58 protein-coding genes, 2 pseudogenes and 1 other annotated feature (1 of these 61 cut by a window edge) are annotated in these 57671 nt (G+C 48.5%); of the genes and pseudogenes, 35 read left to right on the top strand and 25 right to left on the bottom strand.

The window, feature by feature from the left end:
- From wcaK to ugd, 23 genes are all read left to right on the top strand, one after another.
- Positions 1 to 501: the 3' end of a colanic acid biosynthesis pyruvyl transferase WcaK gene (gene wcaK, locus FDX01_RS06885; RefSeq protein ID WP_137399537.1), read on the top strand. 780 nt of this gene lie to the left of the window's left edge; only the last 501 of its 1281 coding nucleotides appear in the window; its start codon lies off the left edge, out of view; it ends in the stop codon at positions 499 to 501.
- On the top strand, positions 498 to 1718 hold the full coding sequence (gene wcaL / locus FDX01_RS06880) for a colanic acid biosynthesis glycosyltransferase WcaL (RefSeq protein WP_137399495.1): 1221 nt from the start codon (positions 498 to 500) through the stop codon (positions 1716 to 1718). The genes wcaK and wcaL overlap by 4 nt, the downstream gene beginning before the upstream one ends.
- Before the next feature lie 11 nt (positions 1719 to 1729).
- Positions 1730 to 3124: a colanic acid biosynthesis protein WcaM gene (wcaM, locus tag FDX01_RS06875; RefSeq protein ID WP_137399494.1), complete on the top strand. Its 1395-nt coding sequence runs from the start codon at positions 1730 to 1732 to the stop codon at positions 3122 to 3124.
- A 155-nt stretch (positions 3125 to 3279) separates the two neighbouring features.
- Positions 3280 to 4275: an SDR family oxidoreductase gene (locus tag FDX01_RS06870; protein ID WP_137399493.1), complete on the top strand. Its 996-nt coding sequence runs from the start codon at positions 3280 to 3282 to the stop codon at positions 4273 to 4275.
- A gap of 229 nt (positions 4276 to 4504) precedes the next feature.
- Positions 4505 to 5398 carry a GalU regulator GalF gene (galF, locus tag FDX01_RS06865; RefSeq protein ID WP_137399492.1) on the top strand — a complete coding sequence of 298 codons (894 nt, stop codon included), beginning with the start codon at positions 4505 to 4507 and terminating at the stop codon, positions 5396 to 5398.
- Between the two features lie 442 nt (positions 5399 to 5840).
- Positions 5841 to 7031 carry a UDP-N-acetylglucosamine 4,6-dehydratase gene (locus FDX01_RS06860; protein ID WP_137399491.1) on the top strand — a complete coding sequence of 397 codons (1191 nt, stop codon included), beginning with the start codon at positions 5841 to 5843 and terminating at the stop codon, positions 7029 to 7031.
- Positions 7032 to 7046: 15 nt separating this feature from the next.
- Positions 7047 to 8189, top strand: a complete 1143-nt coding sequence (locus FDX01_RS06855; RefSeq protein WP_137399490.1) for a LegC family aminotransferase — start codon at positions 7047 to 7049, stop codon at positions 8187 to 8189.
- Between the two features lie 5 nt (positions 8190 to 8194).
- Positions 8195 to 9358: a UDP-N-acetylglucosamine 2-epimerase gene (neuC, locus tag FDX01_RS06850; RefSeq protein WP_137399536.1), complete on the top strand. Its 1164-nt coding sequence runs from the start codon at positions 8195 to 8197 to the stop codon at positions 9356 to 9358.
- Between the two features lie 6 nt (positions 9359 to 9364).
- A complete protein-coding gene (neuB, locus tag FDX01_RS06845; RefSeq protein WP_137399489.1) occupies positions 9365 to 10438 on the top strand; it encodes an N-acetylneuraminate synthase in 1074 nt (357 codons plus the stop codon).
- Positions 10431 to 11078: an acetyltransferase gene (locus FDX01_RS06840; protein WP_137399488.1), complete on the top strand. Its 648-nt coding sequence runs from the start codon at positions 10431 to 10433 to the stop codon at positions 11076 to 11078. Before neuB ends, FDX01_RS06840 begins: the two co-directional genes overlap by 8 nt.
- A gap of 18 nt (positions 11079 to 11096) precedes the next feature.
- On the top strand, positions 11097 to 12155 hold the full coding sequence (locus FDX01_RS06835) for a nucleotidyltransferase family protein (protein WP_137399487.1): 1059 nt from the start codon (positions 11097 to 11099) through the stop codon (positions 12153 to 12155).
- Position 12156: 1 nt separating this feature from the next.
- Positions 12157 to 13140 (top strand): Gfo/Idh/MocA family oxidoreductase, encoded by a 984-nt coding sequence (locus FDX01_RS06830; protein ID WP_137399486.1) that lies wholly within the window; start codon positions 12157 to 12159, stop codon positions 13138 to 13140.
- Complete coding sequence (locus FDX01_RS06825) at positions 13137 to 13832, top strand: acylneuraminate cytidylyltransferase family protein (RefSeq protein WP_137399485.1); 696 nt, start codon at positions 13137 to 13139, stop codon at positions 13830 to 13832. Before FDX01_RS06830 ends, FDX01_RS06825 begins: the two co-directional genes overlap by 4 nt.
- Positions 13825 to 14586: an oxidoreductase gene (locus FDX01_RS06820; RefSeq protein ID WP_137399484.1), complete on the top strand. Its 762-nt coding sequence runs from the start codon at positions 13825 to 13827 to the stop codon at positions 14584 to 14586. Before FDX01_RS06825 ends, FDX01_RS06820 begins: the two co-directional genes overlap by 8 nt.
- Before the next feature lie 132 nt (positions 14587 to 14718).
- Positions 14719 to 15114: an acyltransferase gene (locus FDX01_RS06815; RefSeq protein WP_249360898.1), complete on the top strand. Its 396-nt coding sequence runs from the start codon at positions 14719 to 14721 to the stop codon at positions 15112 to 15114.
- Between the two features lie 95 nt (positions 15115 to 15209).
- Positions 15210 to 16463: an oligosaccharide flippase family protein gene (locus FDX01_RS06810; protein WP_137399483.1), complete on the top strand. Its 1254-nt coding sequence runs from the start codon at positions 15210 to 15212 to the stop codon at positions 16461 to 16463.
- A gap of 145 nt (positions 16464 to 16608) precedes the next feature.
- Positions 16609 to 17949 carry a DUF6418 domain-containing protein gene (locus tag FDX01_RS06805; protein WP_137399482.1) on the top strand — a complete coding sequence of 447 codons (1341 nt, stop codon included), beginning with the start codon at positions 16609 to 16611 and terminating at the stop codon, positions 17947 to 17949.
- On the top strand, positions 17946 to 18917 hold the full coding sequence (locus FDX01_RS06800) for a polysialyltransferase family glycosyltransferase (RefSeq protein ID WP_137399481.1): 972 nt from the start codon (positions 17946 to 17948) through the stop codon (positions 18915 to 18917). The genes FDX01_RS06805 and FDX01_RS06800 overlap by 4 nt, the downstream gene beginning before the upstream one ends.
- Positions 18918 to 19012: 95 nt before the next feature.
- On the top strand, positions 19013 to 19735 hold the full coding sequence (locus tag FDX01_RS06795; RefSeq protein WP_137399480.1) for a glycosyltransferase: 723 nt from the start codon (positions 19013 to 19015) through the stop codon (positions 19733 to 19735).
- Between the two features lie 3 nt (positions 19736 to 19738).
- The gene (gene wecB / locus FDX01_RS06790) at positions 19739 to 20836 is read left to right on the top strand and encodes a UDP-N-acetylglucosamine 2-epimerase (non-hydrolyzing) (protein WP_137399479.1); all 1098 of its coding nucleotides are present in this window, start codon (positions 19739 to 19741) and stop codon (positions 20834 to 20836) included.
- A 91-nt stretch (positions 20837 to 20927) separates the two neighbouring features.
- Positions 20928 to 21734, top strand: a complete 807-nt coding sequence (locus FDX01_RS06785; protein WP_137399478.1) for a glycosyltransferase — start codon at positions 20928 to 20930, stop codon at positions 21732 to 21734.
- Between the two features lie 135 nt (positions 21735 to 21869).
- The gene (gndA, locus tag FDX01_RS06780; RefSeq protein ID WP_137399477.1) at positions 21870 to 23276 is read left to right on the top strand and encodes an NADP-dependent phosphogluconate dehydrogenase; all 1407 of its coding nucleotides are present in this window, start codon (positions 21870 to 21872) and stop codon (positions 23274 to 23276) included.
- A 206-nt stretch (positions 23277 to 23482) separates the two neighbouring features.
- Entirely contained in the window at positions 23483 to 24649 is a 1167-nt protein-coding gene (gene ugd / locus FDX01_RS06775) for a UDP-glucose 6-dehydrogenase (protein ID WP_135911833.1), read from the top strand.
- A gap of 62 nt (positions 24650 to 24711) precedes the next feature.
- Here the strand turns inward: ugd and FDX01_RS06770 are convergent, their stop codons facing one another.
- The gene (locus FDX01_RS06770) at positions 24712 to 25716 is read right to left on the bottom strand and encodes an NAD-dependent epimerase (protein WP_137399476.1); all 1005 of its coding nucleotides are present in this window, start codon (positions 25714 to 25716) and stop codon (positions 24712 to 24714) included.
- Positions 25717 to 26066: 350 nt separating this feature from the next.
- On the opposite strand from FDX01_RS06770, the gene wzzB reads away from it, so the two are divergent.
- Positions 26067 to 27050, top strand: a complete 984-nt coding sequence (wzzB, locus tag FDX01_RS06765; protein WP_137399475.1) for an LPS O-antigen chain length determinant protein WzzB — start codon at positions 26067 to 26069, stop codon at positions 27048 to 27050.
- A gap of 65 nt (positions 27051 to 27115) precedes the next feature.
- On the opposite strand, the gene hisIE is transcribed toward wzzB, so the two are convergent.
- The 9 genes from hisIE to hisL all read right to left on the bottom strand — a co-directional run bounded on the left by hisIE (position 27116) and on the right by hisL (position 34469).
- A complete protein-coding gene (gene hisIE, locus FDX01_RS06760; protein WP_137362966.1) occupies positions 27116 to 27727 on the bottom strand; it encodes a bifunctional phosphoribosyl-AMP cyclohydrolase/phosphoribosyl-ATP diphosphatase HisIE in 612 nt (203 codons plus the stop codon).
- The gene (hisF, locus tag FDX01_RS06755) at positions 27721 to 28497 is read right to left on the bottom strand and encodes an imidazole glycerol phosphate synthase subunit HisF (RefSeq protein WP_137399474.1); all 777 of its coding nucleotides are present in this window, start codon (positions 28495 to 28497) and stop codon (positions 27721 to 27723) included. The genes hisIE and hisF overlap by 7 nt, the downstream gene beginning before the upstream one ends.
- Complete coding sequence (hisA, locus tag FDX01_RS06750; RefSeq protein ID WP_137399473.1) at positions 28479 to 29216, bottom strand: 1-(5-phosphoribosyl)-5-[(5-phosphoribosylamino)methylideneamino]imidazole-4-carboxamide isomerase; 738 nt, start codon at positions 29214 to 29216, stop codon at positions 28479 to 28481. Before hisA ends, hisF begins: the two co-directional genes overlap by 19 nt.
- The gene (hisH, locus tag FDX01_RS06745; RefSeq protein WP_137399472.1) at positions 29216 to 29806 is read right to left on the bottom strand and encodes an imidazole glycerol phosphate synthase subunit HisH; all 591 of its coding nucleotides are present in this window, start codon (positions 29804 to 29806) and stop codon (positions 29216 to 29218) included. Before hisH ends, hisA begins: the two co-directional genes overlap by 1 nt.
- Positions 29806 to 30873 carry a bifunctional histidinol-phosphatase/imidazoleglycerol-phosphate dehydratase HisB gene (hisB, locus tag FDX01_RS06740; RefSeq protein ID WP_137399471.1) on the bottom strand — a complete coding sequence of 356 codons (1068 nt, stop codon included), beginning with the start codon at positions 30871 to 30873 and terminating at the stop codon, positions 29806 to 29808. The genes hisH and hisB overlap by 1 nt, the downstream gene beginning before the upstream one ends.
- Positions 30870 to 31949, bottom strand: coding sequence for a histidinol-phosphate transaminase (gene hisC, locus FDX01_RS06735; protein ID WP_137399470.1), 1080 nt, complete (start codon positions 31947 to 31949; stop codon positions 30870 to 30872). The genes hisB and hisC overlap by 4 nt, the downstream gene beginning before the upstream one ends.
- A complete protein-coding gene (hisD, locus tag FDX01_RS06730; RefSeq protein WP_137399469.1) occupies positions 31946 to 33250 on the bottom strand; it encodes a histidinol dehydrogenase in 1305 nt (434 codons plus the stop codon). The genes hisC and hisD overlap by 4 nt, the downstream gene beginning before the upstream one ends.
- A gap of 127 nt (positions 33251 to 33377) precedes the next feature.
- A complete protein-coding gene (gene hisG / locus FDX01_RS06725) occupies positions 33378 to 34277 on the bottom strand; it encodes an ATP phosphoribosyltransferase (protein ID WP_096756624.1) in 900 nt (299 codons plus the stop codon).
- A 46-nt stretch (positions 34278 to 34323) separates the two neighbouring features.
- Positions 34324 to 34446, bottom strand: a sequence feature (His leader region).
- Complete coding sequence (gene hisL / locus FDX01_RS06720) at positions 34422 to 34469, bottom strand: his operon leader peptide (protein WP_137399535.1); 48 nt, start codon at positions 34467 to 34469, stop codon at positions 34422 to 34424. Its footprint overlaps the feature before it by 25 nt.
- 175 nt (positions 34470 to 34644) lie before the next feature.
- Here hisL and FDX01_RS06715 point away from each other — a divergent pair, with 175 nt between their 5' ends.
- The 4 genes and pseudogenes from FDX01_RS06715 (at position 34645) to FDX01_RS06700 (ending at position 38070) form a co-directional block, all read left to right on the top strand.
- Entirely contained in the window at positions 34645 to 35469 is an 825-nt protein-coding gene (locus tag FDX01_RS06715) for an SDR family oxidoreductase (protein ID WP_137399468.1), read from the top strand.
- A 41-nt stretch (positions 35470 to 35510) separates the two neighbouring features.
- A pseudogene (locus FDX01_RS06710) lies at positions 35511 to 36444 on the top strand (LysR family transcriptional regulator).
- A 212-nt stretch (positions 36445 to 36656) separates the two neighbouring features.
- Positions 36657 to 36719, top strand: a complete 63-nt coding sequence (yoeI, locus tag FDX01_RS06705; RefSeq protein ID WP_101706264.1) for a membrane protein YoeI — start codon at positions 36657 to 36659, stop codon at positions 36717 to 36719.
- Positions 36709 to 38070, top strand: a complete 1362-nt coding sequence (locus FDX01_RS06700) for an APC family permease (protein WP_162604171.1) — start codon at positions 36709 to 36711, stop codon at positions 38068 to 38070. Before yoeI ends, FDX01_RS06700 begins: the two co-directional genes overlap by 11 nt.
- A gap of 102 nt (positions 38071 to 38172) precedes the next feature.
- Here FDX01_RS06700 and sbcB read toward each other — a convergent pair whose 3' ends face one another.
- On the bottom strand, positions 38173 to 39597 hold the full coding sequence (gene sbcB, locus FDX01_RS06695) for an exodeoxyribonuclease I (RefSeq protein ID WP_135911843.1): 1425 nt from the start codon (positions 39595 to 39597) through the stop codon (positions 38173 to 38175).
- 399 nt (positions 39598 to 39996) lie between these two features.
- Here sbcB and phsA point away from each other — a divergent pair, with 399 nt between their 5' ends.
- The 7 genes from phsA (at position 39997) to FDX01_RS06660 (ending at position 47281) form a co-directional block, all read left to right on the top strand.
- Complete coding sequence (phsA, locus tag FDX01_RS06690; protein ID WP_137399467.1) at positions 39997 to 42270, top strand: thiosulfate reductase PhsA; 2274 nt, start codon at positions 39997 to 39999, stop codon at positions 42268 to 42270.
- A 14-nt stretch (positions 42271 to 42284) separates the two neighbouring features.
- Positions 42285 to 42863, top strand: coding sequence for a thiosulfate reductase electron transport protein PhsB (gene phsB, locus FDX01_RS06685; protein WP_115258140.1), 579 nt, complete (start codon positions 42285 to 42287; stop codon positions 42861 to 42863).
- Positions 42860 to 43627, top strand: coding sequence for a thiosulfate reductase cytochrome B subunit (gene phsC, locus FDX01_RS06680; protein ID WP_117343307.1), 768 nt, complete (start codon positions 42860 to 42862; stop codon positions 43625 to 43627). The genes phsB and phsC overlap by 4 nt, the downstream gene beginning before the upstream one ends.
- A 150-nt stretch (positions 43628 to 43777) precedes the next feature.
- Complete coding sequence (gene dacD / locus FDX01_RS06675) at positions 43778 to 44950, top strand: serine-type D-Ala-D-Ala carboxypeptidase DacD (protein ID WP_135911846.1); 1173 nt, start codon at positions 43778 to 43780, stop codon at positions 44948 to 44950.
- Between the two features lie 124 nt (positions 44951 to 45074).
- A complete protein-coding gene (sbmC, locus tag FDX01_RS06670; RefSeq protein ID WP_117343309.1) occupies positions 45075 to 45542 on the top strand; it encodes a DNA gyrase inhibitor SbmC in 468 nt (155 codons plus the stop codon).
- 107 nt (positions 45543 to 45649) lie between these two features.
- Positions 45650 to 46708: an FUSC family protein gene (locus FDX01_RS06665; RefSeq protein ID WP_115258144.1), complete on the top strand. Its 1059-nt coding sequence runs from the start codon at positions 45650 to 45652 to the stop codon at positions 46706 to 46708.
- A gap of 237 nt (positions 46709 to 46945) precedes the next feature.
- Entirely contained in the window at positions 46946 to 47281 is a 336-nt protein-coding gene (locus FDX01_RS06660; protein WP_003834176.1) for a DUF496 family protein, read from the top strand.
- 41 nt (positions 47282 to 47322) lie between these two features.
- Here the strand turns inward: FDX01_RS06660 and FDX01_RS06655 are convergent, their stop codons facing one another.
- The 14 genes and pseudogenes from FDX01_RS06655 to FDX01_RS23605 all read right to left on the bottom strand — a co-directional run.
- On the bottom strand, positions 47323 to 48189 hold the full coding sequence (locus tag FDX01_RS06655; RefSeq protein WP_137399466.1) for an L-threonine kinase: 867 nt from the start codon (positions 48187 to 48189) through the stop codon (positions 47323 to 47325).
- A 94-nt stretch (positions 48190 to 48283) separates the two neighbouring features.
- Complete coding sequence (locus FDX01_RS06650) at positions 48284 to 49498, bottom strand: acetate/propionate family kinase (protein WP_137399465.1); 1215 nt, start codon at positions 49496 to 49498, stop codon at positions 48284 to 48286.
- Entirely contained in the window at positions 49483 to 49935 is a 453-nt protein-coding gene (pduV, locus tag FDX01_RS06645; protein ID WP_137399464.1) for a propanediol utilization protein PduV, read from the bottom strand. Before pduV ends, FDX01_RS06650 begins: the two co-directional genes overlap by 16 nt.
- Before the next feature lie 4 nt (positions 49936 to 49939).
- The gene (gene pduU / locus FDX01_RS06640) at positions 49940 to 50290 is read right to left on the bottom strand and encodes a propanediol utilization microcompartment protein PduU (protein WP_096756638.1); all 351 of its coding nucleotides are present in this window, start codon (positions 50288 to 50290) and stop codon (positions 49940 to 49942) included.
- The gene (gene pduT, locus FDX01_RS06635) at positions 50290 to 50844 is read right to left on the bottom strand and encodes a propanediol utilization microcompartment protein PduT (protein ID WP_046275683.1); all 555 of its coding nucleotides are present in this window, start codon (positions 50842 to 50844) and stop codon (positions 50290 to 50292) included. The genes pduU and pduT overlap by 1 nt, the downstream gene beginning before the upstream one ends.
- Positions 50845 to 50846: 2 nt before the next feature.
- The gene (pduS, locus tag FDX01_RS06630; RefSeq protein ID WP_137362955.1) at positions 50847 to 52202 is read right to left on the bottom strand and encodes a cobalamin reductase PduS; all 1356 of its coding nucleotides are present in this window, start codon (positions 52200 to 52202) and stop codon (positions 50847 to 50849) included.
- Complete coding sequence (locus FDX01_RS06625; protein ID WP_115258149.1) at positions 52199 to 53311, bottom strand: 1-propanol dehydrogenase PduQ; 1113 nt, start codon at positions 53309 to 53311, stop codon at positions 52199 to 52201. The genes pduS and FDX01_RS06625 overlap by 4 nt, the downstream gene beginning before the upstream one ends.
- A gap of 10 nt (positions 53312 to 53321) precedes the next feature.
- Positions 53322 to 54707 (bottom strand): CoA-acylating propionaldehyde dehydrogenase PduP, encoded by a 1386-nt coding sequence (pduP, locus tag FDX01_RS06620; protein ID WP_137399463.1) that lies wholly within the window; start codon positions 54705 to 54707, stop codon positions 53322 to 53324.
- Positions 54704 to 55711 carry a two-domain cob(I)yrinic acid a,c-diamide adenosyltransferase PduO gene (gene pduO / locus FDX01_RS06615; protein WP_137399462.1) on the bottom strand — a complete coding sequence of 336 codons (1008 nt, stop codon included), beginning with the start codon at positions 55709 to 55711 and terminating at the stop codon, positions 54704 to 54706. Before pduO ends, pduP begins: the two co-directional genes overlap by 4 nt.
- 8 nt (positions 55712 to 55719) lie before the next feature.
- Positions 55720 to 55995 carry a EutN/CcmL family microcompartment protein gene (locus FDX01_RS06610; protein WP_096756643.1) on the bottom strand — a complete coding sequence of 92 codons (276 nt, stop codon included), beginning with the start codon at positions 55993 to 55995 and terminating at the stop codon, positions 55720 to 55722.
- 3 nt (positions 55996 to 55998) lie between these two features.
- Positions 55999 to 56490 carry a microcompartment protein PduM gene (gene pduM / locus FDX01_RS06605; protein ID WP_115258152.1) on the bottom strand — a complete coding sequence of 164 codons (492 nt, stop codon included), beginning with the start codon at positions 56488 to 56490 and terminating at the stop codon, positions 55999 to 56001.
- Positions 56487 to 57119 carry a phosphate propanoyltransferase gene (locus FDX01_RS06600; RefSeq protein WP_137399461.1) on the bottom strand — a complete coding sequence of 211 codons (633 nt, stop codon included), beginning with the start codon at positions 57117 to 57119 and terminating at the stop codon, positions 56487 to 56489. Before FDX01_RS06600 ends, pduM begins: the two co-directional genes overlap by 4 nt.
- Positions 57119 to 57583: a BMC domain-containing protein gene (locus tag FDX01_RS06595; protein WP_137399460.1), complete on the bottom strand. Its 465-nt coding sequence runs from the start codon at positions 57581 to 57583 to the stop codon at positions 57119 to 57121. The genes FDX01_RS06600 and FDX01_RS06595 overlap by 1 nt, the downstream gene beginning before the upstream one ends.
- A 23-nt stretch (positions 57584 to 57606) precedes the next feature.
- Positions 57607 to 57671, bottom strand: a pseudogene (locus tag FDX01_RS23605) (hypothetical protein); the annotation flags it as partial.

The raw sequence follows: 57671 nt of genomic DNA, 5'->3' as shown, positions 1-57671 counted from the left end.
GCGTTTGCCGGGGTGGTGAACCGTATCCTCGACGAGGGTTACCAGGTGATGGCGCTGTCAACCTGTACCGGCATCGACAGTTACAACAAAGATGACCGCATGGTAGCACTGAACCTGCGCCAGTACGTTAACGATCCGGCCCGGTATCACGTGGTGATGGACGAACTGAATGACCTCGAAATGGGGAAAATTCTCGGGGCGTGCGAGTTAACCGTGGGCACCCGTCTGCACTCTGCCATCATTTCCATGAACTTTGACACCCCGGCGATTGCCATCAACTACGAGCATAAATCAGCGGGGATTATGCAGCAGCTGGGGCTGCCGGAGATGGCGATTGACATCAGCCATCTGCTGGACGGCAGTCTGCAAACTCAGGTGGCCGACGTGCTCGGGCAGTTGCCGGCACTCAATGTACGGCTGAAAGAGGCCGTGCAGCGTGAGCGTGAACACGGCATGCGGATGGTGCAATCGGTACTGACGCGCATTGAGGAGCAAAAATGAAGGTTGGCTTTTTCCTGCTTAAATTTCCGCTCTCATCTGAGACCTTTGTGCTGAATCAGATAACCGCGTTTATCGATATGGGTCATGACGTCGAAATTGTCGCGCTGCACAAGGGCGATCTCGAGAACACACATGCCGCCTACGAGGCGTACCGATTGGCCGACAAAACGCACTGGCTGCTCGACGAGCCACAACGCAAGCGAGCCAAGCTGCAATACCGGGGCGCGGCGGTGTGGCAGGGCATTACCCGGGCGGCGACCTGGAAAGCGCTGAATATCTCTCGCTATGGCGAAGAAGCGCGCAACCTGATTCTGGCAGCGATATGTGGGTTAACCCGTAAAACGTTTCATGCCGACGTGTTTATTGCCCACTTTGGACCGGCGGGCGTGACGGCGGCGAAGCTGCGTGAACTGGGCGTGATAAGCGGCAAAATCGCCACGGTGTTTCATGGCATCGATATTTCGCACCGGGAGGTGCTCGCCCGCTATACCCCGGAGTATCAAACGCTGTTTCAGCGCGGCGATCTGATGCTGCCCATCAGCCATCTGTGGGCCGGACGGTTAAAAAATATGGGCTGCCCGCCACAGAAGATTGCCGTATCGCGCATGGGCATTGATATGACGCGCTTTACCCCTCGTGAGGTGAAAGCGCCGGGAGAAAAGCTGGAAATTCTTTCGGTTGCGCGACTCACCGAGAAAAAAGGGCTGCATGTGGCTATCGAAGCCTGTCGTCAGCTAAAAGCGCAGGGTGTGGCGTTTCGGTATCGCATTCTGGGAATTGGCCCGTGGGAGCGGCGCCTGCGCACGCTGATTGAGCAGTATCAACTCGATGATGTGATTGAGATGCCCGGCTTTATGCCCAGTCATCAGGTCAAAGCGATGTTAGAACAGGCGGATGTATTTCTGCTGCCCTCCATCACGGGAGCGGATGGCGACATGGAGGGGATCCCGGTGGCGCTGATGGAGGCGATGGCGGTGGGGATCCCGGTAGTGTCTACCGTGCACAGCGGTATTCCCGAGCTAGTGGAGTCCGGTAAATCCGGCTGGCTGGCGCCTGAAAACGATGCGCAGTCGCTGGCTGAACGGCTGGCGGCGTTCAGTCAGCTTGATAGCCAGGAGGTGACACCGATTGTGCTGCGCGCGCGTGAAAAAATCGCCACGGAATTCAATCAATCCGTTATCAATAAACAGTTAGCCAGCCTGCTGCACGCGCTGTAAACCGAGGTTGTATGCCAGAGAAAAAACTCTCCCGACGTACCTTTATTACGGCAGGCTCTGCGCTTGTCGTACTCCATTCTCCCGCTGTAAGGGCGCTGGAAGCCGCGCGCAGCGTCAATATTCAAGATTATAACCCGAATGACTGGGTCGCTTCTTTCCGCCGGGCTTTCGCTGAAGGGCAAACCGTCGTGGTCCCTGCGGGTGTGGTCTGTGAAAACATGAATACCGGCGTATTTATCCCACCGGGAAAAACGTTACGCGTACTCGGGCGCGTGAGCGGCAACGGACGCGGTCGGTTTGTTCTGCAGGAGGGAAGCCAGGTAACCGGGGAGGGCAGTGGGAGCCTGCACAATATCACCCTCGACGTGCGGGGTTCAGATTGTGTTATCAAAGGACTTGCGATGAGTGGTTTCGGCCCGGTGACACAAATTTATATCGGCGGCAAGACCCCGCGGCAGATGCGCAATCTCATCATTAATGATATCACCGTCAGCCACGCGAACTATGGCATCCTGCGCCAGGGATTTCACAACCAGATGGACGGTGTGCAGATAACCAACGGCCATTTTAGTGATCTGCAGGGCGATGCCATCGAGTGGAATGTGGCGATTAACGACTGCGACATCCTCATCTCGGATCATGTTATTGAGCGTATTAACTGCACTAATGGCAACGTGAACTGGGGGATTGGCATCGGACTGGCGGGCAGCACGTATGACAATAGCTACCCGGACGCGCAGGCGGTGAAAAACTTTGTGGTGGCGAATATCACCGGATCTGATTGTCGCCAACTGGTCCATGTTGAGAACGGCAAACACTTTATCATTCGTAACGTTAAGGCTCGCAATATCACCCCGGATTTCAGTAAGAAAGCGGGCATTGATAATGCCACGATAGCTATATATGGTTGTGACAATTTCGTGATTGATAATATCAATATGAAACAGAGCGCAGGCATGTTAATTGGTTACGGCGTAATCAAAGGGCGTTATTTATCTATTCCGCAAAACTTTAAGCTGAATAATATTCATCTGGATAATAGTCAGCTCGAGTCTACTTTACGCGGCATTCAAATTTCATCAGGCAATGCAACATCGTTTGTCGCCATCACCAACGTGGAGATGAGGCGGGCAACGCTGGAACTGCACAATCAACCGCAGCATCTTTTTTTACGCAATATCAAGGTGATGCAAAAATCCGCCGTTGGACCTGCGCTGAAGATGCACTTCGACCTCCGTAAGGATGTGCGCGGCAAGTTTATGGCTAAACAGGACACACTGCTGTCGCTGGCCAACGTCCATGTGGTGAACGAAGCCGGGCAAAGTTCGGTTGATATCGACAGAGTGAATCATCAGGTGGTGAACGTCGAGGCGGTGAATTTTCGCCTGCCGGCGCGGGTGAGGTAAGGTAAATCCCCACCATAATCTTACTGGATATCATTGGCTAAAAGATTATAATAACTCAATTACTGTTAAAGCTGGGGCTGGGCAGCATAGACTACTCAGGGAAGAAGCTCATCTTTATCACATGTTTCTTGTGTTACGAACAGACTAAGTGATTTATGAACGATAAAGTTTTGCTCATCGGTGCCTCCGGATTCGTCGGTACCCGACTCCTTGAAACGACTGTTGCAGATTTTGATATCAAAAATCTGGATAAACAGCAGAGTCATTTTTATCCGCACATCACCCAAATTGGCGATGTGCGCGATCAGCAAGCTCTGGATCAAGCGCTTTCCGGCTTTGACACCGTGGTTTTACTGGCGGCTGAGCATCGTGATGATGTTAGCCCCACTTCTCTTTACTATGACGTCAATGTTCAGGGCACCCGCAACGTTTTAGCTGCAATGGAGAAAAATGGTGTCAACAACATCATTTTCACCAGTTCTGTAGCCGTCTATGGCTTGAACAAAACCAACCCCGATGAAAAACATCCGCACGACCCATTCAATCACTACGGCAAAAGCAAGTGGCAAGCAGAAGAAGTCCTTCGTGAATGGCATGCAAAAGCACCAGAGGAACGCTCGCTAACCATTATCCGTCCGACCGTTATCTTCGGTGAGCGCAACCGTGGTAATGTTTATAATCTGCTCAAGCAGATTGCTGGCGGCAAGTTCATGATGGTTGGGGCTGGTACGAATTATAAATCAATGGCTTATGTGGGTAATATTGTTGAGTTTATCAAGTATAAACTGAAGAATGTGACCACCGGCTATGAGGTTTATAATTACGTTGATAAGCCTGACCTCAATATGAATCAACTGGTTACCGAAGTTGAACAGAGCTTAAGTAAAAAAATCCCCTCAGCACACTTACCTTACGCTTTAGGCATGTTAGGCGGTTATTGCTTTGATATTTTGGGCAAAGTGACGGGTAAAAAATATGCAGTTAGCTCTGTGCGCGTGAAGAAGTTCTGTGCCACAACACAGTTTGATGCAACTAAGGTCCATTCATCAGGTTTTGTTGCTCCTTACACATTGTCTCAGGGGCTGGATCGCACTTTAAAATATGAATTTTTGCACGATAAGAAAGATGACATTACGTTTGTCTCTGAGTGATGTTTGTCGCAATGAGCCTTAGCTACGATTTTTTTTCGGAAACTACGCCAAAAATTGCAACAATCATGAGTTTCCGAGAAATCTGAGTTAACTCGGGCATGGATGAAGTGTAGTGTTTGCAGACAGTTTATCTCAACGTCATGAGTTGTGTTGAGCAGAGAGTCAGCGATGCTGACTAACATGCGGCTAAAGTCTATACTTTATCAGCCGTTCAGAGGTAGGAGAGAGAATGACTAATTTGAAAGCAGTTATCCCGGTAGCGGGCCTTGGGATGCATATGTTGCCGGCCACAAAGGCAATCCCTAAGGAGATGTTGCCGATCGTCGACAAGCCAATGATTCAATACATTGTCGACGAGGTTGTAGCTGCTGGGATCAAAGAAATCGTTCTGGTAACTCATGCTTCCAAAAATGCCGTGGAGAACCACTTCGATACCTCTTATGAGCTGGAGTCACTTCTCGAACAACGTGTAAAGCGCCAGTTGTTGGCTGAAGTACAGTCTATCTGTCCTCCAGGCGTAACGATCATGAACGTGCGTCAGGCGCAATTGCTGGGCCTGGGCCATTCCATTCTGTGCGCGCGCCCGATTGTTGGAGACAACCCATTTGTCGTGGTATTACCAGACGTCGTTCTGGATACCGCGAGTGCCGATCCGCTGCGTTACAACCTGGCTGCGATGGTGGCGCGTTTTAATGAAACCGGGCGCAGCCAGGTATTAGCTAAGCGCATGGAAGGCGATCTTTCCGAGTACTCGGTTATTCAAACCAAAGAAGCGTTGGATAATGAAGGTAAAGTCAGCCGCATCGTCGAGTTCATTGAAAAACCGGATCAGCCGCAAACGCTGGATTCCGATCTGATGGCAGTAGGGCGCTATGTGCTGTCAGCGGATATTTGGGCTGAACTCGAAAAAACAGCACCGGGAGCATGGGGACGCATTCAGCTCACTGATGCCATTGCAGAACTGGCGAAAAAACAGTCTGTTGATGCTATGCTGATGACCGGTGATAGCTACGATTGTGGCAAGAAAATGGGATATATGCAGGCGTTTGTGAAGTACGGGCTGCGCAACCTGAAGGAAGGGGCGAAGTTCCGCAAGGGTATTGAGAAGTTACTTAATGAGTAAGGGATAGTCAACTTTTTGTAGTTAGGCTATAAAGCAATAACGGCAGTGGGTATTCTTTGCACTTAGGTATGTGTTCAGAATGTTCCTGTCGTTTTTTCATAAATGTAGTAATAACAACGGGTTGGTTAACCAAATTAAGTCATGCTTTTGGGTTTTTATCCTTGTTTCTGACAGCATTTGGTAAGACAATTAGCGTTTGAGTTTAAGAGAGTTCAGCCCGAGTAGCTAGCTCATGCACATCTTTAAAACGCACGCAGTGCACTGGTAGCTGTTAAGCCAGGGGCGGTAGCGTGCTGTTCTATCTAACAAAAGATGATTTTGGGTTGATTTATATCTTATTTTCTCAAATCATCATCAACAAAATGGATAAACTACTTCATGTCTAGATTTATTCTAATTGAAATGGTTTAAGTAATAACAAATAATCAACCAGGGCTAAAAAATGGATAATATCCTTCAGCTAATTGGACGCAATAAGACATTGTTTGGTGATGATGTTTCTGCAAAAGAAAAAGAATTAAAGAAAATTGTCTCTTCATCACGATTTCTTGTATTAGGCGGCGCTGGTTCAATTGGACAGGCTGTAACAAAAGAAATTTTTAAGCGTAATCCGCAAAAACTTCACGTTGTTGATATTAGTGAAAATAACATGGTGGAGCTGGTTCGTGATATCCGTAGCTCTTTCGGTTATATCGATGGTGACTTCCGGACTTTCGCGCTTGATATTGGTTCTGTTGAATATGATGCCTTTATAAAGGCTGACGGTAAGTATGATTACGTGTTGAATCTTTCAGCCCTCAAGCATGTTCGTAGCGAGAAAGATCCGTTTACGCTTATGCGCATGATTGAAGTGAATATTCTCAATACAGATAAAACAATTGAACAGTCTATTGCCTCCGGAGTGAAAAAATTCTTCTGTGTGTCAACGGATAAAGCTGCCAATCCGGTAAATATGATGGGAGCATCAAAACGCATCATGGAAATGTTCCTGATGCGTAAGAGTAAAGAGATCAATATCTCAACGGCGCGCTTCGCAAATGTCGCGTTTTCAGATGGTTCTCTTCTGCACGGATTTAACCAGCGTCTTCAAAAGCAACAACCGCTGGTGGCGCCTAGTGACATCAAACGCTATTTTGTCACGCCGCAAGAATCGGGTGAGCTATGTCTGATGTCGTGCATCTTTGGCGATAATCGTGACATTTTTTTCCCGAAATTGAGTGAAGCCCTTCATCTTATCTCGTTTGCAGATATTGCTGTTCTCTATCTCAATCAACGTGGATTTGAGCCGCATTTGTGCGAAACGGAAGACGAAGCACGTGAACTGGCTAAAACGTTACCTGCTCAGGGCAAATGGCCTTGCTTGTTTACTTCCAGTGACACTACGGGTGAAAAAGATTTTGAAGAGTTTTTCACTGATAAAGAAACCCTTGATATGGAGCGCTTCATTAATCTCGGAATTATCAAGAATGAAGCTCTTTATGATCCGGTGCTTTTAGCGAATTTTGAAGAGAAAATTCAGGCAATGAAAACATCGCTTGAATGGTCTAAAGAAGATATTGTTAAGCTGTTTTTTGAAATGATCCCAGACTTTGGGCATAAAGAAACCGGTAAATATCTCGACAGTAAAATGTAAGCAAGGCTTCCTGGTATGAATATAAATTCAATTATCGAGTTTGTTCGCGACGTATACAAAACGAATGCGTTTATTCCTTTGCATGCGCCAGTTTTTGATGGCAATGAAAAAAAATATGTACTGGATACGCTTGAAAGTACGTTTGTCTCAAGTGTAGGAAAATATGTCGACGACTTTGAACGCAAGATGGAAGCCTACACAGGGACGGCGCGTGCGGTTGCTACGGTCAATGGTACGGCGGCATTAAGTGCGGCGTTGTATCTGGCAGGTGTGAAGCGCGGCGATTTGGTGGTAACTCAGGCTCTGACTTTTGTTGCAACCTGTAATGCACTTTATCATCTTGGGGCAGAGCCCGTATTTACAGACGTCTCATCCGTTAGCCTGGGTCTTTGCCCTATTGCGCTCGATAACTGGCTCACTGAAAACACAGAGTTGACTGAACGGGGATGCCAGCATCGTACAACACGTCAGGTCGTTCGTGCTGTGGTTCCGATGCACACCTTTGGTCATCCGGTTGAAATGGATGAGCTGATTGCGGTCTGTAAGAAGTGGCATATTGTTCTGGTCGAAGATGCAGCTGAAAGTCTGGGGTCTTTTTATAAGGGCCACCATACTGGTACGCTTGGTGAGTATGGCGCTCTGAGCTTTAATGGCAATAAGATAATCACCACTGGTGGTGGCGGAATGGTCTTCTGTCGTTCATCTGAGGCTGGTATGCGTGCCAAGCATGTCACCACAACCGCTAAGGTACCGCATCCGTATGAGTTTTACCACGATGAACCCGGCTTTAACTACCGTATGCCTAACCTGAATGCCGCATTGGGCTGCGGGCAAATGGAGCGTCTGGATGTGTTTTTAAAACAAAAACGCATGCTTGCCCAGCGCTATGAAAATTTATTCAAAGGTTCAGAATTTAAATTCGTCAAAGAACCTGAATATGCGCAGTCTAATTATTGGCTGAATGCAGTAATGTGCGAAAACTTGGATTCTCGCGATGCCATTCTTGCGCAAATGAACGAAGCAAAAGTCATGGTTCGCCCAATATGGAAACTGATGCATCGTCTACCGATGTTTGAACACGCAATGCGCGATGACCTTAAAAATTCTGAGCAAATTGAGGCACGCTTGGTCAACTTGCCTAGCTCTCCTGTGGAATAAACGTGATGACAGCAACTACACGCAAGGTCGCAGTTTTTACCGGGACCCGAGCAGAATATGGATTACTTTATTGGTTAATGAAGGACATTCAGAGCGATGAGGAACTGCAACTGCAATTGCTTGTCAGTGGTATGCACCTTTCCCCTGAATTTGGCAATACATGGCAACAGATCGAGCAGGATGGTTTTTCAATTGATGAAAAAATTGAAATTTTGCTGTCCTCTGATTCTCCGGTCGGTATAGCAAAAAGTATGGGGTTGGGGGTTCTGGGGTTTGCTGATGCATTATCCCGGCTGAAACCTGATGTTTTGGTCATTCTTGGCGATCGTTTCGAAGCTCTCGCGGCGGCGCAAACCGCGATGATTCTCCGTATTCCGGTCTTCCATCTACATGGCGGTGAAATTACTGAAGGAGCCTACGATGATGCTATTAGACACGCCATCACCAAATTGAGTTATTTACACGGCACCTCCACGGAAGAATATAAAAATCGTGTCGTTCAGTTGGGTGAGAATCCTGCTCGTGTTGCCAATGTGGGCGCTATTGGGTTAGATCATCTGAAGCGCGGCAAGTTTATGACGGTTGAAGAGCTATCAACATCATTAAATTTTTCGTTAAAAAAACCGTATGTAGTTGTCACATATCATCCGGTTACTTTAGGATATGAGCCTGCTGAGGCGAGCTTTACAGCATTGCTGGAAGCGCTTGATAAATTTCCCGAGCTTCAGGTCATTCTGACCTACCCGAATGCGGATGATGGCGGTAGAAAAATTATTCCTTTACTTGAAGCCTATGCTGCTAAATCACCTGAACGTGTGAAAGCTATCCCATCACTTGGACAGGTGCGTTATCTCAGTGCGGTTAAATATGCTTCAGCTGTAGTGGGGAATTCTTCCAGCGGCATAATTGAGGTGCCTGCTTTCGACGTTCCTACGGTAAATATTGGCGTGCGCCAAAAAGGGCGTATTGCCGCGCAAAGTGTACTCAATTGTGATGCTACAACGGAATCTATCACTGCTACACTAACGTGTGCGATTTCGCGAAGTTACCTAAGGGAAGGAGAACAAGTATCTAATCCTTATGGGCAAGGGAATACGAGTGCTAAGATCATTGAGATGATCAAATCCATGAATTTTGTACCGAGCAAGACATTCTACGACATCAAGTGAAACTATATGACGCTTATTATTGCTGAGGCCGGTGTTAACCACAACGGCGACGAAAGACTGGCTTTTAAACTTGTTGATGCTGCTCATAAAGCAGGTGCGAATATCGTCAAGTTTCAAACATTCAAGGCGAAAAACCTGGTAACAGCCGAAGCGGTAAAGGCGGACTATCAGGTTGCGAATACTAAAAAGCAAGAATCACAGTTAGAAATGTTAAGTCGGCTGGAGCTTTCATGGGAAGCTCACCACAAACTAGTTAGTTATTGCAATAATCTTGGTATAGAATTCCTTTCTACCGCCTTTGATTCCGAGAGCCTAGATTTTCTTGTTAATGAGCTTGGCATCAAAAGGCTGAAGTTACCTTCAGGTGAATTAACTAACGCGCCTTTGGTACTTGAGCATGCGCGCACAGGTTGCGATATTATTGTCTCTACGGGAATGGCGACATTGGCTGAGATTGAGGCCGCGTTGGGCGTTATTGCTTTCGGATATACAGCACCTGAAGAGGCAGTGCCGAGTATTGAAGCCTTTCAGTGTGCGTATTCATCAGCGGTTGGTCAGAAAGCGCTTAAGGAAAAGGTTATCGTTCTTCATTGCACTACGGAATATCCGGCGCCAATGGAAGAGATTAATCTACGTGCTATGGATACGTTGCATCAGGCGTTTGGATTGCCTGTAGGGTATTCCGACCACAGTGAAGGGATAATGATTCCTGTGGCTGCTGTTGCACGTGGTGCGATAGTGATCGAAAAACACTTTACGCTTGATAAAAACATGGAAGGGCCTGATCACAAAGCATCGCTGGAACCTGTTGAACTGGAGGCAATGATTGCCGCTATCCGTCAGATTGAAAAAGCGCTGGGATATAGCATTAAAGCGCCAACAGTGTCAGAAATCAAAAACAAGAGCGTTGCGCGAAAAAGCCTGGTTGCTGCAAAAGCTATTATGGCGGGGGAAAGTTTCACATCCGATAATCTTGCAATAAAGCGCCCAGGTACAGGTATGTCTCCTTATTTATATTGGGATTTAATAAATAAAGTTTCCGGGAGTGATTATTTACCAGGGGAGCTAATTGGTGAATGATAATGTTCAGAAAAAACCACTTGTTATTATTGGTGGTGGGGGACATGCAAGCGTAATCGTTGATATTCTGAAAAAACAGAAACGAGAAATTATTGCTATTATTAGTCCTGATGATATCACCCAACGAAAGATATATTCAGGAATTAATGTTTATTCGAATGACAATGAAATCTCTCGTTTCCAACCAAAGAATATTCGCTTAATTAATGGAATTGGTGCCTTACCGGGCTCGGAAATCAGATATAAAGTTAATTTGCGTTTTGAAGAAATGGGCTATAGTTTTGAAACAATCATAGCTGATAACGCGTATGTATCACCCTTTGCCTTTTTAGGAGAAGGGGTGCAGATATTTCCTGGTGCCATAATTCAACCCGGTTCACATATTGGTGCTCATACTGTTATTAACACCCGTGCCGTCATTGAGCATGATGTGTTTCTCGGTGCATATAACGTCATCTCTCCAGGAGCTATAATATGTGGACAGTGCAAAACTGAAGAGCATGTATTCATTGGCGCAGGTGCAACTGTTATTCAGAATATTGAAATCGGATCAAGAGCCGCGATCATGGCGAACGCATTGGTAGCAAAAAACATACGATCACAACAGAAAGTTTATGCACCGCGTGCCACAGTCAGATAATCTTTCAGAAGGTATAAAATGACTCAGCAATGGAAAAATGTATTAGTCTCACCAGAAAGTTCGATACTTGAAGCACTCGAAATTATTAATAAAGAAGCATTGAGAGTTGCGCTGGTAGTTAATGAGGATAACACGTTATTAGGTGTCATTACCGATGGAGATATCCGTAGAGGGCTTTTGAAAAACCTGCCGCTGACTGCAGAAGTACAGCAGGTTATGAATAAAAAACCCGTAATAGCAAGTCCAGTTCTTTCCAAAAAAGAGCTGAATAATCTGATGTCATTGCACGGGATACTGTCTATACCATTAGTTGATAACGGCGTCATTGTGGGGCTGGAGACTATTGCAAGTGTCGCCACAACGGCAAAATATGATAATCCTGTTTTTATTATGGCCGGAGGGTTTGGTACTCGTTTGAGACCACTCACTGATAATTGCCCTAAACCAATGCTTAAAGTAGGTGATAAACCTATTTTAGAGACAGTAGTAAGAAGCTTTGTTAAAGCAGGGTTTACTAATTTATATATATCAACCCATTTTCTACCAGAGGTGATTCATCAGCATTTCGGTGATGGTGATGCGTTTAATGCAAAAATCACCTATATACATGAAGAAACTCCCTTAGGTACGGGAGGCGCGCTGGGATTACTTCCTGACTCCTTATCAGACACTTTGCCACTAATTATGATCAATGGTGATGTACTTACCAATATTGATTTTGAGCGTTTATTATCATTTCACACTAATAACAATGCTGATGCTACAATCTGTGTAAGAGAATATGATTACCAGATCCCATATGGCGTTATAACAGGTAATGGTAACAAAATAGTCAGCATGGTTGAAAAACCAGTACATCATTTCTTTGTTAATGCAGGAATCTATGTTGTTTCTCCTGACATTTTCAAATCCGTACCTAAAAATCATCGCATTGATATGCCGACGTTACTCGAGCAATTTATGAGTAAGAATAAAGATGTACTAATGTTTCCGATTCATGAGTATTGGCTTGATATTGGGCGAATGGATGATTTTAACCGTGCGCAGGCCGATATTCATTCGTTAGGACTGGATTAAAATGAAAAAGGTCGCTGTAATAGGCTTGGGAAATATTGCAACAAGGCATCGTCGTAATCTTAAAAAACTTTTTCCAGGTATTATTGTTTATTCTGTGTCTTCAAGTGAGCGAGTGCTATCCGAGTTAGTGAATGACTGTGATGGTTACCTGACAAATGTTGATGCTGTTATACAAGAACAAGTCGATTTGGTAATTGTTGCATCACCAGCAACTTACCATCTGCGACATAGTCAAAAATTTTTGGCAGCAGGAATTCCTACCTTTATTGAAAAACCTGTTACCGCTTCTTTCGATGACGCTAAGAAGTTACAAGAAATAGCAGAAAGACACGCAACTCCAGTGGCTGTAGGATATTGCTTACGCTATTTGCCATCTGCAAAAATAATTAAAAAATTAATTGATACGCAATTTGTTGGCAGTATTTACAATGTCAATATTGAAATCGGCCAATATCTCCCGGACTGGAGACCTTCAAAATCATATCGTGAAAGCGTATCAGCGAATAAATTTTTGGGGGGGGGAGTGCTGCTCGAATTAAGCCATGAACTGGATTATGCACAATGGATTTTTGGTGAACTGAAACTTGTGAATTCGGTACTGAGGACTTCGTCAGAACTTGAAATGGATGTTGAATCTTTAGCTGATGTTATGTTGATAAATTCAGCTGGTGCAATTATTAATATCCATCTTGATTTTCTTCAAAAGAAACCATGGCGACAATGTCATGTTATTGGCAGTAAAGGGCGGATTGTCTGGGATCTCATACGCAACGAAGTTATTTATCATACTGGCCAGGGTACCGATATTATTTTTAGCGATCCTGACTGGGATAAGAATGATATGTATACAAATATGTTGCTCGACTTCATAGCAGAAATATCCGGGAGTGAAAATGATTCTGTGACATTGGAGTCATCAACGAATATTGTTGGCTTAATTGAAAAAATAAAAGAAAAAAGTCAATATATTGGAGACGTTAAATGAAAATAAATGCTTTTATATTTGCACGTGGGGGATCAAAGGGATTACCTGGGAAAAATATTAAACACCTGGCAGGCAAACCTCTCCTGCAATACTCGATTGAGACGGCTAAACTGAGTCCTTCAATTTCCTCTGTATATGTTTCAACCGACGATGATGATATCGCTCTCGTAGCAGAAAATTGTGGTGCTATTGTTATTCGTAGACCGGTGGAGCTTGCCGGGGATACCACTCCGGAATGGCTAGCATGGCGTCATGCAATTGAGTGGGTTCAGAAAGAATTGGGTGATTTTGATGGCTTTGTAAGCCTGCCGGCTACGAGTCCTTTACGAAGTGTCGATGATGTCGAATGTGCTATTGCTAAAAGAGAAGAGTCTGGTGCAGACATATGCATCTCAGTCACTCCGGCGAGCAGAAGCCCTTATTTTAACATGGTAAAATTTGACGAAAGTGGCTATGTGAAGCTTGTCAACGAACCGGTTGGGCAGGTGATCAGAAGGCAGGATGCACCAGACGTATTTGATATTACTACAGTAGTGTATGCGACTACTCCACAGTTCGTTCTTAATAGCTATGGATTATTTTCAGGTAAAGTTGCAAGCATTGTTGTGCCTAAAGAACGTGCCGTCGACATAGATGATATTTTTGATTTTTACATGGCGGAAATTTTACTTAAGGAATTCAATCGTGACTAATATACTTAAAGGGAAAAAAATCCTTATAGCTGGGGCTGGTGGATTGCTAGGGACTCAGCTAGTTAAAAAAATCATTGATGAAGGTGGTTATGTTATTGCTGGTGATTATGACTTAGTGTCAACTCAGAATAAATTAAATGAGCTGAATATCACGGTTGGATATGAATTGTATCAGCTTGATGTAACAAGCCTTGAATCTGTTCAGAACATACTAGCCATTGCACCTGATCTGGATGGTGCTGTTAATACTACTTATCCGCGAAATAAAACTTACGGCGCTCATTTTTACGATGTAACGTTGGAAAGTTTCAACGAGAATCTTTCATTACATCTTGGCAGTTCATTTCTTTTCTCACAGCAGTGTGCTGCATATTTCCAAAAAAATCAGCATTCATTTTCACTTGTAAACATTTCTTCTATTTATGGTGTCGTGGCACCAAAATTCGAAATATACAAAAATACCAAAATGACAATGCCTGTTGAGTATGCAGCAATAAAATCTGCACTATTACATTTGAATAAATACATTGTTGCTTATGTCAGTGATAGTCGCTTTAAGATTAATTCGGTGAGTCCTGGTGGTATTTTCGATCATCAACCTGACTCATTCCTGGAAGCGTACAAAAAAGAAACTAATGGTATGGGGATGCTTGATGTTACAGACATACTTGGTAGCATTGTTTTTTTACTTTCAGATGAATCAAAGTATGTTACAGGGCAAAATATTATTATCGATGATGGGTTCACATTATGATCTCAATTGTTAGAAAAATAAAATTTTGGCTAACTTGTAATCGATTAGAACCCGATATAGCACTTACGCATTTTTTATTATATTCAACTCGGTTAGGTAATATTATTTGTAAGAGGAAATTAAAAAAACTTGGTGATAATTCTTTTTTTAGACCATTTGCATATGCTGTTGAGACACGATAAAATATCTATCGGTAATAACGTTGTAATTAGGCCGGGGACAATGCTCTTTGCATCCCCATTAGACGGAGGAGGGGTTACCCATATTGAAATTGCTGATGATGTATTGATAGGATTAGGAGTAAATATATATATTTCGAATCACTCTTTCAGTGACATTAACAAATCAATATATCTACAAGGGCATTCGGATATTCAGCCAGTAATATTAGAGCGAGGTTATTGGGTCGGTGCTAATGTAACAATTTTACCTGGGGTTACAATCGGTGAAAATTCTGTTGTCGGTGCCAATAGTGTTGTAACAAAAAAATGTGCCTACTTGTCATATCGCCGTTGGGAATCCAGCTAAAGTGATTAAAAGGGTAGATGAATAATATGACATCTATCGCTTTAGTTTATCTTGGTGTATTTGGTTTATATACTCAATAACAGTGGTTTCCCATTATGAGCTTGTTTAAGCGATCAGGGATTTATTTATTATCAAATGTTTTAAATGCCCTTATTCCGTTCCTGCTATTGCCAGTTTTAACTCATAATTTAAGCCCTGGCGAGTATGGGCAAATTGCAATGTTTCAGACCTTTATAACAGGTCTTGCTGCACTTGTTGGCTTAAATTCAGTTGGGGCTGCTAACAGAAAATTTTACGATGGAGATCATGATTCACTTCCAGTATATAACGGTTCATGCCTACACATATTATTTATATCAATATTGTGTTTAAGTGCGATTTCTTATTTTCTATCTGATGATATTGGGTTATTGTTAAGTATACCTATCCCTTGGATATATTTAGCTTTAGTTATTTCATTTGCAAATTTCATCATACAACTTAGACTTGGACAGTGGCAAATTCGAGAGCAGGCATTAAAATTTGGTACTATGCAAGTTAGTCAAAGTATTCTGAATTTTATTTTTTCAGTTATCCTTGTTATTATGTTAAAGCATGGAGCTCAAGGCAGAGTTGATGCAATTTTCGCAACCTCAGTGAGTTATGCACTGCTAAGTATTTTTTTTCTATATAAAGATAATTTAGTTAAGCTGACTATAATTCGGAAGGATTATATATCTGATGCCTTATCATTTGGTCTTCCTTTAGTTCCGCATGTAGTTGGAATGTTTTTCCTTAATTCCCTAGATCGTTTTTTTATAAACAAACAACTCGGCATCTCTGATGCCGGGGTTTATATGTTTGCAGTACAACTAAGTCTTGGAGTTGCTGTAGTCTTTGATGCTATAAACAAGGCTATGATTACTTGGCTATTCAAGATCTTAGCTGAAAATAGAGTCGAACAATTAAAACGTGTTGTTAAGTTTACATATTTTTTCTTTATTATTGTATTTTTACTTGGATGCCTCTCTTTTATTATTGGCCCTATAGTTGTAAATCTTATAGGTGGTGAGAAATTTTCTGAAGCTAATGATGTTATCGGTTGGCTGTGTTTGGGGCAATGTTTTGGTGGCATGTATCTAATGGTGACCAACTATCTGTTTTATGCAAAAAAAACAGGTCGTCTTTCAGTTGTAACGGTATCTTGCGCCATTTTGAATGTCTTTTTACTCATATTTTTAGTCAGGACCCATGGTATTGAGGGAGTTGCAGTCGCGTTTTGCACATCAATGTGTGTCCGCTTTTTGGCGACCTGGTGGCTTACTTCAAGACTCGATCTTGTTTCATGGAACATGTTTCGAAAATTTTAACCAATGAGTGGTTTGAGTTCATTAAATATTAGAAAAATGTTTGTTAAAATTTTTCTGTAGCTGCACAGCCGACATCTCTCTATTTTGCAGATGCGATATTTCCAAAGTTTTTTTGGAGAGAGTGTTTTATAAGAAGGTTAACTTTGTGAAATTAAGTTTATTTGGACTGTCAAAGGCTATCATATTTTTATTATTATCAATACTATTAGTGTTGAGTTTTATGGGGAACAACGTCAATGATATTGGCTTGTTTCTTTTTTTGTCATATCTGTGTATGATATTTTTGTACAGACCAATTGAATACGCCAATAATTTACTATTTTTTATGATTATCATACCTATGCTTATAGGTGGTTTTTTAATAGAGCAGGGTTCTTATTTATTCGAAATCGATAAATATTCTTATTGGAATGGAACGTTTATCATTAATTTATTTATTTGTTTGGTGTTTGTTGAGTTTTTAACCTATCCGGTAAAGACAGGGAAACTGAAAATCACATTTAAAATTAATGAGCTTTATATTGAAGCCGCTATGATTTTTGCTCTGTTGATCTTGTATGGCACATTTCTTTCAACAGGTATACCTTTGTTAAATGGTATTCATAGATCGGTCTATTTTAGCTCAATAGTTCCTGATTATGTTAATCTTGTTAAGGGAAGATTAAGTTTCTTCTGCCTTGTATTAGGTTATTATTACTTTCATTCAAAGAATAAGAGATATTTATTCTACTTCTTCTTGGTTATAATGTATCATATTCTATGCTCAATTAAAGGGGGGGAGCTTTTAATTGTAGTTTATGCATTTTTCCTACCAATCACCCTCTATTATACTTCCAGATACTCCCGCACAGAGAAGCATAAGGTATATAGGAAAATACGTTTGTCGCTCGCTCTATTAATTATTGCTGTGTTTTCTCTCGTTTTCGTAAATTATCAGACAGTAGAAAATTACGATTCGGGAACTACTGCTCTTGAGAAAATTGAAAAGAGAGTGGAAGCTGCGGGGCAAATTTGGTGGGTTATTAATGATGAAAGCCAAGTTTCTGATGGTTTTCGTTGGGATAAATTTACAGCAAATTTAGTTGGCGATGACAATAGGTTTGATCAGGGGATGAACCAGTTAATGAATGAAGTTGTCCCTGATAAATATCTGAATAGCTGGAGACAGTCTGACGAGCGAGGACGAAGTTTGGCAAATGGTTTTCCAGCAATAGGTTATTATTATTTTGGCTATTTTGGCGTCGCTGTTTTTATGTCTTTGCTGGGTTCTGCAATAATACTTATAAAAAAGGATATATTAACAAGCTTTGTAAGTGGAGATGTGTTTTCATTTCTCTTTATAGCCCCTCTACTTGAATTGGTTATCCGGGTTGTTGCTCAGGGGGATATAAATTTATTTTTTGAGCGCCGAACTTATGCAATTTTAATCGCCTATTCAATCTATGGAGTGGTTAAAAGAATGATGGTAAGGATGAAAGAAGCGTGAACATAAACTATTATTATTTATGGAACTATAACAAATTTCCTTTCGTTTATTCCATCATGAATAAAAATGAAAAAAATATTTTACTCATCAATATTCAAGATTCCATAGACATGGAGGAAAAATTATCAAACCTCCAGGAACTTGAGAAAATCTATAAAATAGTTCTTTTCAAAAATAATTTCCCTGAATATATAAAAAACGCATTGTATAGGATTTTTATTTATCCCTTTAAAAAAAATAATGGCCGGATAACTTTCTTCCTGGATGGGTTTGTGGGCTATTACCCCCTACAGCTTGCAAATATTGGTTCACCTGATGAAATTAAATTCTATGAAGAAGGTGAAAGTATTTATTATAGAGATGTACTATTTAAGAAAACCAATAAGCCAGGGGTCAGACAAAGAGTTAATGAATTAATAAAAAAAATATTATTTATCAAAAATAACTCTATTTTTGAAATAACCACATTTTATGTCAGAGATAAGAATAGATTAGCTAATTTACTTAGCCTGGAAGATGCTGCTCATTTGACATTTAATGTACAAGAAGTGAATGACGTCGAATGCATGCGATATTTATCTGGAACAGATAAAGAAATCCTAAAAAAAGTTTTTTTCAGCGACGCTCAATTTGATTTTTCATTAAAAGATGATGAAAAGGGTAGGGCGATAATATTAACTCAGCCTACCTATCTCTTTGGTATTCATACAAAACAAGAAGCTATCAATTTATTCAACTCTCAAATTCTTAAACTACAAAAAGAAAAATACAAAGTCTATTTAAAAATTCATCCTAAAGAAAAAACTGATCTTTATATAAAGGATAATGTTCAAAGACTTAGTGGTCGATTTCCTTTTGAGTTATTAGCTTTATATAATATCGATTTCGATAAAGGGGTTTCTTATAATTCTACAGCTGTTAACTCAAGTTTGATAAAGCAAAAGATTATGCTAAAAGATGAACTGTGAGATTGATATAGTATTATTTTTATTAAATTTGCTAATGAGTAACACAAATTACTTTCATTTGCTTGATTAAGAAATTTGTATTAAGAGGGTTAAATGTGATTCCAAAAAAAATCCATTATTGCTGGTTCGGTCGCGGCCAAATGCCGGAGTTAGCAGTTAATTGTATAAAATCATGGAAAGAGAAACTTCATGATTATGAAATCATAGAATGGAATGAAGACAATTTCGATATTACAAGCAATGAATATGTAAAACAAGCTTACGAATCAAGAAAATTTGCCTTTGTTACTGACTATGTAAGGTTGTATGCCTTGTATCATCACGGTGGTGTTTATATGGATACCGACGTAGAAGTACTAAAACCGTTGGATAAATTCCTTGAACATGCTGCCTTCACTGGTTGCGAAGATGATATGATGTGTGTGACAGGAACAATGGCATCGGTCCAAGGGCATAAATGGATTGAACATTTACTTTCAGGATATGAGAGTAGAAAATTCATTCTTCCTGATGGGAGTTATGATAAGACACCTAATACGGGGGTCATTACTGATCTTACGATTAATGAATATGGCTGGAAGCCAAAGAATGAACTTCAGCATCTTAAAGAAGGGCTGGTTATCTATCCATTTGATGTATTTTGCGCGAAACAATGGCGGACAGGTGAAGTGCTCATCACCAATGAAACACATACTGTTCATCATTTTTCAGCTTCCTGGCATTCAAAATCAGACAAACTTAAACATAAGATTGGTATCCTGATCGGTCCTAAGGCTACTGCTTGTGTAAAAAATATTCTGAAAAGGTTTAAGGGATAACTAATGAAAAAGGTCATGGTTGTATTTGGCACAAGACCAGAAGCAATTAAGATGTGTCCCTTAGTCAAAGAGTTAAAATCCAGATCTAAAATCAATACCATTGTTTGTGTAACAGGTCAGCATAGACAAATGCTTGATCAGGTGTTAACCGCATTCAATGTTGTTCCTGATTATGATTTTTCTATAATGAAGGATAAACAGACTCTCTTTGATGTGACCATCAATATTCTTGAGAGAATGAAAACGGTTTTGACAGATGTTAAACCCGATATTGTCCTCGTTCATGGAGATACCACAACGACCTTTGCTACTGCCTTAGCATGCTTCTATCTTCAGATCCCTGTAGGGCATGTTGAAGCAGGGCTTCGTACATATAATATCGACTCTCCTTTTCCTGAGGAGTTTAATCGTCAGGCGGTTGGGGTGGTCTGTAAACATCACTTTGCTCCAACTGAGACGTCAAGAGAAAATCTCTTGCGAGAAGGTAAGAACCCTGATTCGATCCATGTGACAGGGAATACTGCGATTGATGCTTTGAAGACAACTGTCAAAGATAGCTATACGCATGAACATTTAACCTGGGCTTCAGATAGTCGACTAATCATGATTACTGCACACCGGAGAGAAAATCTGGGTGAGCCTATGAAAAATATGTTCAGAGCGATAAAAAAAATTATCGATGAAACCTCAGATATTAAAGCTATTTATCCTATTCATATGAACCCAGTAGTCAGAGAGGCTGCACAAGAAATACTCGGTGAATCTGACCGGATTCGTTTGATTGAGCCGCTTGAAGTTTTTGATTTCCACAATTTTCTTTCCCGTTCCTATATTATTTTAACAGACAGTGGAGGTATTCAGGAAGAAGCCCCTAGTCTTGGCAAACCCGTACTGGTCATGAGGGACACGACAGAGCGTCCAGAGGGTATAGCAGCTGGAACATTAAAGTTAGTCGGTACGAGAGAAGATGTGATTTATAGTACTTTCAGACAGTTACTGGATGACCGTTCTGAATATGAAAAAATGAGTAAAGCCAGTAATCCTTACGGTGATGGCCTGGCAAGTAAAAGGATTGCGGATATTTTAGAACGGAACACATAACAATAATGTTGCAGGTATGAAAGACATTATTGCCTGCCATGTTATTTAGTATTTGACAATTAATGGATTCTTTTATCATGGTTGGCTTATAATGAAATTTACAGTTTTAATGTCTTTATACTATAAAGAGCAACCTGAATATCTTTCTCAATGTTTACAAAGTATAAAAAATAACACTAAAAGTGCAGACCAGATTGTTATTGTCTATGATGGACCAATTAATGATAAATTAAAAGAGGTAGTTAATAGTTTTACGTTACAATTGCCTATTTATGTTGTTGAACTTCCTGAGAATGTAGGACTCGGCAAGGCTCTCAATCATGGCATGAAGTATTGTAATAATGACATTGTCGTGCGTATGGATACGGATGATGTATGCTTGCCCGAGCGATTTGCCCAACAAATTGCGTTTATGGAACAAAATCCCAATGTCGTTTTACTTGGTGGGGCCATTAATGAATTTGATGAAACTATGCTAGTTTCGCAGGGGGTAAGGTTTTCAGTTTCGAGCCACCAGGAAATTGAAGCATACGCCAAAAAAAGAAATCCTTTTAATCACATGACTGTTGCCTTCAGAAAAAATGTGGTTGAAGCAATTGGAGGCTATCAACATCATTTTTTAATGGAAGATTATAATTTGTGGCTACGAATTATTTCTGCAGGGCATCAAACTTGTAACTTGAATAAAGTTTTGGTGAATGTCAGAGCGGGGGAAAAGATGATCAACCGCAGGAAAGGACATGATTATATTAAGAGTGAAATTAAGCTTGCTAAATTGAAGTATGAGTTAAAAATAGATAACCCGTTAGGTGTAGTGAGTTGCGCAATTATTCGAATTGTCCCTAGATTATTGCCAACATCTCTACTGGGTGTAATTTATAAAAGACTAAGAAAATAAATCCCTACAAAAAATATAATTGTTGTCCATGTGTGCCTGTACCACTGGTTAAATTTTTTTCCATGGATTAACATCTAAGCCACATTTCAAGCCGCGCATATGTCGCGCGGTGACCACACCTGACAGGAGTATGTAATGTCCAAGCAACAGATCGGCGTCGTCGGTATGGCAGTGATGGGGCGCAACCTGGCGCTCAACATCGAAAGCCGTGGTTATACCGTCTCCATCTTCAACCGCTCCCGCGAAAAAACTGAAGAAGTTGTTGCCGAGAACCCGGGTAAGAAACTGGTTCCTTATTACACGGTGAAAGAGTTTGTCGAGTCTCTTGAGACCCCACGTCGTATCCTGTTAATGGTGAAAGCGGGCGCAGGCACCGACGCTGCCATTGATTCCCTGAAGCCGTACCTGGCTACAGGCGACATCATCATTGATGGTGGTAACACTTTCTTCCAGGACACTATCCGTCGTAACCGTGAACTGTCCGCAGAAGGTTTTAACTTTATCGGTACTGGTGTTTCCGGTGGTGAAGAGGGCGCGCTGAAAGGGCCTTCTATCATGCCTGGCGGCCAGAAAGAAGCGTACGAGTTGGTTGCGCCGATTCTGACTAAGATCGCTGCTGTTGCCGAAGACGGTGAGCCGTGCGTAACGTACATCGGTGCTGACGGTGCGGGTCACTATGTGAAGATGGTTCACAACGGTATCGAGTATGGCGATATGCAGCTAATTGCTGAAGCCTATTCTCTGCTGAAAGGTGGTTTAAACCTGTCTAACGAAGAGCTGGCAAGCACTTTCACCGAGTGGAACAACGGTGAGCTGAGCAGCTATCTGATCGACATTACCAAAGACATCTTCACCAAAAAAGATGAAGAGGGTAAATACCTGGTTGACGTCATTCTGGATGAAGCCGCTAACAAAGGTACCGGCAAGTGGACCAGCCAGAGTTCTCTGGATCTCGGTGAACCGCTGTCGCTGATCACTGAATCCGTATTTGCGCGTTATATCTCCTCTCTGAAAGAGCAGCGTGTTGCGGCCTCTAAAGTCCTGACCGGACCTAAAGCTCAGCTAGCGGGTGATAAAGCCGAATTTATCGAGAAAGTGCGTCGCGCGCTGTATCTGGGTAAAATTGTGTCTTACGCCCAGGGCTTCTCTCAGCTGCGCGCCGCTTCTGACGAACACAACTGGGATCTGAACTACGGTGAGATTGCCAAGATCTTCCGTGCGGGCTGCATCATTCGTGCGCAGTTCCTGCAGAAGATCACTGATGCTTACGCTAAAAATTCCGGTATTGCTAACCTGCTGCTTGATCCGTACTTCAAGAACATCGCTGATGAATATCAGCAGGCGCTGCGTGATGTGGTGGCGTATGCCGTGCAGAACGGTATTCCGGTTCCGACCTTCTCCGCGGCGGTTGCCTATTACGACAGCTATCGTGCAGAAGTTCTGCCTGCTAACCTGATCCAGGCGCAGCGTGACTACTTCGGTGCGCACACCTATAAGCGCACAGATAAAGAAGGCGTGTTCCATACGGAATGGCTGGATTAATCTGATTTAGCCCTAACGAAAATGCAGGCCCGGAGCACTCCTCCGGGCTTTTTTATGGGCAAAAAACGGCATTCGGTCAGGTCTGATAGGCGTAGCTGTGCTAAATCACGATATAATGCAACTATGCTGATCCGATACGACAACGTTGGGTCTAACGATGGTGAGTTGTTCACTCTTTAATGTTTAACCAGAAGAAGTTAGAGCTAATGAAAATAACGATTTCAGGTACAGGTTATGTGGGGCTATCGAACGGTATTCTGATTGCCCAGCACCACGAGGTGGTTGCGCTGGATATTGTGCAATCCAAAGTGGACATGCTGAATCAGAAACAGTCACCGATTGCTGATAAAGAAATTGAAGAGTATCTGGCCACAAAAGATCTCAACTTCCGCGCAACCACCGACAAGCAAGAGGCTTATCGCAATGCTGACTACGTCATTATTGCCACGCCAACCGATTACGATCCTAAAACCAACTACTTCAATACGTCCAGCGTGGAGTCAGTCATCCGGGATGTACTGGAAATAAATCCTCAGGCGGTAATGATTATAAAATCAACTATCCCGGTTGGTTTTACCCAGTCGATTAAAGAACGTCTTGGCACGGAAAATATTATTTTCTCACCGGAGTTTCTGCGGGAAGGTAAGGCGCTTTATGACAATCTTCATCCTTCACGAATTGTGATTGGCGAGCGCTCTGCGCGTGCTGAACGATTTGCTGCCTTGTTGCAGGAAGGTGCCATCAAGCAAGACATTCCCACATTATTTACCGACTCAACCGAAGCCGAAGCCATTAAGTTGTTTGCCAATACCTATCTTGCCATGCGCGTGGCGTACTTTAACGAGCTTGACAGTTATGCTGAGAGTTTAGGTCTCGATACCCGCCAAATCATCGAAGGCGTCTGTCTGGATCCGCGTATTGGTAATCACTATAACAACCCCTCATTTGGTTATGGTGGCTATTGCCTGCCGAAAGACACCAAACAGTTGCTGGCAAACTACCAGTCGGTTCCCAATAATCTTATCTCTGCCATTGTGGATGCCAACCGCACGCGCAAAGATTTTATTGCCGATTCGATCCTTGCACGCAAGCCGAAAGTGGTCGGGGTTTATCGCTTAATCATGAAAAGTGGTTCTGATAACTTCCGCGCATCGTCCATTCAGGGGATCATGAAGCGGATTAAAGCCAAAGGCGTGTCGGTGATTATTTTTGAACCGGTAATGAAAGAGGATGAATTTTTCCATTCGCGCGTGGTACGCGATTTGGATGTGTTTAAAAATGAAGCGGATATTATCATTTCTAACCGTATGACGCCGGAACTAAGTGATGTCGCCGATAAGGTGTACACCCGCGATCTGTTTGGTAATGACTAACCTATATCGCGAATAAAAGAGGCCTTTTAAAAGGCCTCTTTTATATTCCAGAACGAATGAATTTATACCGCGTAGAAATCGCGATACCAGCCCACAAAGTTTTTCACGCCATTCTTAACGGTTGTTTCGGGTTTAAAGCCAATCACGTCGTACAGCGCTTGAGTATCCGCGCTGGTTTCCAGCACGTCTCCGGGTTGCAGTGGCAGCATATTTTTAGTGGCTTCAATACCTAGCGCTTCTTCCAGTGCCTTGATGTAATCCATCAACTCGACCGGGGCGCTATTGCCAATATTGTAGACGCGATAGGGGGCAATGCTGGTAGCCGGAGTGCCGGTTTCAACGGTCCATTGTGCGTCGGTCTGCGGAATAATGTCCTGCAAGCGAACAATCGCCTCGGCGATATCATCAATATAGGTAAAGTCACGCTTCATTTTACCAAAGTTATAGACGTCGATGCTTTTCCCTTCCAGCATCGCTTTGGTGAATTTAAACAGCGCCATATCCGGGCGACCCCACGGGCCGTACACGGTGAAGAAACGCAACCCCGTGGTCGGTAGTCCATACAAATGTGAATAGGTATGCGCCATCAACTCGTTGGCTTTTTTGGTTGCCGCATATAAGGACACGGGGTGATCAACGGAATCATCTGTGGCAAACGGCATCTTGCGGTTCAGGCCGTACACCGAACTGGAGGAGGCATAGAGCAGGTGTTGGATTTGGTTATGTCGACACCCTTCCAGTACGTTCAAAAAGCCTGTCAGATTGGAGTCTGCGTAAGCATGTGGATTGTCGATTGAGTATCGAACGCCCGCTTGTGCGGCGAGATGGATTACGCGATCAAAGCGCTCGTCCGCGAAGAGTGCCGCCATGCTTTCCCGGTCAGCTAAATCAAGCTTATGAAAATGGAATCCGGGGTGTACCAGCAACGCCAGGCGCGCCTGCTTAAGGCTAACATCGTAGTAATCGTTGAGATTATCCATACCGACCACTTGGTGGCCAGCGTCCAGCAAGCGTTTGCTAACGTGGAAGCCGATAAAACCGGCGGCACCCGTAACCAGGTATTTCATTTTGTACCTCTGTCTGGCTTTATTGTTGCCAGGCGCCATCAGGCGCCAGAAAGGGAGAATCATACCGTTTGACGATAAAAAAGATAATCGTTATCTGTTATTACCCTGTTCGGTTTTTCTGGTTACGTCATTTTTATTCACAACGTGAATTGATAGGATGGCATGAATAGTCGCGTCAGTCAGATTTTCATTGTTGACTGCGATGATTGCCCGCTTAACTTTTTAAGTAGTGATTAAAATACCAATCAATATCACTTAAATAATCTGTATTTTTTATCAGTAATCCTATGGCATTACCTGAGTTTATGGCTAAACTATTGGCGTTAAGTCTTTCCTCATTTAGGGTAATTATGTCTGTCGGTGATAACAACGTATCCGGGCGCAGTAACGATCCGGAACAGATTGATTTAATTGATTTAGTGATGCAGTTGTGGCGCGGCAAAATGACGATTGTTGTCTGTGTTGTTGTTGCTATCCTCCTTGCTGTGGGTTATCTGGCGGTAGCGAAAGAGAAATGGACCTCGACGGCGATTGTGACTCAGCCCGATGTCGCGCAGATAGCCACTTATAATAATGCGTTGAACGTATTGTATGGCAGCAGTGCGCCAAAAGTGACTGAGCTACAGACTAATGTCATTGCCCGCTTTAGCACCTCGTTTTCCGCGTTGGCTGAAACGCTTGATAATCAGCAAGAACCAGAAAAACTGACTATCGAGCAGTCGGTTAAAGGTCAGCAATTACCCTTGGTAGTCTCCTATGTGAGTGATTCTCCTGAAGGTGCGCAGCGTCAACTTTCTGAATATATCCAACAAATTGATGACAAAGTTGCCAAAGAACTGGAAACTGACTTGGTTGATAACATCAAGCTACGTACAACTACACTGAAAGACTCGTTGAGAACTCAAGAAGTGGTTGCGCAAGAGCAAAAAAACCTCCGTATTAAGCAGATTCAGGAAGCTTTGCGTTACGCTGAACAGGCGGGGGTGACCAGGCCACAAATTCAGCAAACTCAGGATGTGACGCAGGACAGCATGCTGCTGCTGGGCAGCGATGCCCTGAAATCAATGATTGAGCACGAAGCGACGCGTCCGTTGATTTTCTCTGATAGCTACTACCAGACCAGGCAAAACCTGCTGGATATTGAGGCTCTGAAGCCTGACGGCGCTGAACTACATACTTACCGTTATGTAATGAAACCTACGTTACCGATTCGTCGCGACAGCCCGAAGAAATCCATTACGCTGGTACTGGCGGCACTGCTCGGGGGAATGATTGGCGCGGGCGTGGTGCTGGGGCGCAATGCGTTACGGGGCTACAAAGCAAAAGCGCAGTAAGTCAGTATGACGCCGAGCTAAAAAACAAAAAACCGGGTATCCCCCGGTTTTTTTACGCCCGAAGTTTACTGATGACGCTGACGCAAATTCTCTATTACCGTGGTCAGATCGAGATCCTGATCCTGCAACAGTACCAGCAGGTGGTACATCAGGTCGGATGCCTCATTGGTCAGTTCGAAACGGTCATGTACCGTTGCTGCCAGTGCGGTCTCCACGCCTTCTTCACCGACTTTCTGGGCGATGCGTTTGGTGCCGCTGGCATACAGTTTAGCCGTGTAGGAACTCTCCGGGTCCGCCGTTTTACGCTCAGCAAGTAGCTGTTCAAGTTGATACAGGAACAGCCACTGGTGGCTGGCCTCGCCAAAACAGCTGCTGGTCCCTTTATGGCAGGTGGGCCCAATCGGGTTCACCAGCACCAGTAACGTGTCGTTATCGCAATCGGGCGTAATGCTGACCACATTGAGGAAGTTGCCGGAGGTTTCGCCCTTGGTCCACAGGCGCTGTTTGGTGCGCGAGAAAAAGGTCACTTTGCCGCTTTCAAGCGTTTTGTCCAGTGCTTCAAGGTTCATATAACCCAGCATCAATACTTCGCCGGAGACCGCATGCTGTACGACAACCGGCATCAGTCCGTCGGTTTTTTCCCAGTCCAGTTCGCGGCATTGTTGCTTCGTTAACATATCCTGATCTCCACGCCCTGCGTTACCAGGTACGTTTTTAATTCACCAATATTAATAATCTGCTTGTGGAACACTGAAGCGGCGAGCGCGCCATCGACATCCGCATCCTGGAAGGCAGCAAGGAAGTGTTCCATGGTTCCTGCGCCGCCGGAGGCGATCAGCGGAACGTGGCATACCTCACGTACTTTTTTCAGCTGTTCGAGATCGTAGCCGTTACGCACGCCGTCCTGGTTCATCATATTGAGGACGATTTCACCTGCGCCGAGTTTTTGCACCTCTTGAACCCAGTCGAGGGTTTCCCACTGGGTGACGCGGGTACGGCTTTCATCGCCAGTGTATTGATTAACGTGATACTTCCCGGTTTTGGCGTCATGCCAGGTATCGATCCCAACCACGATGCACTGCACGCCAAAGCGCTCGGCCAGGCGGGTAATCAGCGACGGGTCAGCCAGCGCAGGGGAGTTGACAGAAATTTTATCCGCGCCGAAGGTCAGTATTTTCGCAGCATCGTCCACTGACTTAATCCCGCCCGCCACGCAGAATGGGATGTCGATCACTTCCGCTACGCGCGATACCCAGCTCTTATCGACTACACGTCCATCGCTGGAGGCGGTGATATCGTAGAACACCAGCTCATCTGCGCCCTCGTCGGCATAGCGTTTCGCCAGCGGGACGATGTCACCGATGACCTCGTGATTACGAAACTGGACGCCTTTCACTACCTGACCATCGCGAACGTCCAGACACGGAATTATGCGTTTTGCCAGCATTGGATGGCCTCCTCAACGGTGAATTTACCTTCCAGCAGCGCGCGTCCGACGATCACGCCGCGCACGCCGGTTCCGCGCAGGGCGGCAATGTCGTCGATATCACCAATACCACCGGATGACTGAAAGGCCACCTGCGGATATTTAGCGCAGACTTCTTCATAAAGCGATACGTTAGAGCCGGCCAGCGTGCCGTCGCGTGAGATATCCGTGCACAGCACGTGCTTCAGGCCGACGGGTAAATAGGTCTCAACCAGTTCTTCCAGTGAAACCCCGGAATCTTCCTGCCAGCCACTGACCGCAACCTGTTTATTACCGTGCTCGTCAATACGAACGTCCAGCGCCAGTACCAGCGCGTCGGCACCAAAACGGGCAAACCAGCTCTTGACTATCTCGGGGGATTTTACCGCCGTCGAGCCAACCACAACGCGTGCCACGCCGGCTGCCAGCAGGGCCGCAACATCCTCTTCTGTGCGCACACCGCCGCCAACCTGCACCGGTACGTTGACACCGGCGACCAGCGTTTTAATCAGCGGGATCTGACGCTTGAGCGGATCTTTCGCGCCGGTTAAATCTACCAGGTGCAGAACCTGTGCACCTTGTGCGGCGTAATCCTGCAAGCGCGGCAGGGGATCGTTGCCGTAATCACGCTGGGTGGCGTAATCGCCCTGGTGGAGACGCACAACTGTGCCATCGATTAAATCTAATGCCGGAATAATCATCACATCTCCAGAAAATTTTTCAGCAACAGCGCCCCAGCGGCACCCGAGCGCTCAGGGTGAAACTGTACGCCGAAGAAATTGTCTTTTTGTACCGCTGCAGTGAACGGTTCACCGTAATGGCACTGGGCAATGGTCGAGGGATTGACCGGCATTGCGTAGCTGTGAACAAAATAAAAATATGCGCCATCGTCAATGCCGCGGAACAGGCGATTTCCCGCCTGCGGATACACCCGGTTCCAGCCCATATGCGGCAGCGGCAGACCAAAGTCGGTCATCTTAGGTACGTCTTGCTCAATAATACCCAGCATATCGACTCCATTGCTCTCTGCACTGCGCCGACCGAGCAGTTGCATACCCAAACAAATCCCCAGAACCGGTTGGGTACAGGCTTTGATCAGCTCAATCAGTTCGCGTTCACGTAGCTGGTCCATCGCCGCCTGCGCGGTCCCGACGCCGGGCAGAAAAAGCTTATCAGCGCGCAGTACCACATCGGCGCCGCGGCTGACGATGGGGTCATAACCGTGACGCGCCACGGCAGATTTCACTGAGTTGAGGTTGGCGCAGCCGGTGTCGAGGATCACCACGTTCATCACAGCACTCCTTTTGAGGAGGGAAGGGTATCGCCCTCAACGCGAATCGCCTGGCGCAGCGTGCGGCCAAAGGCCTTGAACAGGCTTTCCACACGGTGATGATCGTTTTTGCCCTTGGTCTTCAGGTGCAGCGTCACGCCCATGGTGTAAGAGAGCGAACGGAAAAAGTGCTCGATCATCTCGGTGCTCAGATCGCCAACGCGCTGATAGGTGAATTCAGCCCGGTATTCCAGGTGCGGACGTCCGGAGATATCCAACGAGCAGCGGGCCAGGCATTCGTCCATTGGCAGCACAAACCCGAAGCGGTTGATGCCACGCTTGTCACCCAACGCCAGTTTTAACGCTTCGCCCAGCGCCAGACCGGTATCTTCTACGGTGTGGTGATCGTCAATATACAAGTCGCCCTTGACGGTGATTTCCATGCGAAAACCGCCGTGGGTCGAGATTTGATCCAGCATGTGGTCAAAGAAGCCGACGCCGGTATTAATTTTGCTGCGGCCCTCGCGGTCCAGCCACACTTTGACGTCAATCTGCGTTTCTTTGGTATTACGCTCAACGTGGGCGTAGCGGTCGCGTTTGGTCAGCTGTTCGCTAATCATCGACCAGTTCAGGGTGTCACGGTGGTAGCGTAACCCGCCGATTCCCATGTTTTCAGCCAGCTGAATGTCGGTTGCGCGGTCGCCAATCACGTAGCTATTCGCGGTATCCAGCGCCTGTTCAGCCAGATACTGTTCGACCAGCTTCACTTTTGGTTTACGGCAGTCGCATTCGTCTGCTGGCAGGTGCGGGCAGATCAGCACCTCATCAAACACCACGCCCTGCGAGGTGAAAATCTGCATCATCAGGTTATGCGGCCCGTCAAACTCAGCCTGCGGGAAGCTTTGCGTTCCCAGTCCATCCTGGTTGGTGATCATCACCAGTTTATAACCGGCTTTTTGCAGCTTGAGCAGGGCAGGGACAACCTCCGGCTCAAAGGCCAGTTTGTCAAAGCGATCAACCTGAAAGTCACTTGGCGGTTCTGAAATCAGGGTTCCATCACGGTCAATAAAAAGATACTTCTGGCTCATACTTGCTCCGCACGTAAAGCGTCAATGACGCGCTGGCTTTCTTCACGGGTGCCGACGGTGATCCGCAGGCAGCCGCTTAATGAAGGTTGTTTGTTCTGGTCTCGTAAGATAATGCCCTGATCCCACAAAGATTTAAACACAGAACTGGAAGCGGTAAAGCGGGCCAGAATATAGTTGGTTTCAGAGGTGAAAACCTGCTCCACGCAGGGGATAGTGTTTAGGGTATCCACCAGGTACTGACGCTCTTGTAGGATCTGCGCTACGCGTTCACGCATGGCGGCAATGCCTTGTGGCGTCAGCGCCTGGGCGGCGATATCGGCTACCGGCGTCGACAGCGGGTAGGGGGCGATCACTTTCAACAGCAGGTTAATCACCTCTTCATTGGCCAGCGTAAATCCGCAGCGCAACCCTGCCAGCGCGAACGCCTTGGAAAGGGTACGCAGAACCACCAGGTGTGGATATTCCGTTAACCAGCCGGCCAGCGTCGCCTGCGGACAGAACTCAATGTACGCTTCATCGGCGACCACAATGGCTTTACCTTGGGTCATTTCAAGCAGCGAGCGTAGATCTTGTGGGTTAATCAACTGGCCGGTCGGATTGTTTGGGCTGCAAACGTAAACCACCTTCACGCCATTAAGCTTGTCGGCAATGCCCTGGAGATCGAGCTGCCAGTCGGCAAGCGTAGGCACGGTGCGGCATTCCACGCCGATGGTCTCAGCGCTGACGCTGTACATGCCGTAGGTCGGCGGGCAGTAAAGAATGGCATCCTGGCCGGGTTCACAAAACGCGCGTACCAACAGTTCGATACCTTCATCTGCCCCTCGGCTAACCAACACCTGCTCCGGTTTAACGCCCGCGTACTGTGCGTAATTCTCAATCACCGCTTTTGGCTGACATTCCGGGTAACGGTTAAGCGTCTGCTGGCTGAGCTGAAACTCAACGGCCGTCGGAAACTCGTTGGCATTCAGCCAGACGTCGCCATTACCGCCCAGACGACGGGCAGACTGATAGGGCGTCAGTTCGCGGACATTTTTACGGGCTAAATCGGTGACGCTAAGAATGTTGTCAGTGCTCATGCTTGCTCCTTGAGGGCGTTAACACGCAGGGTGACGGCATTTTTGTGGGCGGTCAGTCGCTCCGCGGCGGCCAGCGTTTCGATGGTTGAGGCGAGAGCTGAGAAACCTTGTGGCGACAGTTCCTGGACGGTCATCCGCTTTTGGAAGTCTGCCAGCCCGAGGCTTGAACAGGTCGCGGTGTAACCGTAGGTCGGTAGCACGTGGTTTGTCCCTGAGGCATAATCACCGGCGGATTCCGGTGACCAGTCACCGAGAAACACGGAGCCGGCGCTGGTGATGTCATCGACCAGTTCACGGGCGTTACGGGTCTGAATGATCAGATGCTCTGGGCCGTACTGGTTAGAAATGGCGATGCACTGCGCCAGATCCCGGGTCACAATCAGACGGCTGGCGCTCAGCGCCTGACGCGCTGTTTCCGCGCGTGGTAGTTCAGCAAGCTGGCGTTCAACGGCGTCAGCCACGCGGCGGGCCATCCCGGCATCCGGCGTCAGCAGGATCACCTGAGAGTCCGGGCCGTGCTCGGCCTGCGAGAGCAGATCGGAGGCGACGAAACCCGGGGTCGCGCCACTGTCGGCAATCACCAGGACTTCGGAAGGGCCGGCCGGCATATCAATGGCCGCACCGTCCAGACGCTGGCTTACCTGGCGCTTGGCCTCCGTTACCCAGGCATTACCGGGGCCAAAAATTTTGTCGACTTTGGGTACCGATTCGCTACCGAAGGCCAGAGCGGCAATTGCCTGGGCGCCACCGACGTTAAACACTTCTTGCACACCGCACAGCTGCGCCGCATACAAAATTTCGTCGGCGATAGGCGGTGGCGAGCACAGCACCACGCGTTGGCAACCAGCAATACGGGCCGGGGTGGCAAGCATCAATACCGTTGAGAAGAGTGGGGCCGATCCCCCCGGAATATACAAACCGACGGAGCTGACCGGACGGGTCACCTGCTGGCAGCGCACGCCGGGCTGCGTTTCAATATCTACCGCGGGCAGTTTTTGCGCGTTGTGAAACGTTTCAATATTTTTCACCGCGACCGCCATCGCCTGCTTGAGGTCATCACTCAGACGCGCGCTGGCGGCGGAAATCTCTTCGGCACTGACTTTCAGCACGCTGACGGTGGTTTTATCAAATTTGGCGCTGTATTCGCGCAGCGCCGCATCACCGCGTGATTTGACGTTATCCAGAATGTCGCTGACAGTACGGGTGATGCTGTCCGAGGCAGAGATTGCCGGGCGCATCAGCAATTCGCGTTGCTGCTCTGTGCTGCAGGTATTCCAGTCAATCAGGGTATTGAAGCTCATGGTTGTTACTCCATTATCGGGTGTTGCCGGATGGCGGCGCTGCCTTATCCGGCCTACAAGACCCGTAATATCAATGATTGTGACAATTCTTGTAGGCCTGATAAGCGAAGCGCCATCAGGCATCAGATCACTCCATCATCTTCTCAATTGGCAGCACCAGAATCGAACTGGCACCGAGCGCTTTCAGTTTTTCCATGGTTTCCCAGAACAGGGTTTCGCTGCTGACCATGTGCATGGCCACGCGCTGCTGATCGCCTGCCAGTGGCAGAATAGTTGGACGCTCTGCGCCTGGCAGCAGGGCGATGACCTCGTCCAGACGTTCGGTTGGGGCGTGCATCATGATGTACTTGGATTCGCGGGCCTGAATCACGCCCTGAATGCGGGTCAGTAATTTATCGATCAGCTGCTGCTTGGCTTCCGCCATCTCGCCGTCGCGCTGGATCAGGCAGGCTTTGGAGCGGTAAATCACTTCGACTTCACGCAGGCCGTTGGCTTCCAGCGTGGCGCCGGTTGAGACCAGATCGCAAATCGCATCGGCCAGGCCCGCACGCGGGGCAACTTCTACTGAGCCGTTTAGCAGGCAGGATTTAAACGTGACGCCTTTCTGATCGAGATAACGTTTCAGCAGGTGCGGGTAGGAAGTGGCAACACGTTTACCGTTCAGCGAAGCCGGGCCGTCCCAAGCTTCGTCCGCCGGGGTGGCTAACGAGAGGCGACAGCCACCGAAGTCGAGACGACGCAGCGTAAAGTAGCGCGGATCTTCGCCCTGCGCCCGGCGGTTGAGCAACTCTTCTTCTAAAACGTTTTCACCAATGATGCCGAGGTCAACCACGCCGTCCATCACCAGACCCGGAATATCGTCATCACGCACGCGGAGAATATCAATCGGCATGTTCTCTGCCATCGCAATCAGGCGCTGGGTGTGAAGATTAATTTTAATGCCACAGCGGGCCAGTAATTCGCGTGAATCATCGCTTAAGCGGCCTGATTTCTGCATAGCTATGCGTAAACGGGTATTGTCTAACATTCTCTTGTCCTCGTTATCCTGTCTGAATCGGTCTGGGTCACGCACCAAAAAAAAGCCCCCGGAAGAATTCTTCCGGGGGCTTTCTCATGCGCTCATGCACCACTGGAAGAGTTAAATGTCTCCCAGCACACATCGCCTGAAAGACTAGTCAGGATGATGGTGATGATGGTGTTTAAATTGAGCGCATGTCATAAAATTTTCTCGATGAATGTTTATTCATTTGATGTCTTTTAACCTAAACCACTTTAGTCACCGAAAGCAAGGGCTTTTTTTGATCATTAATTCATTTCATATTGATACTATGAATTGTCAGCCACCGTGGGCTGGCGTAGCCTTGGGTAACAGGCCACAAGTCAGGAGAGAAGGCATGAAAAAGGTCGCAATTGTCGGGTTAGGTTGGTTAGGCATGCCGTTAGCCATGTCGCTGGCGGCGCGAGGCTGGCAGGTCACCGGCAGCAAAACCACGCTGGATGGGGTGGAAGCGGCCCGTATGAGCGGTATCGAAAGCTACTCGCTGCGCCTTGAACCTGAGTTGGTGTGCGCGTCAGACGATCTTGATGCGCTGATGGATGTCGATGCGCTGGTCATCACGCTGCCCGCCCGCCGTAGCGGTCCGGGTGAAGATTTTTATCTGCAGGCGATGCAGGAGTTGGTCGACAGTGCGCTGGCATACCGCATTCCACGGATTATTTTTACCAGCTCGACGTCGGTGTATGGTGACGTACAGGGAACCGTGAAGGAAGGCTCGCCGCGCAATCCGGTGACGGCAAGCGGTCGCGTGCTGAAAGAACTTGAGGACTGGTTGCATAACCTGCCGGGGACCTCGGTAGACATTGTGCGCCTCGCCGGGTTGGTTGGACCGGGCAGACACCCAGGGCGTTTTTTCGCCGGTAAAACGGCACCGGATGGACAGCATGGCGTCAATCTGGTGCATCTGGATGATGTCGTGTCTGCAATCACCCTGCTGCTCCAGGCACCGAAAGGAGGACACATCTATAATATATGTGCGCCTATGCATCCGGCGCGTAATGTGTTCTATCCCCAGATGGCGCGTTTGCTGGGGCTGGAACCGCCGGAATTCCGGGACGGTGTGGATAACGGTAAAGGTAAAGTCATTGACGGCAACCGAATTTGCAATGAACTTGGGTTTGAGTACCAGTATCCCGACCCGCTGGTGATGCCGATGGAGTGACAGACCAGCAGCGTGCCGTCATATACCGCCAGGGGGCGAGTATGAAACCACTGCTGGACGTTCTGATCATCCTCGACGCGTTAGATAAAGAGGGAAGTTTCGCGGCGGCGTCGGCAAAATTGTTTAAGACGCCGTCCGCGCTGAGTTATACCGTCCATAAGCTGGAAAGCGATCTGAATATTCAATTGTTGGATCGCAGCGGGCATCGGGCGACGTTTACCCGCACCGGGCAGATGCTGCTGGAAAAGGGGCGGGAGGTACTGCATACCGTCCGCGAACTCGAAAAACAGGCCATCAAACTGCACGAAGGTTGGGAGAACCAGCTGGTTATTGGCGTGGATGACACCTTTCCTTTTTCACTGCTGGCCCCGCTTATCGAATCCTTCTACCAGCACCACAGCGTCACGCGGCTTAAATTTATCAACGGTGTACTGGGCGGTTCCTGGGAGGCGCTCACCCAAGGGCGGGCCGATATTATCGTCGGGGCGATGCATGAACCGCCTACCGCGAGTAACTTTGGTTTTGCGCGTTTAGGTGACCTCGAACAGGTGTTTGTGATCGCACCGCATCACCCGCTGGCGCAGGAAGACGAACCACTGCAACGGCGTACCATTAAACGTTTCCGTGCCATTGTGGTGGGGGACAGTCCTCATCTGGCGAGCTTGTCGGGTTCTCAACTGCTTGACGATCAGGATGCAATCACCGTTTTTGACTTTAAAACCAAGCTGGAACTGCAGATCAGTGGGCTGGGATGCGGGTATTTACCGCGCTATCTGGCACAACGTTTTTTGGACAGCGGTGCCCTGATAGAGAAGAAAGTGGTCGCACAAATTATGTTTGAACCGGTGTGGATTGGCTGGAATGAACAGACGTCAGGATTAGCCAGCGCCTGGTGGCGAGATCAGATTTTAGCAAATAGTGCTATCGCAGGCGTTTATGTAAAATCGAGTGTCGATAAATCAGGCGGTTAGATAAAAATATTTATTTTTGGCTATCTCATTCTCTTGTTATTTCTCTCCAATTTAGTGCAAAATACGCCGCTTGCAAAAAATGACATTAGCCGACGTTTTAATACGCGTCGGTTATTTTTTTGCATCAAACCAATCATTCATAAAAGAGGCCGGGCTTCGTACCGGATAGATACTTACTAAAAACCGACAGTTGTTGTCGCTGAGGAATTCGTAAAAATGGGGCAATTTTTTGCTTACGCGACGGTATTCACCGTAAAGGGGAATGACCATGTCGCATAACGTTACTCCAAACACCTCTCGCGTGGAATTACGTAAAACGCTTACGTTGGTTCCGGTTGTCATGATGGGCCTTGCCTATATGCAGCCGATGACGCTGTTCGATACATTTGGTATCGTTTCGGGCTTGACCGATGGTCATGTCGCGACGGCTTATGCTTTTGCGTTGGTTGCCATTCTCTTTACTGCGTTGAGCTACGGTAAACTGGTTCGCCGTTTCCCGTCTGCTGGCTCTGCGTACACCTATGCTCAGAAATCCATTAGCCCGACCGTAGGCTTTATGGTGGGCTGGTCATCGCTGCTGGACTATCTGTTCATGCCGATGATCAACATCCTGTTGGCTAAAATCTACTTTGAAGCGCTGGTGCCGTCGGTACCGTCGTGGATCTTTGTTGTCGCGCTGGTGGGCTTTATGACCATCTCGAATCTGCGCAGCATCAAGGCCGTCGCGAACTTCAATACCCTGATTGTTATTTTGCAGATGGGTATTGTGGCAGTGATTGTTGGCCTGATCATTTACGGCATTATGCACGGCGAAGGCGCAGGCACGCTGACCAGCACCCGTCCATTCTGGTCTGAAGGCGCGCATGTGGTGCCGATGATTACCGGTGCAACTATCCTGTGCTTCTCGTTCCTTGGTTTTGACGGCATCTCTTCGCTGTCAGAAGAAACCAAAGACGCAGAGCGTGTTATTCCGAAGGCTATCTTCCTGACCGCGCTGATTGGTGGCCTGATCTTTATTGGTGCCTCCTACTTCCTGCAGCTGTACTTCCCGGATATCTCTCGCTTTAAAGATCCGGACGCGTCACAGCCGGAAATCATGCTGTACGTTGCGGGTAAAACCTTCCAGTGGGGCGTGCTGGTGTTCTCCAGCGTCACCGTACTGGCATCCGGTATGGCGGCACATGCGGGCGTTTCTCGTCTGATGTACGTGATGGGGCGCGATGGCGTATTCCCGACCCGTTTCTTCGGTTATATTCACCCGAAATGGCGTACTCCTGCATGGAACGTGCTGCTGGTGGGTGCGATTGCGCTGCTGGCAATCAAATTTGACCTGGTGACGGCGACGGCGCTGATCAACTTCGGTGCGCTGGTGGCGTTTACCTTCGTGAACCTGTCTGTGATTTCACAGTTCTGGATCCGCGAAAAACGCAACAAGACGCTGAAAGACCACTTCAACTACCTGGTCATGCCGGTGTGTGGTGCTCTGACCGTCGGCGCACTGTGGGTTAACCTGGAAGAAAGCTCGATGGTTCTGGGTCTGATCTGGGCGGGTATTGGTCTGGTTTACCTGGCTTGCGTGACCAAAAGCTTCCGCAATCCGGTTCCACAGTACGAAGATATCGCGCAGTAATTGATGTTTGCCGGACTGGGGGCCTTGCGCCACCATCCGGCAAATTGCCTAACCGGAGACATGTTCTCCGGTTTTTTTATACCTGTGTGTTAGTTTCTCTTCTTACACAATCTCTTCGGCGTATTGCCAGAGTGATTTCAGCAGCACCAGCTTCTCTTTATTATCCGCATACTGTTGACTCAGCATCTGCAATTCATTGGCATATTGCTGTAAAAACTCTGCGGTAAACACCTGACGGCGATGCTCCAGCCAGCGCTGCTGTTCAGACTCATCCAGCGTGCCGGGGAAGTTACGCGCGCGGTAATTAAACAGCAGCTTTTCAATACGCTTATCAACAAAGGTAATATCCAGTGCCGGTAAATTGCGTGGGTCGGTTTCCAGCACGATTTTCATCGCAGCGCGGTCGGCATCGCTGAAAAAACCGTTATACAGTTGGGCATCCACGTTGTCTGACGGTGTGAAGGGTTCTGCCTCGGAAAAAATAGCCACCACTTTATCGCGAACCTGCGGGTTTTCACGCAGGATTTTGAGGTTATCCAGACAATGCTGGCGGTTAATTCCCAGTCGGTCAGCATCTTCCGGGCGTAGCGTGTTGGCCTGTGCCAGAACCGGGCATTTGTTGATGTGCACCAGTTTCACGGGTACCGCTACGTTATCGCCCAGGTCGGCTTTGGCGGTGTAAAGGCGCTCACGCAGCGTGTCGCTGTCCAGCTCAAGCAGGGGAGAAATATCACCGGCTAAGTCAACCATGATGACCGCGTTACGATTGTCCGGGTGCCAGGCGAGCGGCGCAACCCAACTGGTATTGCCGCGCCATGCGCCGAACATGCCAGAGACATGAACCAACGGTTTCATTTGTGGGACATCGATCAGGGCGGCCAGCTTGTGTTTGTTCCGGTGGCTATAGAGATAGTCGAACAGACGAGGCTGACGCGACTTAACCAACTGCGCCATCGCAATGGTGGCGTACACGTCGGCCATCGCATCGTGGGCGTTGGCGTGTTCAATGCCGTTGGCTTTGGTCAAATGCTCAAGGCGGAAACTGGGTAACCCGTCGTCGTTTTCTGGCCAGTTAATGCCTTCCGGGCGCAGGGCATAACAGGCGCGCATAACATCCAGTAAATCCCAACGTGAATTATCGTGCTGCCAACTCCAGGCGTAGGGGTCGTAGAAATTGCGGTACAGGATATTGCGCGTCACTTCGTCGTCGAAGCGCACATTGTTATAGCCCACAATACAGGTTTTGGGCACGGTAAACAGGGCGTGAATGCGGGCAGCAAACGTTGCTTCGTTCTCTCCTTTTTCACGCGCTTCCTGTGGGGTAATACCGGTGATAAGTACCGCTTCCGGGTGCGGCAGATAGTCGTCCGCAGGCTTGCAATAAAAAACCTCTGGATCGCCGATAATGTTGAAATCGTTATCCGTGCGGATGGCCGCAAATTGCGCGGGCCTGTCCAGCGCCGGATGGGTACCAAAGGTTTCGTAATCGTGGAAGAGAAACGTAGGGTGCTGCTTGCCGTCATTCATTGTTCAGTTATGTCCGGGATCAATTTAGCGCTTTTATAAGAGTACCAAAAAATAGCGAGGTAATCAGCAAAGCGATTATCTGTTCGGGGAATCAGGTCGCAATAAAATTGAGATGAACGGTGCTTTTATATATTTCTTGAATTAATTAAACGACCGAAACTGTATTTATTGGCATGATTTTCATCAAGGATAATTTCATTTTAATAATTTGATTGATAACAATTATTGTTATTTTTACGGTTAATTGTTGAGTTTTGGAAGTTTTAAAAGTCTTTGTAAACAATAGGTTCTGATTCGTCAGGATGTTCTTGCTTCACTGTAAGGAAATGTGAGTGAGATTAAAAATTAATAATATAAACTCCATATAATAATTGGATATATCTAATAACAGGAGGTTATATGAGCATTAGTCGGCGTAACTTTTTGCGCGGCGTGGGTATTGGCTGCTCCGCATGCGCAATAGGAACTTTTCCACCGGGGGCACTGGCGCGTAATGCACCAGAGAGTATCAAGGGGAAAACCTCACTCACGCCAAGTTTGTGCGAAATGTGTTCATTTCGCTGTCCCATTCAAGCTCAGGTCATTAATAATAAAACCGTTTTCATCCAGGGGAACCCTAATGCGCCGCAGCAGGGTTCCCGGGTCTGTGCCCGAGGGGGCAGCGGCGTGAGCCTGGTTAACGATCCGCACCGTATTGTTAAACCGATGAAGCGTACCGGCCCGCGTGGCGCTGGAGAATGGCAGGTCATTAGCTGGCAGCAAGCCTATCAAGAAATTGCCGAAAAGATGAGTGCCATAAAAGCGCAATATGGTCCTCAGGGCGTTGTCTTCTCTTCTAAATCCGGCTCGCTTTCCGGTCATTTATTTCACCTGGCGACGGCCTTCGGTTCGCCGAACACCTTTACCCATGCCTCGACATGTCCCGCCGGGAAATCCATTGCCGCTAAAGTGATGATGGGCGGCGATCTGTCCATGGATATTGCCAACACCCGTTATATGGTCTCTTTTGGCCATAACCTCTATGAAGGTATTGAGGTTGCCGACACGCACGAACTGATGACCGCGCAGGAGAGAGGCGCGAAGATGGTCAGCTTCGACCCTCGCTTGTCCGTATTTTCCAGTAAAGCGGATGAATGGCATGCCATCAGGCCTGGCGGCGACTTGCCGGTACTGATGGCAATGTGCCACGTCATGATTAAAGAAAACCTGTATGACGCGCAGTTTGTGGAGCGTTATACCACGGGGTTTGCACAGCTGGCAGAGGCCGTACAAGAGACAACGCCTGAATGGGCGCAAAAGCTGGCTGATGTTCCTGCTGAAGTTATTACCCGCGTAACCCGAGAAATGGCGGCCAGCGCGCCTCGTGCCATCGTCAGCCCAGGCCACCGCGCGACGTTTTCTCAGGAAGAGATCGACATGCGGCGGATGATCTTCACCCTCAACGTGCTGCTGGGCAATATCGAACGTGAAGGTGGCATGTACCAGAAAAAGGCGGCGGCAACCTACAACAAGCTGGCTGGCGAAAAGGTCGCGCCAGTGCTGGCAAAACCGGATGTGAAATTACCGAAGCCAACCGCGCAGCGCATTGATCTGGTGGCACCGCAGTTTAAATACATCGCCGCGGGTGGCGGGGTCGTGCAAAGCATTATTGATGCCGTGTTAAAGCAGACTCCTTACCCGGTGAAGGGATGGATCATGTCCCGACATAATCCTTTCCAGACCGTGACCTGCCGACCCGATCTGGTCAAAACCGTGGAACAACTGGATCTGGTGGTCAGCTGCGACGTCTATTTAAGTGAAAGCGCGGCCTATGCTGACTATCTGTTACCGGAATGCACCTACCTTGAGCGTGATGAAGAAGTCTCTGATATGTCAGGGCTGAATCCAGCTTATGCATTACGCCAACAGGTAGTTGAGCCCATTGGCGATGCTCGTCCGAGCTGGCAAATCTGGAAAGAACTGGGTGAACAGTTGGGTCTCGGGCAATTTTACCCGTGGCAGGATATGCAGACGCGCCAGCTGTACCAGCTCAATGGCGATCACGCTTTATCCGCAGAACTGCGTCAGAAGGGATATCGGGAGTGGGGCGTACCGCTGTTATTTCGTGAACCTGAGGCCGTGCGCCAGTTTGTCGAGCGCTATCCTGGCGCAGTGCCCGCGGACAGCGATGGTACCTACGGGGAGCAACTGCGATTCAAATCCCCGTCAGGCAAAATCGAGCTTTATTCCGCAGAGCTGGAATCGTTACTTCCCGGCTACGGTATTCCACGCGCCCGCAATTTTGCCCTGAAGGGTGAAAATGAACTCTATTTCATCCAGGGCAAGGTGGCGGTTCACACCAACGGAGCAACGCAATATGTGCCTTTACTCAGTGAACTGATGTGGGATAACGCGGTGTGGATCCACCCGACGACCGCGCGTGAAAAAGGGATTAAAAGCGGTGACGACATCTGGCTGGAAAACGCCACTGGCAAAGAAAAAGGTAAGGCGCTGGTCACGGCCGGTATTCGACCCGATACGCTGTTTGTTTATATGGGGTTTGGCGCCAAGGCCGGGGCTAAAACGGCGGCAACCACGCACGGTATTCACTGCGGTAATTTACTTCCGCACGTGACCAGTCCGGTTTCCGGAACGGTGGTGCACACCGCTGGCGTGACGCTGCGTCGGGCATGAACAAGGAGAACATCATGAATCAATCCACAAATCCCTATGTCATGCTGCATGACGAAAAACGCTGCATTGGCTGCCAGGCATGTACGGTTGCCTGCAAGGTTCTGAACGATGTGCCGGAGGGGTACAGCCGCCTGCAGGTGCAGATCCGCACCCCGGAAAAAGAGTCAGACGTCCTGTCTCATTTTCAGTTTGTGCGGGTTTCTTGCCAGCACTGTGAAGATGCGCCCTGCGTGAGCGTTTGCCCGACCGGTGCTTCATTTCGTGACGAAAACGGTATTGTGCAGGTGGACAAGTCGCGCTGTATTGGTTGCGACTATTGTGTTGCGGCCTGCCCGTTCCATGTGCGTTATCTGAATCCGCAAACGAGTATCGCTGACAAATGCAATTTTTGTGCAGATACCCGCCTCGATGCCGGGCAAGCGCCGGCCTGTGTTTCTGTTTGTCCAACCGATGCGCTGAAGTTTGGCCGCCGCGACGACCCGGAGATCCAGCACTGGATAAGTCAAAAAGAGGTATATCGCCAGCAGGATACGCGCAGTGGTGAGGTGAGTCTTTATCGGCGTAAAGAGTATCATCAGGAGGGGAAAGTATGAATGCTATCTGGGGAGCAGAGCTTAACTATGCGCCGGACTACTGGCCGCTGTGGCTCATTTACGCAGGTGTGGTCATCCTGCTGATGATTGTGGGTCTGGTGGCGCACGCGCTGCTGCGCCGGATGCTGGCACCTAAAACCGCAACCGGTGAAGAGCATCGTGATTACCTCTACTCGTTAGCGGTCCGCCGCTGGCACTGGGGAAATGCGCTGTTGTTCGTTCTGCTGCTGGTAAGCGGGTTGTTTGGTCACTTTTCGATAGGGCCGGTGGCGCTCATGGTGCAGGTACACACCTGGTGTGGCTTTGCATTACTGGCCTTCTGGGTGGGTTTCGTGCTGATAAATGCCACTACCGGCAACGGCTGCCACTATCGGGTGAAATGTAGCGGACTTATTTCGCGCTGCCTGCAGCAAACACGCTTTTACCTGTATGGGATAATGAAGGGTGAAGCGCATCCGTTTGCCGCGACGGCAGAGAGTAAATTTAACCCGCTACAACAACTGGCCTATCTGGCCATCATGTATGCGCTGGTACCGCTGTTGATCATCACCGGTTTGCTGTGTCTTTACCCACAAGTTATCGGCGCAGGTCCGGTTATGCTGGTGTTGCATATGGCGTTGGCGATTATTGGCATTCTGTTTATTTGTGCGCATATCTACCTGTGCACACTGGGCGACACGCCGGGGCAAATCTTTCGCAGCATGATCGACGGCTATCACCGGCATCGCAGCCATCACGCAGATGTATCACCGCGTAAAGGGTAATGTAGTGCGAATTTATCACTACCCGTTTATCTGATACCTGCATTCCATTGCAAGAAAATGTGCCTTAAGTCACATTTTCTTGCAATTTATCCCTGTTTGTTCTTCAGAATTTCCGTAAAAAGAACGGCTATTTTTCCTTTTCCTGAGGACATGCTGTTGAAACGCCGTCTGTTTATTACCGCTTCCCTTTTCGCGATGAGTTTTTCCTCCGCTTTTGCGGCGGATGTCGCCAGTTTTGCTCCCCAACCTCCGGCTATCAATGCGGGTGCGTGGGTGCTGATGGATTACACCACAGGCCAAATTCTTACCGCAGGTAATGAGCACCAGCAGCGCAACCCCGCCAGTCTGACCAAGCTGATGACCGGCTATGTTGTTGACCGCGCCATCGACAGCCAGCGTATTAGCCCGTCAGATATTGTCACCGTTGGGCGTGACGCGTGGGCGAAAGACAATCCGGTATTTGTCGGTTCATCGTTAATGTTTCTAAAACAAGGTGACCGCGTTTCAGTACGTGACTTAAGTCGCGGCTTAATTGTCGATTCCGGCAACGATGCCTGCGTTGCGCTGGCGGACTATATCGCCGGTGGGCAGCCACAGTTTGTCGCGATGATGAACAGTTATGTGCAAAAGCTGAAGTTGCAGGACACCCATTTTGAAACGGTGCACGGACTGGATGCCCCAGGCCAGCACAGTTCGGCTTACGATCTGGCTGTGTTATCGAGGGCTATCATTCACGGCGAGCCTGATTTCTATCATATGTACAGCGAGAAGAGCCTCACCTGGAACGGCATCACCCAGCAGAATCGTAACGGTTTATTGTGGGATAAAACCCTGAACGTGGATGGGCTAAAGACGGGACATACCTCTGGTGCCGGGTTTAACCTGATTGCATCTGCGGTAGACGGACAGCGTCGATTAATCGCCGTTGTAATGGGGGCCGAGAGTGCGAAGGGGCGTGAAGATCAGGCGCGTAAGCTGCTGCAATGGGGACAGCAAAACTTTGACACAGTGCAGGTTCTGCGAAGTGGTAAGCAGGTAGGCGTTGAGCGGATCTGGTATGGCGATAAAGAAAAAATCAGTCTCGGTACCGAGCAGGATTTTTGGATGGCGTTGCCTAAAGCCGAAGTGGCGAATATTAAAGCAAAGTATGTGCTTGATAAGAAAGAGCTGGTCGCCCCCATTGCCGCACATCAGCGCGTGGGCGAAATTGAACTCTACGACCGGGATCAGCTGGTGGCACATTGGCCGCTGATGACGCTGGAGTCAGTCGGTGAGGGGGGCGTGTTTTCGCGCCTGAGCGATTATTTTCACCATAAGGTGTAGATTTCTGTTTGTGCACCAAACTGGCAAGACTGCGAATCTGCTCACATAATAATCACTATTTCCTTGAGGCCGTAATACGCAGAAATTATACTGTATTTTTATACAGTACCATGCGGGAGGTTATATGGAGTATGAGATAAAGCAGGTAGAAAGACGCAGGATTGCCGGGTTTCACATGGTTGGACCGTGGGAACACACGGTAAAGCAGGGGTTTGAACAGCTGGTTATGTGGGTCGACGGTAACCAGATTGTGCCGCTGGAATGGATAGCCGTCTATTACGACAACCCAGACGTGGTTCCGGCAGATAAACTGCGCTGCGATACCGTAGTTTCAGTGCCTGAAGGTTTTGAGATCCCGGAAAACAGCGAAGGGGTGATCCTGACTGAACTGGCGGGCGGCGACTATGCCGTGGCCGTTGCCCGTGTTGAAAACCATGACTTTGCCACACCCTGGTATCAGTTTTTTGACCGTCTGTTGCAGGATTCGTCCTGGCAGTTATCGGCCAAACCGTGTTTTGAAATTTACCGAAACAATGGTGTGGAGGACGGATACTGGGATATTGAAATGTACGTGCCGGTGCAGGCGAAGTAACGGTTTTGGGTGTGAATCAGGATAAAAGGCCTGTTGATAACGGTGATGTTTTCACTGAAAAAACAGGTACAATTCTGTTCTTTGCTATTCCCTGACGGAGTGCATGAGTGCGTGCAGATAAGTCACTGAGTCCTTTTGAAATTCGCTTGTATCGTCATTATCGTGTGGTGCATGGTATTCGCATCTCGCTGGCGTTTCTTCTCACTTTTCTGCTGGTTCGCCTGCTGGACATCCCTGAAGGTACCTGGCCTCTGATCACGCTGGTGGTGATCATGGGGCCGATTTCCTTTTGGGGCAATGTCGTCCCCCGAGCTTTTGAGCGTATTGGTGGCACGATTCTGGGTTCGGTCCTTGGGCTGGTGGCGCTCCGGCTGGAGCTCTTTTCATTGCCGCTGATGCTGATATGGTGTGCGGTGGCGATGTTCCTGTGCGGTTGGCTGGCATTGGGTAAAAAACCGTATCAAGCGCTGCTGATCGGCATCACGCTGGCCGTCGTGGTTGGCGCACCTGCGGGCGATATGAACACGGCACTCTGGCGCGGGGGGGATGTGATTCTCGGCTCGCTACTGGCAATGCTGTTTACCTGGATCTGGCCGCAACGCGCATTTATACACTGGCGTATCCAACTGGCGCACTGCATTACCGGCTATAACCGTGTATATCAGGCCGCGCTATCACCCAACTTACTTGAACAACCCCGGCTGGATAAGCACTTACAGCAGTTGCTGAGTGACGTCGTTAAAATGCGCGGCTTAATCATTCCGGCCAGCAAAGAAACGCGCATTCAAAAATCAGTTTTTGAAGCCATTCAAACGATTAATCGAAATCTGGTGTGCATGCTTGAACTGCAAATCAACGCGCTGTGGGCAACGCGGTCCAGTCATTTTGTGATGTTGAATGCGCATACGCTGCGTGAAACTCAGCTCAGAATGCAACAGGCACTGCTGACGATAACGCACGCTCTCTATGAAGGTAATCCGCAACCGGTGCTTGCCAACACCGAAAAACTCAATGATACGGTGACCGAGATGCGTCAGCTGATTGATGAACATAAGGGCGACAACGTTGCAGAAACGCCTATTCATGGTTATGTCTGGCTGAATATGGAGATGGCACGACAGCTGGAACTCCTCTCACATTTAATCTGTCGTGCTTTGCGCAAATAAAGCGCAGATGAGGGGATTGGTTCTACTGCTGCTTCGATTCAGCAACGATTAAGGGTATGATACTGAAAAGGCTAAAACCATTGGTAACTGCAATGGCTTTACCCTCGATAATTCAGGTTTCAACCGTGTATTGTCAATGCAGATGCAACTTGAAGTATGGCGGGCATGAAAGTAATGTTGACCCACTTTAGCCGTTGTTTAAACGAATCCGAATCTCACATTATCAGGGGTGTAAAAATGGAAACTACCAAGCCTTCTTTCCAGGACGTGCTGGAATTTGTTCGTCTGTTCCGTCGTAAGAACAAACTGCAACGTGAAATCCAGGACGTTGAGAAAAAGATCCGTGACAACCAGAAACGTGTCCTGCTGCTGGACAACCTGAGCGACTACATCAAGCCAGGTATGAGCGTTGAAGCGATCCAGGGCATTATTGCCAGCATGAAAAGCGACTATGAAGATCGCGTGGATGATTACATCATCAAAAATGCCGAGATCTCTAAAGAGCGTCGCGACATTTCTAAAAAGCTCAAAGCCATGGGCGAAGTGAAAAACGGCGAAGCGAAAGCAGAGTAATTGTTGCAAACGATAGGGGCGTAATGCGGCCCCTATCGTCCCTACTGTAATTCAACCCCGCCCGTTACCATCCGTAGCAAATGCTGTTCCGGCCAGTGTGTAGTCAGTTTTTTCTGCACCAGCATCCATTTGATGTAGTCAATGTCATGACGCGTTCTGTCCAGCATCAGTCCAACTACGCTGCCGCTGTGGGCAACGTTCACACCGTATAAATCACATTCTTCAACCAGCGATAATAACGAATCGAAATCCGGTTTTGGCAACAACATCTGGCTGGCAATGGCGCTTAGCGTGGCTGCTTCGCCCATCCGGTACGGATTTTGGCTAATGCAAGCTTCCTGTACTTTTTCCCATGCTCGTTTGAGGGCAGGCACACCAGCTTGTAATCCGGCCTGGCGCGGGATCCGGTGATAGTCTGCCGTGCGTAACGTTTCCGGACTTTCGAGAACCAGCAGGTCGAGGTGGGGCTGCGCTTCACAGGCGATCTGAGTGGATGCGTCGTTATGATCAAAAAGCGTTAACTGGCGAAAAACGGTGCTGTCGGTAGGTTCGAGCGAAACGCAAAGCTGCGCTAACGTGGCTTCATCTAACTGATGGCCCAGATGGTGGGCGGTAGCGATGGCGGTGGCGGCAATATCTGCCGTACTGCTGGCCATCCCTTTGGCGATGGGGATCGTAGAGTGGATATCAATACGAATATCCTGACTGACATGTGCCGGATATTGCCAGTGCTGCAACAAGCGGTCAACCATCGACCGTGAAAGAGGCCGCTCATCGGCAAGCGGCGATCCGGAGCTGACTTCAACGGTGCTGTACCATTCAACCGGGCAGGAGACCAATTTCTCGCTGCCCAGAATCCAGCCCTGGATAAGTTCTCCGCATGATGCGGGGCATTGCGCAACAGCCACGTCTTTTCACCTTTGTGATTAGCAATCTTCGGCGCATAGTGTCATGGCGATCGCGCTATTACCATGATGTGCCGCAATCTGCGGCACAGCAGTGTTAAGCGGGAATGCTCAGCGTCACAGTTTCTGCAATCGCTATACGCATTACGTCTTGCGCGATCATCAGCTCTTCGTTGGTATTGATGACGGCCACTTTGACCATCGCGTTTTCTGTCTGAATGAAGGTCGCATTACGTTGGTTTTTGTCCTCATCTACCGCCAACCCTAAGAAATTGAGGTTGTGGCAAATTGCTGCCCGGGCGCGGGCAGAGTTTTCGCCGATACCACCGGTAAACACCAGCGCATCCAGACCGCCCATTTGCATAATGTAGCTGCCAATGGTGGCACGAATTCGTTCGGCAAACAGCGTCAGCGCCAGCGCTGCCTGACGGTTTCCGCTATCAGCCGCCTGTTCCACGTCACGGTAGTCAGGTGATATGCCGGATACGCCAAGTAACCCCGACTCGTTGTTGAGTAGCTGATTTAGCTGCTGTGGTGTTTTGCCTTCACGCTGGGCAATCCACGGCAAAATGGACGGATCGATGTCGCCGCTACGGGTGCCCATCATCACGCCAGACTGTGGGGTAAAGCCCATTGACGTATTAACGGATTGTCCGCCCTTGATGGCGCAGATGCTGCTGCCGTTGCCCAGATGGCAACACACCACCCGCAGAGCGCTGAGCGGCACGCCCAGTTTTTCAGCCAGCGTATGGCTGACGTATTTGTGGCTGGTACCATGGAAGCCGTAGCGACGAATACCCAGCTCCGAATAATAACGCCAGGGCAGGGGATAAATAAAAGAAGGCTCGTCGAGCGTCTGATGGAAGGCCGTATCGAAAACTGCTACAGCAGGTGTCGCCGGTAACAGTTGGCGAAAAATAGCAATACCCAGCGCATTAACCGGGTTATGCAACGGAGCCAGTTCTGCCAAACGTTCTATTTCTGCCAGCGATTCATCGGTGACTAAAACTGAATCTTTAAAGGATTCTCCGCCGTGTGCGACGCGATGCCCAACACCGTCGATGTCTTGTAAGCTATTAATGATGCTGTGACTGAGCAGTTTTTCCAGTAACAGCGTTACCGCTTCACGGTGATCGGCAATCGGCAGTGTTTCCTGCCATTTTTGCACCGGGGTTTTTATCGTGACCTTTGCATCAGGCATCCCGATGCGCTCGAGCAGCCCCTGACAGAGCATCTCGCCCTGCGGCATCGCCAGTAACTGAAACTTCAGAGAAGAGCTGCCTGCGTTAATGGCCATTATTTTGTGAGACATGACGGTTCCTTTGCGTGCAGAAAATTGAACATCTCATCAACGCCGGTATTGTTCACCGCGCTGGTAATAAAAACGTTTTGCGCCCCGGCCTGCATCAACCAACCCTCGACGAGGGCAATCTGCTGCGGGTTAGCTAAATCGGCTTTGGTCACCAGACCGATAACGGGCCGGTTCATGGGGCCGGTAAATCCAGGAGAAAAAGGTGACCAGGGCGCGTCAGCGTTGAGCACCAGCGCGATAACGTCGGCTTCACAGGCGCTGACCAGCAGCGCACTGTACAGGCAGCGGTTCTCCAGATATTCCCCAGGTGTGTCTATCGCCGTGGGAGACCAGACGATAGCCTGGGTTTTCTGATAATGAAGCGCTTCGCCACGCATACACTGGGTGAGCGATGTTTTCCCACTTTGGCTGGGTCCAATGAACATGATGCGTTTCATTACGTCATGTCCGCGTAATCGGGCAGGCGGTAAAACGCATCATTTCGCCCAGCGTGCGGGTAACTTGTTTCAGCGCGTACTCAACGGCCGAAACATCACCGGTTAATACGACCGCGCCGGTAAAGCGGTCCAGAAAACCAATCTCTACGGCACCCGATTTAGTGGCGATATCACAGGCGATAATGGAGGCTTCGCTGGGCGTAATAGTTAAAATGCCAATCGCCGAGACTGAATCCTGCAAGCCAAGTTTCTTGAACAAATCTTTACCAGGATTAGCAATAAGATGCGCCAGTGTGACCTGTTTTCCGGGCACATATTCCTGAATCATACGATCCGTCGTCGGCTGCATTTCCATCACCCCTCCACCATTTGGCGCCACATGCTTTCATGCGGACGTGGGATCACCGAGCGATAGACCAGCAGACCTTTTTCACCAGCACTTTCGCTGGCGACCGTCACGGCGTTATTCACATCGGAAACATCGCCCGCGACAACCATGTAGCACTTACCGCCAATACCAAACGCCATATGCACTCTTACCAGCGTGACATTGGAGGCTTTTACCGCGCGGTCGGCGGCACAAATACAGGCCGCAACGCTCCAGGTTTCAACAATCCCTACCGCCTGACGTTTATCTACACTATTGAGTCCACTGATCGCCGGCAGAACGCTGGCATGAATGTTAGGCAGGACCAGGCTGTCGACGAGCATATCTCCAGCAAGTGAGGTTCCTGTGGCAATGGCCTGCTGTATTGCGCCAACGTCACCACCCAGCATCAGCAAAAATTTTCCCGGGCAGATGGTTTTACTGACCAGCAAATTCACATTAGCGCTTTTCAGCATCGCATCGCCGGCTTCCATTCCTTTGGCAATGCTGGTGAGTTCTAAAATCCCTATAGCCTGAGACATGGTTAACCTCTTATTACCGTGATGGACTGATCTGTGATTTCGCTGACAATACCGTCAATACTGGCGTGAACCTGCGCACCTAATGCGCCCTCGGGGATCTCTGCAACACATTGGCCGCGCACAACGCGCTCCCCTTTTTGCACACAAGGAATGGCACTGGCACCAATATGCTGGCGTAACAACAACGTTGTTTTTTCAGTGGGATGATCTGTCTGGTCTAATGGTGCATCGTGATACCAGTCACTGAGACCCAGTTTGGTAATAAGCCGTTTCACCGGAATCAGACGGTACTTCGCCATTTCATCTTCAGGGTTTAACGGGCCTTCATAACGATGATTGAGCGCACGTAGCTCGCGTTTGAGCATGCGGTTAATGCGCATCGGAGAAATCCCCACCGGACAGGCCACGCTTTCACAGACGTTGCATTCTGAGCAAGTCAGGGCGGTGAGCAGTAATTGCGGTGTGGCGGCCTGCTGATAGTTGACCGCGCGAACCAGCAAATGTGGTGAGAGTTCATGACCAATCAAGTGTCGTGGACACAGATCCGTGCACAAGCGGCACTGCTCGCAGACGGTTTTGGCAACTGAGAGCACGGTCCGTTCATCCTGCATTCGTCGCTGGATCAGCGCATGGGATTTCGGTAGTACCAGCAGGCCACCGGTCGTTTTACTGACTGGCGTATCCAGAGAAGTAATCAGACCGCCCATCATCGGACCGCCGTTAATAAATCCGGGGTCATCGACGGTAGCGCCGCCAGCCAGTGCCAGCACTTCGCGCAGCGACATACCGACAGGTACGGTCAGGGTAACCGGCCGGGCAACTGCGCCATTGACGGTTAATGTACGACGCGTAACGGGGAACTGCTGTTCAACGGCTCGTGCGATGTTAAGTACGGTCTGGACGTTATTGACCACCACGCCCACACTAACCGGGAGAGCAGCAGGAGGCACCCGCCGTCCGGTTGCCATCCAGATTGTCAGCACTTCATCGCCAGCCGGGTAGACATCAGGCAAAATGTGTAACCTGATATCGGCGGGCAGGAGAGGTGTTAACGCACTGATGGCTTTCTGATATTTTTCTTTAAGGGCGATAATGCCGGCGCTGGCGCCAGTGGTCTTCATGGCATACTGCACGCCGCGTATCAGTCGGGCCGCCTGCACGGCCATTAATTGCTGATCAACCTTCAGCATCGGCTCGCATTCTGCAGCATTGACCAGAAACGTATCGACCTGCGCCTGCAGTTTGACATGGGCAGGAAAGCCGGCACCACCGGCTCCCACTACACCTGCAGCGCGCACGCGATCGCGTATTGTCTGAGCATCATAACAAATGGGTTCAGCCGTCATGGCTGTATTCATAATAATTCCTCAAGCAGTTCTTGGATGGCAGCGGCATCAGCATCGCGGGGATTCGTTTGCAGCGTGGCATCCGCCAGAGCCGCCTGAACCATCGAGGGAATACGCTGTGACCAGGTTTGCTTTCCGTCTTTGAGCGCGTCTGTGAAAGAGGGTAACGCACACTGTTTTTTGAGTTGCTCAATATGATGAATTAGCGCATTGAGTGCCGCCGTATCGTTTGCGTTATCAGGGCATAAGTGGCAGGCCTTCGCGAAGCGGGCATACCGTTTTGTGGCCCTGGGATCGCGGGCATTAAAGTGAATCACAGAGGTCAGGAGTAGTGCGTTAGCAAGGCCGTGCGGCAGATGAAACTGACCGCCAAGCTGATGCGCTATGGCATGGTTAATTCCAAGACCAGCCTGGCTAAACGCCATCCCCGCGAGGGTTGAGGCGTTGTGCATTTTTCCTCGGGTAGCCAGGCAATCGCCTTTGCTGACGGCGATGGGCAGATACTGGAAGACAATTTGCGCTGCTTTTTCAGCCAGGGCGTCAGTGAAGTCGCTGGCCTTGGTGGAGACGTACGCTTCAAGCGCATGCGTCAGCACGTCCATTCCGGTATTGGCGGTGATGGCAGGCGGTACGCTGACCACCAGCATTGGGTCAAGGATCGCCATATCCGGGTAGAGGGCATTATTAAATAACGGATATTTAATGCCTTTCTCCGGATCGCCGATCACGCAGGCGCTGGTTACTTCAGAGCCTGTGCCGCTGGTGGTGGGGATGGCTACACAGGTTTCGATTTCGATGCCAAACTGACGGCTGAACCAAACAATCGCTTTCGCTGCATCAAGCGCCGACCCTCCACCAAAGCCAATCACCACATCCGGTCGCAGGGACTGCATTTGTGCAATCCCTTGTACTACCGTATTGATGGTGGGATCTGGTGTGATATCACTGAACACGCTAATGCGATTATCCGCAGGTAACGCATCGCGCAGCGTTGCAATCAGCGGCGAACGCGCAAGAAAACCATCGCAAATAATCCAGATATGCTTATTCGTGAAGCGTTTGAGCACGCTCAAACTGCCCTGGCCGCTGTACAATCGAGTTTGCAGTGAAAAGCTATTCATTACGGCCTCATTAGCGGATAGAAAAACCGTTGGTCAGCACGCAACGACGAGAACGTGCAAACGTTCGCGCAGACGTTGTCCCTTCACCGGTTGGGGTTGCGATGGTAAAGGTGGTGAAACCTTCGCCGCCGACGCCAATACCGGCGTAAGAGGGGCCATTTTTCACAAAAATAGACGTTTGCAACGTGCGAGCAGCAAGATTCAAACGCGACACATTTTGTGAGTGCATAATGGCAGTATGGTGCAGTCCCTCTTCAACCTTCAGCGCCAACGTTAGCGCACTGTCAAAATCGTTAACCGTCACGACAGGGAGCATGGGCATCAACTGTTCGCTGGTAACCCACACATCGTCAGCCTTGACGACGCCTATCAACAGACGAGGCGCTTTTGTCGGAACGGGTATACCCGCCGCTTTCAGTAACGTTGCCGGGCTTTTTCCGACAAGTTTCTTATTCGCCATTCCCTCTGGCAGACAGGTGGTGCGTAGTTTGTCCACTTCTTCGCTGTTTAGCAGCAACGCCCCAAAAGACTGCATTTGTTGAATCAGCCGTTCGGCAACCGCTTCGACAACAATTAGGCTTTTCTCTGCAATGCAGGGCAGATTGTAATCAAACGATGCGCCGTTGATGATGTCTTCTGCTGCCTTCACCAGATCGGCGGTTTCATCAACGATGCATGGGGGGTTCCCTGCACCTGCGCCAATGACTTTTTTCCCACTTTTCAAACCCATAGCTACAATACCTGGGCCACCGGTAATTGCCAGAACCGCGATTCTATGGTGTGCCATCATCTGCTGGGTAGCCTCAAAAGTGGGTTCTGTGACCGTGACAACAAGATTTCGGATCCCGCAGCAGCGAAAGGCAATATCTTCAATCATGGTAATCAGCTTGAGTGAAACCACTTTAGCGCCCGGGTGCGGGCTGAAGTAAACGCTATTCCCTGCTGCTAACATACTGATGCTGTTGTTAATAATAGTTTCCGTTGGGTTGGTGCTAGGAGCAACGGAACCCACTACGCCAAAGGGGGAATATTCAAATAGCACCATGCCGCCATCACCGGTGAGGGCGGTTGTGGTTAGATCTTCAATACCGGGGGTGTTATCCAGCGCGGCTTTATTTTTGAGAAATTTATCTTCTTTGTTGCCCATTCCCGTTTCGGTTGCGCTTTCTGCCGCCAACAAGGCCAGATGAGGTGTCAGTTCTTCCCGTAGAGCACTAATAATGGCGCTACGGGTTTTCAGTGGGCATTGCTGATAACGTAAAAAGGCCTGATGTGCGGCATCGATTGCTTCACCGACGGATGGAAAAATACCGCCACCCTTTATCTCTGCTTTTGCCGGTTCGAGCTGTTCAGTCAAAATAGTGCGGATAAGGGTTTCAAGTTCTGACGTATTCATTGATGTGTTCTCACGTTAATCGCCGTAATGGCGGTTTCTGCAATGTCCATATCCTGCTCAACGCTTCCTCCGCTGATGCCAAGACCCCCAAGGAGTAAACCTTCTCGCCATAGTGCGTATCCGCCACCAAACGTGACGACTTTTCCCTGCATATGGCTTTCCAGACCGTAAAGTGCGGCGCCCGGTTGCACCGCTGCGCTCAGTTCATGGGTGGCGGTTTTCATCGCCACGGCGGTCCACGCTTTTTTCGGCGCCAGCTCGCTACTGACGAGCAGGGCATCGGGCATGCGCCAGGTCACTGTTTGTGTACCGTTTGCATCCACAATGCTGATGACAACAGGAACTTTGAGTGCTTGTGCACGCGCTACCGCCGTACGCGTAAGCTGATGGAGTTCCTGAAATGACAATGACATAGCAGACTCCTGAACTGCCGATGTCTGGGTCACTGCCACGTAACGCTCAGCCACCTTCTGAATGAGCGTGTTTTGGTGCGCGTCATAATCTTCAGCCCTGGCGAGCGCATATAAGCAATCGGACAGGCGGTTGATATAGCGCATCAGTACCTGTCGGATGGAGGCATCTGTGGAGAGTTCGACAAGCCGTCTTTCAGCGCGACGGGCAAGCGTGCGGGCGAAGTGCAGACGGCTGGCGGCTTCACAGCGTCCGGGCAAAATAAAACTGTGCAGGGGGGGCACTCGCGCCATCGCGGTATCGATGGCAGCCTCAAGTGCTGCAATGTCTTCCGAGCTGATGTAGCGTTGGGCGGGCGTGGGCTGTTCGCTTTCACTGGCCAGTTCGGCACTGAACCAAAACAGCTGTAACTGAATTTCTTCAAGTAACACACGGTGTTGCGGGCTTTGTGCCGCGCAGACGCATAGGCTCAGCGCCGCGTTGAGTTCGTCCAGCGTGCCGTAAGCCTCAACGCGCGGGTGTGTTTTACTGACGCGCTGTCCGCTAAAGAGCGCTGTCGTACCGGCATCGCCTGTTCGGGTATAAATCGCCATAGTTCCTCCTAGCGAGAAAGCGTGTCGACAATGCCAACGATGGCCAGATCGATAGCCTCATTGGGGCCGCTAAAAACGTGTCTGGCGCTGGAGCCGCTGCTGAGTAAAACCAGCTCACCGGTACCGGCACCCACTGAGTCAACTGCGACCTCATCACCCGCTGTTGGCGATTGCGGTAGTTCGCCGTCGGCTGTTACCCGACGTACCAGTAACAGTTTTTTTCCAACCAGTGACGGAGATTTTTGCGTGGATACCACGACGCCTGTAACGCGTGCCAGATGCATGGTTCACTCCTGCTTAATTAATTGGATATTGCGCATACTGACGGTTTCTTTTGCCAGTGCGGTCACAACACATCGACGGCGTAGCACCAGAAACCCACCTTGTAATCGGGCTACATCGGCATAACTTAAAAGCGTCTCGGGATGCAGAATGATGGTTTGCCCGCGTTCATCACTGAACTCCAGCGGCAGTCGCGCGAGTTTTCGTACGGGGATCGCCGGTAGCAATTGATGCTGCAGCGATATCTTCACGCGAACGCCACAGGCCAGGGCTTCGTGGAGAGTGATCGCTGACACATCGGATGAATCGTGTTGCGCAATATGCGCCAGCAGCGGTAAATCAGCGTGCTCAATAATCAGAGCGGAGTACTGACAAACCAGCGCCCGGGGATCGGCTTCCCGTAACTGCGCGACGCTCAGAGAGAGCGAACTGTCCGCGCGTTTTTGTAATCGGGAGACGACCTCCCCGATGATGCGTTGCAGCAGTTCATTGTTCATCGTGAGCTCACCAGCGTGGCGAATGCCTGTGGGCTATCCGCCCCTGCAGCATTGGCTTCGTCAGTGTCGATATGCATTTCAAGACGCATATCCGGCGATACGCGAACGGCAACGTTATCGAAGATCAGTCTGCGTTCATCTCCATTGATGGCGACGGAGACTTTATCGCCATGTGACACGCGTAGGATCAGCGCATCAAGCGGTGACATATGAATGTGCCGCTGGGCGACAATCACTCCGCATGAGATATCCAGTTCAGCAAAAGGACTCACCAGGCGAATGCCCGGCGTTCCCTGAATATTGCCGGACATACGCAACGGCGCAACGATACCCAGCGTACGGGCGTCGGTGCGGGAGATTTCTACCTGGCTGGTGCTACGCAGCGGTCCCAGCAAACGCACATTTTTTAGCTGGCCTTTTGGACCCACCAGCGTAACGGTCTGATCTGCGGCATATTGTCCAGGCTGCAGCAGACCTTTTTTCTCGCTGATGGGCTGATTGGGAAACAAACGAGCGTAATCTTCAGCACAAAGATGGATATGACGATTAGAGATCCCCAGTGGAATAGGGCGCTCGCGCATTTCATCCAGTACTTTACTGACCGTAGTCTCCAGTTGCTGTTTATCCATTACGCTTCACCTCGTTTGCCAGAATGCAGGCAGAGTGAGCGAGGCTCTCCCTTCTGGCGCGGACAGGCAGGGTCGAGACATAAATTGCAGCTAATCAGGTCTGTATCTTGTGGTGCTTCGGGTAATTCACTTTCCACAACCACCTGTACTTCCACCTCGATAGGTGTGGATTCAGGGATGGGCTCAGGTGTCGAAACGACGCTGTGCGAAAGGATGCCTTCCCCGGGTCTGGAAATGACTTTGTGCGCAACCAGACCTTCCCGCTGGTCTGCAAAGCTGGCACCGGTGGAAATGGCCGCCTGCACGGAGGCCACATCCCCGATGATTTTGATCACCGTCCAGCCTGAGCCGTTGGTTTTTTCGAGGCCCACCAGCGTGATGGAGGCGGCTTTCGCCATGACATCCGCGCAACTGATGGCTAATGCCAGACCACTAACTTCAAGTAATCCCAGTGATTGCTTCACGCTGTGCTCCTTGTTGCAACGGTTTAAGCGGATTTAGGTAAAATGGCTTCGACGTCGCTGTGTGGACGCGGGATGACGTGGCAGGATT

The organism is Citrobacter sp. wls613, assembly GCF_005281195.1.
GTDB classification, from domain to species: domain Bacteria; phylum Pseudomonadota; class Gammaproteobacteria; order Enterobacterales; family Enterobacteriaceae; genus Citrobacter; species Citrobacter gillenii.
This window is presented reverse-complemented; position numbering and strand designations above follow the sequence as displayed.

Bases quoted from the DNA above. Each gene is read 5' to 3' on its own strand.
- phsA (WP_137399467.1), top strand. From the start codon at position 39,997: ATGAGCATTAGTCGGCGTAACTTTTTGCGCGGCGTGGGTATTGGCTGC.
- hisB (WP_137399471.1), bottom strand. From the start codon at position 30,873: ATGAGCCAGAAGTATCTTTTTATTGACCGTGATGGAACCCTGATTTCA.
- FDX01_RS06770 (WP_137399476.1), bottom strand. From the start codon at position 25,716: ATGAAATACCTGGTTACGGGTGCCGCCGGTTTTATCGGCTTCCACGTT.
- FDX01_RS06610 (WP_096756643.1), bottom strand. From the start codon at position 55,995: ATGCATCTGGCACGCGTTACAGGCGTCGTGGTATCCACGCAAAAATCT.
- hisA (WP_137399473.1), bottom strand. From the start codon at position 29,216: ATGATTATTCCGGCATTAGATTTAATCGATGGCACAGTTGTGCGTCTC.
- wzzB (WP_137399475.1), top strand. From the start codon at position 26,067: ATGTCTGTCGGTGATAACAACGTATCCGGGCGCAGTAACGATCCGGAA.
- pduM (WP_115258152.1), bottom strand. From the start codon at position 56,490: ATGAACAATGAACTGCTGCAACGCATCATCGGGGAGGTCGTCTCCCGA.
- FDX01_RS06825 (WP_137399485.1), top strand. From the start codon at position 13,137: ATGAAAATAAATGCTTTTATATTTGCACGTGGGGGATCAAAGGGATTA.
- phsC (WP_117343307.1), top strand. From the start codon at position 42,860: ATGAATGCTATCTGGGGAGCAGAGCTTAACTATGCGCCGGACTACTGG.
- FDX01_RS06650 (WP_137399465.1), bottom strand. From the start codon at position 49,498: ATGTCTCACAAAATAATGGCCATTAACGCAGGCAGCTCTTCTCTGAAG.
- FDX01_RS06785 (WP_137399478.1), top strand. From the start codon at position 20,928: ATGAAATTTACAGTTTTAATGTCTTTATACTATAAAGAGCAACCTGAA.
- pduP (WP_137399463.1), bottom strand. From the start codon at position 54,707: ATGAATACGTCAGAACTTGAAACCCTTATCCGCACTATTTTGACTGAA.
- FDX01_RS06855 (WP_137399490.1), top strand. From the start codon at position 7,047: ATGAATATAAATTCAATTATCGAGTTTGTTCGCGACGTATACAAAACG.
- sbmC (WP_117343309.1), top strand. From the start codon at position 45,075: ATGGAGTATGAGATAAAGCAGGTAGAAAGACGCAGGATTGCCGGGTTT.
- hisD (WP_137399469.1), bottom strand. From the start codon at position 33,250: ATGAGCTTCAATACCCTGATTGACTGGAATACCTGCAGCACAGAGCAG.
- ugd (WP_135911833.1), top strand. From the start codon at position 23,483: ATGAAAATAACGATTTCAGGTACAGGTTATGTGGGGCTATCGAACGGT.
- hisC (WP_137399470.1), bottom strand. From the start codon at position 31,949: ATGAGCACTGACAACATTCTTAGCGTCACCGATTTAGCCCGTAAAAAT.
- pduO (WP_137399462.1), bottom strand. From the start codon at position 55,711: ATGGCGATTTATACCCGAACAGGCGATGCCGGTACGACAGCGCTCTTT.
- neuB (WP_137399489.1), top strand. From the start codon at position 9,365: ATGACGCTTATTATTGCTGAGGCCGGTGTTAACCACAACGGCGACGAA.
- sbcB (WP_135911843.1), bottom strand. From the start codon at position 39,597: ATGAATGACGGCAAGCAGCACCCTACGTTTCTCTTCCACGATTACGAA.
- hisIE (WP_137362966.1), bottom strand. From the start codon at position 27,727: ATGTTAACGAAGCAACAATGCCGCGAACTGGACTGGGAAAAAACCGAC.
- neuC (WP_137399536.1), top strand. From the start codon at position 8,195: ATGACAGCAACTACACGCAAGGTCGCAGTTTTTACCGGGACCCGAGCA.
- wcaL (WP_137399495.1), top strand. From the start codon at position 498: ATGAAGGTTGGCTTTTTCCTGCTTAAATTTCCGCTCTCATCTGAGACC.
- FDX01_RS06600 (WP_137399461.1), bottom strand. From the start codon at position 57,119: ATGGATAAACAGCAACTGGAGACTACGGTCAGTAAAGTACTGGATGAA.
- dacD (WP_135911846.1), top strand. From the start codon at position 43,778: ATGCTGTTGAAACGCCGTCTGTTTATTACCGCTTCCCTTTTCGCGATG.
- pduV (WP_137399464.1), bottom strand. From the start codon at position 49,935: ATGAAACGCATCATGTTCATTGGACCCAGCCAAAGTGGGAAAACATCG.
- phsB (WP_115258140.1), top strand. From the start codon at position 42,285: ATGAATCAATCCACAAATCCCTATGTCATGCTGCATGACGAAAAACGC.
- FDX01_RS06625 (WP_115258149.1), bottom strand. From the start codon at position 53,311: ATGAATAGCTTTTCACTGCAAACTCGATTGTACAGCGGCCAGGGCAGT.
- FDX01_RS06835 (WP_137399487.1), top strand. From the start codon at position 11,097: ATGACTCAGCAATGGAAAAATGTATTAGTCTCACCAGAAAGTTCGATA.
- pduS (WP_137362955.1), bottom strand. From the start codon at position 52,202: ATGAATACAGCCATGACGGCTGAACCCATTTGTTATGATGCTCAGACA.
- galF (WP_137399492.1), top strand. From the start codon at position 4,505: ATGACTAATTTGAAAGCAGTTATCCCGGTAGCGGGCCTTGGGATGCAT.
- FDX01_RS06810 (WP_137399483.1), top strand. From the start codon at position 15,210: ATGAGCTTGTTTAAGCGATCAGGGATTTATTTATTATCAAATGTTTTA.
- hisG (WP_096756624.1), bottom strand. From the start codon at position 34,277: ATGTTAGACAATACCCGTTTACGCATAGCTATGCAGAAATCAGGCCGC.
- pduT (WP_046275683.1), bottom strand. From the start codon at position 50,844: ATGTCTCAGGCTATAGGGATTTTAGAACTCACCAGCATTGCCAAAGGA.
- FDX01_RS06830 (WP_137399486.1), top strand. From the start codon at position 12,157: ATGAAAAAGGTCGCTGTAATAGGCTTGGGAAATATTGCAACAAGGCAT.
- FDX01_RS06660 (WP_003834176.1), top strand. From the start codon at position 46,946: ATGGAAACTACCAAGCCTTCTTTCCAGGACGTGCTGGAATTTGTTCGT.
- FDX01_RS06860 (WP_137399491.1), top strand. From the start codon at position 5,841: ATGGATAATATCCTTCAGCTAATTGGACGCAATAAGACATTGTTTGGT.
- FDX01_RS06870 (WP_137399493.1), top strand. From the start codon at position 3,280: ATGAACGATAAAGTTTTGCTCATCGGTGCCTCCGGATTCGTCGGTACC.
- hisH (WP_137399472.1), bottom strand. From the start codon at position 29,806: ATGAACGTGGTGATCCTCGACACCGGCTGCGCCAACCTCAACTCAGTG.
- gndA (WP_137399477.1), top strand. From the start codon at position 21,870: ATGTCCAAGCAACAGATCGGCGTCGTCGGTATGGCAGTGATGGGGCGC.
- wecB (WP_137399479.1), top strand. From the start codon at position 19,739: ATGAAAAAGGTCATGGTTGTATTTGGCACAAGACCAGAAGCAATTAAG.
- FDX01_RS06700 (WP_162604171.1), top strand. From the start codon at position 36,709: ATGTCGCATAACGTTACTCCAAACACCTCTCGCGTGGAATTACGTAAA.
- pduU (WP_096756638.1), bottom strand. From the start codon at position 50,290: ATGGAAATGCAGCCGACGACGGATCGTATGATTCAGGAATATGTGCCC.
- FDX01_RS06715 (WP_137399468.1), top strand. From the start codon at position 34,645: ATGAAAAAGGTCGCAATTGTCGGGTTAGGTTGGTTAGGCATGCCGTTA.
- wcaM (WP_137399494.1), top strand. From the start codon at position 1,730: ATGCCAGAGAAAAAACTCTCCCGACGTACCTTTATTACGGCAGGCTCT.
- hisF (WP_137399474.1), bottom strand. From the start codon at position 28,497: ATGCTGGCAAAACGCATAATTCCGTGTCTGGACGTTCGCGATGGTCAG.